The sequence below is a fragment of the Pseudomonas sp. B21-021 genome (assembly GCF_024749205.1).
Lineage (GTDB): Bacteria > Pseudomonadota > Gammaproteobacteria > Pseudomonadales > Pseudomonadaceae > Aquipseudomonas > Aquipseudomonas paraglycinae.
Map to the genome: position 1 here is coordinate 5688843 of NZ_CP087192.1, position 57671 is coordinate 5746513.

General features: G+C 62.3%; 51 protein-coding genes (2 of these 51 cut by a window edge). 28 read left to right on the forward strand and 23 right to left on the reverse strand.

The features are described 5' to 3' along the window. A protein-coding gene (locus LOY31_RS25605; RefSeq protein WP_221535122.1) for a sigma-54-dependent Fis family transcriptional regulator crosses the window boundary here: on the reverse strand, positions 1–1694 show its 5' portion. It extends 223 nt beyond the left edge of the window; only the first 1694 of its 1917 coding nucleotides appear in the window; its start codon is at positions 1692–1694; its stop codon lies off the left edge, out of view. Positions 1695–1993: 299 nt separating this feature from the next. Here LOY31_RS25605 and LOY31_RS25610 point away from each other — a divergent pair, with 299 nt between their 5' ends. From LOY31_RS25610 to LOY31_RS25660, 11 genes are all read left to right on the forward strand, one after another. Further along, entirely contained in the window at positions 1994–3514 is a 1521-nt protein-coding gene (locus LOY31_RS25610) for an aldehyde dehydrogenase family protein (protein ID WP_221535123.1), read from the forward strand. A gap of 306 nt (positions 3515–3820) precedes the next feature. Next, positions 3821–5191 carry an ethanolamine permease gene (gene eat / locus LOY31_RS25615; protein ID WP_085608773.1) on the forward strand — a complete coding sequence of 457 codons (1371 nt, stop codon included), beginning with the start codon at positions 3821–3823 and terminating at the stop codon, positions 5189–5191. Between the two features lie 80 nt (positions 5192–5271). Then, positions 5272–6666 (forward strand): ethanolamine ammonia-lyase subunit EutB, encoded by a 1395-nt coding sequence (locus LOY31_RS25620; protein ID WP_169432083.1) that lies wholly within the window; start codon positions 5272–5274, stop codon positions 6664–6666. Then, complete coding sequence (gene eutC, locus LOY31_RS25625) at positions 6663–7496, forward strand: ethanolamine ammonia-lyase subunit EutC (protein ID WP_371915877.1); 834 nt, start codon at positions 6663–6665, stop codon at positions 7494–7496. The genes LOY31_RS25620 and eutC overlap by 4 nt, the downstream gene beginning before the upstream one ends. Before the next feature lie 118 nt (positions 7497–7614). Then, entirely contained in the window at positions 7615–8076 is a 462-nt protein-coding gene (locus tag LOY31_RS25630) for an N-acetyltransferase (protein ID WP_007958617.1), read from the forward strand. A gap of 227 nt (positions 8077–8303) precedes the next feature. Then, the gene (locus LOY31_RS25635) at positions 8304–8954 is read left to right on the forward strand and encodes a DedA family protein (protein WP_221535125.1); all 651 of its coding nucleotides are present in this window, start codon (positions 8304–8306) and stop codon (positions 8952–8954) included. 4 nt (positions 8955–8958) lie between these two features. After that, on the forward strand, positions 8959–9771 hold the full coding sequence (locus LOY31_RS25640) for a zinc-dependent peptidase (protein ID WP_258712381.1): 813 nt from the start codon (positions 8959–8961) through the stop codon (positions 9769–9771). Between the two features lie 114 nt (positions 9772–9885). After that, positions 9886–10413 (forward strand): inorganic diphosphatase, encoded by a 528-nt coding sequence (gene ppa / locus LOY31_RS25645; RefSeq protein ID WP_007990564.1) that lies wholly within the window; start codon positions 9886–9888, stop codon positions 10411–10413. A 221-nt stretch (positions 10414–10634) separates the two neighbouring features. After that, on the forward strand, positions 10635–11375 hold the full coding sequence (locus LOY31_RS25650) for a helix-turn-helix transcriptional regulator (protein WP_221535127.1): 741 nt from the start codon (positions 10635–10637) through the stop codon (positions 11373–11375). A 1104-nt stretch (positions 11376–12479) separates the two neighbouring features. Continuing rightward, positions 12480–13040 (forward strand): hypothetical protein, encoded by a 561-nt coding sequence (locus tag LOY31_RS25655; protein ID WP_221535128.1) that lies wholly within the window; start codon positions 12480–12482, stop codon positions 13038–13040. 15 nt (positions 13041–13055) lie between these two features. Continuing rightward, on the forward strand, positions 13056–13490 hold the full coding sequence (locus LOY31_RS25660) for a hypothetical protein (RefSeq protein ID WP_039772002.1): 435 nt from the start codon (positions 13056–13058) through the stop codon (positions 13488–13490). Positions 13491–13513: 23 nt separating this feature from the next. Here the strand turns inward: LOY31_RS25660 and LOY31_RS25665 are convergent, their stop codons facing one another. From LOY31_RS25665 to LOY31_RS25690, 6 genes are read right to left on the reverse strand one after another with little or no spacing between them, the layout of a single operon-like run. Next, positions 13514–14326, reverse strand: coding sequence for a YfaP family protein (locus LOY31_RS25665; protein ID WP_221535129.1), 813 nt, complete (start codon positions 14324–14326; stop codon positions 13514–13516). Positions 14327–14329: 3 nt separating this feature from the next. Next, positions 14330–15949, reverse strand: coding sequence for a DUF2300 domain-containing protein (locus LOY31_RS25670; protein ID WP_258712383.1), 1620 nt, complete (start codon positions 15947–15949; stop codon positions 14330–14332). 1 nt (position 15950) lies between these two features. Then, complete coding sequence (locus LOY31_RS25675; RefSeq protein ID WP_258712384.1) at positions 15951–20516, reverse strand: alpha-2-macroglobulin; 4566 nt, start codon at positions 20514–20516, stop codon at positions 15951–15953. Then, positions 20513–21178, reverse strand: a complete 666-nt coding sequence (locus LOY31_RS25680; protein ID WP_258712385.1) for a DUF1175 domain-containing protein — start codon at positions 21176–21178, stop codon at positions 20513–20515. The genes LOY31_RS25675 and LOY31_RS25680 overlap by 4 nt, the downstream gene beginning before the upstream one ends. Continuing rightward, positions 21148–22860 carry a DUF2138 domain-containing protein gene (locus LOY31_RS25685; protein ID WP_258712386.1) on the reverse strand — a complete coding sequence of 571 codons (1713 nt, stop codon included), beginning with the start codon at positions 22858–22860 and terminating at the stop codon, positions 21148–21150. Before LOY31_RS25685 ends, LOY31_RS25680 begins: the two co-directional genes overlap by 31 nt. Positions 22861–22895: 35 nt before the next feature. After that, positions 22896–23687: a YfaP family protein gene (locus LOY31_RS25690; protein WP_007955537.1), complete on the reverse strand. Its 792-nt coding sequence runs from the start codon at positions 23685–23687 to the stop codon at positions 22896–22898. A 277-nt stretch (positions 23688–23964) separates the two neighbouring features. Here LOY31_RS25690 and LOY31_RS25695 point away from each other — a divergent pair, with 277 nt between their 5' ends. From LOY31_RS25695 to LOY31_RS25715, 5 genes are all read left to right on the forward strand, one after another. Further along, a complete protein-coding gene (locus LOY31_RS25695) occupies positions 23965–25110 on the forward strand; it encodes a Fic family protein (protein WP_258712387.1) in 1146 nt (381 codons plus the stop codon). Between the two features lie 79 nt (positions 25111–25189). Continuing rightward, positions 25190–25432 carry an exodeoxyribonuclease VII small subunit gene (locus LOY31_RS25700; RefSeq protein ID WP_007894317.1) on the forward strand — a complete coding sequence of 81 codons (243 nt, stop codon included), beginning with the start codon at positions 25190–25192 and terminating at the stop codon, positions 25430–25432. Continuing rightward, positions 25429–26316 (forward strand): (2E,6E)-farnesyl diphosphate synthase, encoded by an 888-nt coding sequence (gene ispA / locus LOY31_RS25705; protein ID WP_064599720.1) that lies wholly within the window; start codon positions 25429–25431, stop codon positions 26314–26316. The genes LOY31_RS25700 and ispA overlap by 4 nt, the downstream gene beginning before the upstream one ends. A 91-nt stretch (positions 26317–26407) precedes the next feature. Then, positions 26408–28306 carry a 1-deoxy-D-xylulose-5-phosphate synthase gene (gene dxs, locus LOY31_RS25710; RefSeq protein ID WP_258712390.1) on the forward strand — a complete coding sequence of 633 codons (1899 nt, stop codon included), beginning with the start codon at positions 26408–26410 and terminating at the stop codon, positions 28304–28306. Between the two features lie 154 nt (positions 28307–28460). Continuing rightward, entirely contained in the window at positions 28461–30344 is a 1884-nt protein-coding gene (locus LOY31_RS25715; protein WP_258712391.1) for a TonB-dependent receptor domain-containing protein, read from the forward strand. Here LOY31_RS25715 and LOY31_RS25720 read toward each other — a convergent pair. The 12 genes from LOY31_RS25720 to nrdR all read right to left on the reverse strand — a co-directional run bounded on the left by LOY31_RS25720 (position 30341) and on the right by nrdR (position 39047). Then, positions 30341–31141, reverse strand: a complete 801-nt coding sequence (locus LOY31_RS25720) for a cobalamin-binding protein (protein WP_258712392.1) — start codon at positions 31139–31141, stop codon at positions 30341–30343. The two genes, LOY31_RS25715 and LOY31_RS25720, sit on opposite strands and share 4 nt — an antisense overlap. Continuing rightward, complete coding sequence (locus tag LOY31_RS25725; protein ID WP_064382213.1) at positions 31141–31560, reverse strand: hypothetical protein; 420 nt, start codon at positions 31558–31560, stop codon at positions 31141–31143. Before LOY31_RS25725 ends, LOY31_RS25720 begins: the two co-directional genes overlap by 1 nt. Then, positions 31557–32174 (reverse strand): GTP cyclohydrolase II, encoded by a 618-nt coding sequence (ribA, locus tag LOY31_RS25730; protein ID WP_007955551.1) that lies wholly within the window; start codon positions 32172–32174, stop codon positions 31557–31559. Before ribA ends, LOY31_RS25725 begins: the two co-directional genes overlap by 4 nt. Positions 32175–32307: 133 nt before the next feature. Beyond that, complete coding sequence (locus LOY31_RS25735; RefSeq protein ID WP_085609111.1) at positions 32308–33033, reverse strand: ABC transporter substrate-binding protein; 726 nt, start codon at positions 33031–33033, stop codon at positions 32308–32310. A gap of 28 nt (positions 33034–33061) precedes the next feature. Continuing rightward, positions 33062–33565 (reverse strand): phosphatidylglycerophosphatase A, encoded by a 504-nt coding sequence (locus LOY31_RS25740; RefSeq protein ID WP_007910933.1) that lies wholly within the window; start codon positions 33563–33565, stop codon positions 33062–33064. Then, entirely contained in the window at positions 33562–34527 is a 966-nt protein-coding gene (gene thiL, locus LOY31_RS25745) for a thiamine-phosphate kinase (RefSeq protein WP_258712393.1), read from the reverse strand. Before thiL ends, LOY31_RS25740 begins: the two co-directional genes overlap by 4 nt. Positions 34528–34554: 27 nt before the next feature. After that, positions 34555–35055 (reverse strand): transcription antitermination factor NusB, encoded by a 501-nt coding sequence (nusB, locus tag LOY31_RS25750; RefSeq protein ID WP_007955566.1) that lies wholly within the window; start codon positions 35053–35055, stop codon positions 34555–34557. Next, positions 35052–35528, reverse strand: a complete 477-nt coding sequence (ribE, locus tag LOY31_RS25755; RefSeq protein WP_003228649.1) for a 6,7-dimethyl-8-ribityllumazine synthase — start codon at positions 35526–35528, stop codon at positions 35052–35054. The genes nusB and ribE overlap by 4 nt, the downstream gene beginning before the upstream one ends. 91 nt (positions 35529–35619) lie before the next feature. After that, the gene (gene ribBA, locus LOY31_RS25760; RefSeq protein WP_065259547.1) at positions 35620–36711 is read right to left on the reverse strand and encodes a bifunctional 3,4-dihydroxy-2-butanone-4-phosphate synthase/GTP cyclohydrolase II; all 1092 of its coding nucleotides are present in this window, start codon (positions 36709–36711) and stop codon (positions 35620–35622) included. A gap of 16 nt (positions 36712–36727) precedes the next feature. Then, positions 36728–37405, reverse strand: a complete 678-nt coding sequence (locus tag LOY31_RS25765) for a riboflavin synthase (RefSeq protein ID WP_085609113.1) — start codon at positions 37403–37405, stop codon at positions 36728–36730. Positions 37406–37452: 47 nt separating this feature from the next. Next, positions 37453–38586 carry a bifunctional diaminohydroxyphosphoribosylaminopyrimidine deaminase/5-amino-6-(5-phosphoribosylamino)uracil reductase RibD gene (gene ribD / locus LOY31_RS25770; RefSeq protein WP_258712398.1) on the reverse strand — a complete coding sequence of 378 codons (1134 nt, stop codon included), beginning with the start codon at positions 38584–38586 and terminating at the stop codon, positions 37453–37455. Next, positions 38583–39047 (reverse strand): transcriptional regulator NrdR, encoded by a 465-nt coding sequence (nrdR, locus tag LOY31_RS25775; RefSeq protein WP_003228656.1) that lies wholly within the window; start codon positions 39045–39047, stop codon positions 38583–38585. Before nrdR ends, ribD begins: the two co-directional genes overlap by 4 nt. Positions 39048–39175: 128 nt before the next feature. On the opposite strand from nrdR, the gene LOY31_RS25780 reads away from it, so the two are divergent. Genes LOY31_RS25780 through trxA form a run of 3 tightly spaced genes read left to right on the forward strand, consistent with a single transcriptional unit; the run spans position 39176 to position 41205 of the window. Next, positions 39176–39640 carry a YbaY family lipoprotein gene (locus tag LOY31_RS25780; protein WP_085609144.1) on the forward strand — a complete coding sequence of 155 codons (465 nt, stop codon included), beginning with the start codon at positions 39176–39178 and terminating at the stop codon, positions 39638–39640. Further along, the gene (locus tag LOY31_RS25785) at positions 39637–40293 is read left to right on the forward strand and encodes a methyltransferase (RefSeq protein WP_258712399.1); all 657 of its coding nucleotides are present in this window, start codon (positions 39637–39639) and stop codon (positions 40291–40293) included. Before LOY31_RS25780 ends, LOY31_RS25785 begins: the two co-directional genes overlap by 4 nt. Before the next feature lie 39 nt (positions 40294–40332). Then, positions 40333–41205: a thioredoxin gene (gene trxA / locus LOY31_RS25790; RefSeq protein ID WP_007955581.1), complete on the forward strand. Its 873-nt coding sequence runs from the start codon at positions 40333–40335 to the stop codon at positions 41203–41205. Between the two features lie 4 nt (positions 41206–41209). Here trxA and LOY31_RS25795 read toward each other — a convergent pair whose 3' ends face one another. Next, a complete protein-coding gene (locus LOY31_RS25795; RefSeq protein WP_258712400.1) occupies positions 41210–41569 on the reverse strand; it encodes a hypothetical protein in 360 nt (119 codons plus the stop codon). Positions 41570–41704: 135 nt separating this feature from the next. On the opposite strand from LOY31_RS25795, the gene LOY31_RS25800 reads away from it, so the two are divergent. From LOY31_RS25800 to LOY31_RS25820, 5 genes are all read left to right on the forward strand, one after another. Further along, positions 41705–42298, forward strand: coding sequence for a DUF2796 domain-containing protein (locus LOY31_RS25800; protein WP_258712401.1), 594 nt, complete (start codon positions 41705–41707; stop codon positions 42296–42298). A gap of 14 nt (positions 42299–42312) precedes the next feature. Then, the gene (locus tag LOY31_RS25805; protein ID WP_007955587.1) at positions 42313–43023 is read left to right on the forward strand and encodes an ABC transporter ATP-binding protein; all 711 of its coding nucleotides are present in this window, start codon (positions 42313–42315) and stop codon (positions 43021–43023) included. Between the two features lies 1 nt (position 43024). Next, on the forward strand, positions 43025–44290 hold the full coding sequence (locus LOY31_RS25810) for an ABC transporter permease (protein WP_074691637.1): 1266 nt from the start codon (positions 43025–43027) through the stop codon (positions 44288–44290). An 11-nt stretch (positions 44291–44301) separates the two neighbouring features. Then, positions 44302–44820: a DUF3299 domain-containing protein gene (locus tag LOY31_RS25815; RefSeq protein ID WP_064384123.1), complete on the forward strand. Its 519-nt coding sequence runs from the start codon at positions 44302–44304 to the stop codon at positions 44818–44820. Between the two features lie 222 nt (positions 44821–45042). After that, on the forward strand, positions 45043–45741 hold the full coding sequence (locus tag LOY31_RS25820; protein ID WP_007955593.1) for an OmpW family protein: 699 nt from the start codon (positions 45043–45045) through the stop codon (positions 45739–45741). 189 nt (positions 45742–45930) lie between these two features. Here LOY31_RS25820 and LOY31_RS25825 read toward each other — a convergent pair whose 3' ends face one another. Then, positions 45931–46860: an NAD-dependent epimerase/dehydratase family protein gene (locus LOY31_RS25825; protein ID WP_258712402.1), complete on the reverse strand. Its 930-nt coding sequence runs from the start codon at positions 46858–46860 to the stop codon at positions 45931–45933. After that, positions 46853–47737: an NAD(P)-dependent oxidoreductase gene (locus LOY31_RS25830; RefSeq protein ID WP_258712403.1), complete on the reverse strand. Its 885-nt coding sequence runs from the start codon at positions 47735–47737 to the stop codon at positions 46853–46855. Before LOY31_RS25830 ends, LOY31_RS25825 begins: the two co-directional genes overlap by 8 nt. A 178-nt stretch (positions 47738–47915) precedes the next feature. Between LOY31_RS25830 and LOY31_RS25835 the strand changes: the two genes are divergently transcribed. Further along, complete coding sequence (locus LOY31_RS25835) at positions 47916–52211, forward strand: DEAD/DEAH box helicase (protein ID WP_258712405.1); 4296 nt, start codon at positions 47916–47918, stop codon at positions 52209–52211. A gap of 151 nt (positions 52212–52362) precedes the next feature. Here the strand turns inward: LOY31_RS25835 and LOY31_RS25840 are convergent, their stop codons facing one another. Next, complete coding sequence (locus LOY31_RS25840; protein WP_258712406.1) at positions 52363–54468, reverse strand: mechanosensitive ion channel family protein; 2106 nt, start codon at positions 54466–54468, stop codon at positions 52363–52365. A 337-nt stretch (positions 54469–54805) separates the two neighbouring features. Between LOY31_RS25840 and LOY31_RS25845 the strand changes: the two genes are divergently transcribed. From LOY31_RS25845 to LOY31_RS25855, 3 genes are all read left to right on the forward strand, one after another. Further along, positions 54806–56017, forward strand: coding sequence for an MFS transporter (locus LOY31_RS25845; RefSeq protein ID WP_258712407.1), 1212 nt, complete (start codon positions 54806–54808; stop codon positions 56015–56017). A 103-nt stretch (positions 56018–56120) separates the two neighbouring features. After that, on the forward strand, positions 56121–57047 hold the full coding sequence (locus LOY31_RS25850; RefSeq protein WP_258712408.1) for a DUF72 domain-containing protein: 927 nt from the start codon (positions 56121–56123) through the stop codon (positions 57045–57047). After that, a protein-coding gene (locus LOY31_RS25855; RefSeq protein WP_258712409.1) for an endonuclease/exonuclease/phosphatase family protein crosses the window boundary here: on the forward strand, positions 57044–57671 show its 5' portion. 170 nt of this gene lie beyond the right edge of the window; the window shows 628 of its 798 coding nt (coding positions 1–628); its start codon is at positions 57044–57046; its stop codon lies beyond the right edge, outside the window. Before LOY31_RS25850 ends, LOY31_RS25855 begins: the two co-directional genes overlap by 4 nt.

Consider the following 57671-nt stretch of genomic DNA (forward strand, 5'->3'; position numbering starts at 1 on the left):
CCGATCCGCCCTTCATCGCACAACGCCGCCAGCGTGCGCAGCACATTGCGCATCTGCCGCACATTGCCCGGCCAGTTGAACCCGAGCAACGCCTGACGCGCCGGTTCGTCGATCAGGATCGTTTCCCCGCCCGCCTCTTCGGCCAGCAGGAAATCCAGCAGCTGCGACTTGTCACTGCGCTCGCGCAACGGCGGCAGCGCCACTTCCAGCCCGTTGAGCCGGTAATAAAGGTCTTCACGGAAACTGCCATCGCCGACCCGCTCCAGCAAATTGCGGTGGGTGGCACTGATGATCCGCACGTTGACCGCTTCCGGCTCGCCGCCGATCGGCACCACTTGCCGGTCTTCGAGCACCCGCAAAAGCCGGGTTTGCAGTGCCAGCGGCATGTCGCCGATTTCATCGAGGAACAGCGTGCCGCCATCGGCCTGCTGCAACTTGCCGCGCATGCCGTCCTTGCGCGCACCGGTGAAACTGCCGCCGCGATAACCGAACAGTTCGCTCTCGATCAGGCTTTCGGGAATTGCCGCGCAGTTGAGAGCAACGAATGCTTTGCCGGCGCGCTGACTGGCATTGTGCACAGCCTTGGCGAATGCTTCCTTGCCGGAGCCGGTTTCGCCGTTGATCAGCAGCGGCACGTCACGCTCGAACACTCGCAATGACTTACGGAAATCCGCCTGCAACGCCGCATCACCAAGGCAAATGCCCGCAAGACGCGGCGCTTCCACAGGCGCCGGAGCCGGTACTGCTGGCAGCGGCCGACGGGTTTCGCCGCGCAGCACCGCAAACAGATGCCGCCCATCGCGAGTACGCAGCGGCCAACTGGCGCTGGCATTGGCACTGGCGCGCCCGAGCAACTCATCCAGCGAACAATCGAAAAATGCCTCAACCGGTTTGCCGAGCAAGCCGCCGCGAATATGCCCGAGCAGGTTCAATGCGCTCTGATTGACCGCACTGATCCGCCCTTCCCCATCAAACGCCAGCAACCCTTCGCTGAACAGCCCGACGGACTCGGCCTGGAGATGGAAACGCAACAACCATTGGTTATCGAAGCAGCGCAGGAAGTAGCAGCTCTCGATCATCTTCGCCGACAGATTGACCAGCGCCATCGTGTGGAATTGGCTCTGACGCGATACGTCGTGCCGAGCCGAGGAAACGTCGAGCACCGCCAGCAATTCGCCGTGCGGGTCGAACACCGGACTCGCCGAGCAGGTCAGGCCGGTGTGGCGGCCGCGAAAGTGTTCGTCCTGATGAATCGTCAGGGCCTGACGCTCCACCAGGCAGGTACCGATGCCGTTGGTGCCTTCGCAGGCCTCGCTCCAGTCGGAACCCAGCCACAGGCCGGCGCGTTCGAAAATCTTGCGTTCGGCGGGGGCGGTGACGCAGTTGAGGATCACCCCGCGCGCGTCGGTCAGCAGCACCGCGTGGCCGGCGCCGGAGAGTTGTTGATGCAGGCTGCTCATTTCATTGCCGGCGATCTGCAACACCTGTTGCAGCCGTTCGCGGCTTTCGAGAACTCGACCGTGTTCGAGCACGGTCGGCGCCATGGTCAGGGCCGGGTCGAGGTGATAGTCCTCAAGACAACGCAGCCACGAGCGGGCGATCGACGGATCGGCACCGGGGCCATGCAGGTGCGGCTTGCCCTGGGTGACGGTGAGTACCTGTTGGGCATGGCGACTCAAATGGTTGTCGTGCATTTCTTATTATTCTCCCCGAGGCTCATCGGCCCATGCGTGAAGTGGTGCCCAGCATCCTCCAGCCAACCGGTCTTTGCAATGCTGGCAAGACCGCCCGGTCACGGGCTGTGCCAGAAGCGGTACAAACTGTCACCCGGGCTGTACCGATACCGTCACAGACGCTTGCCACTTGTCCGACGGAAATCACGCAAGGCCTTGATTTGCCTGACCTGCACGGCAGTGGCCCGACCTTTGCTCTACGCTTATAGCAAGCGCTCATGCGCGTCTCTCTGATAAGTACAACAGCCAAGGAGAACATCATGCGTTACGCTCACCCCGGTACTGAAGGCGCCAAAGTCTCGTTCAAAAGCAAGTACGGTAACTACATCGGCGGCGAGTTCGTCGCGCCTGTCAAAGGTCAGTACTTCACCAACACCTCGCCAGTGAATGGCCAACCGATTGCCGAATTCCCGCGCTCCACGGCCGAAGACATCGAAAAGGCCCTGGACGCCGCCCACGCTGCTGCCGATGCCTGGGGTTCCACTTCCGCTCAGGCGCGCTCGCTGGTCCTGCTGAAAATCGCCGACCGCATCGAACAGAACCTCGAAACCCTGGCGATCACCGAAACCTGGGACAACGGCAAAGCCATCCGCGAAACCCTCAACGCCGACATCCCGCTGGCTGCCGACCACTTCCGTTATTTCGCCGGGTGCCTGCGCGCCCAGGAAGGCAGCGCCGCCGAGATCGACGGCAACACCGTCGCCTATCACATCCATGAACCGCTGGGCGTGGTCGGCCAGATCATCCCGTGGAACTTCCCGATCCTGATGGCCGCGTGGAAACTCGCCCCGGCCCTGGCCGCTGGCAACTGCGTGGTGCTCAAGCCTGCCGAGCAAACGCCGCTGGGCATCAGCGTGCTGCTGGAACTGATCGGCGACCTGCTGCCACCGGGCGTGCTCAACGTGGTGCAAGGGTTCGGCAAAGAAGCCGGCGAAGCCCTGGCCACCAGCAAACGCATCGCCAAGATCGCCTTCACCGGCTCGACCCCGGTCGGCTCGCACATCATGAAATGCGCTGCCGAAAACATCATTCCGTCCACCGTGGAACTGGGCGGCAAGTCGCCGAACATCTTCTTCGAAGACATCATGCAGGCCGAGCCAAGCTTCATTGAAAAGGCCGCCGAAGGCCTGGTGCTGGCGTTCTTCAACCAGGGCGAAGTCTGCACCTGCCCGTCCCGCGCACTGGTTCAGGAGTCGATCTATCCGCAGTTCATGGAAGCGGTGATGAAGAAAGTCAGCCAGATCAAACGTGGCGACCCGCTCGACACCGACACCATGGTCGGCGCCCAGGCGTCCGAGCAGCAATTCGACAAGATCCTTTCGTACCTGGAAATCGCCAAGGGCGAAGGTGCCGAGCTGCTGACCGGCGGCAAGGTGGAAAAACTCGAGGGCAGCCTGGCGACCGGGTATTACATCCAGCCGACGCTGCTCAAGGGCACCAACAAGATGCGTGTGTTCCAGGAAGAAATCTTCGGCCCGGTGGTGAGCATCACCACCTTCAAGGACGAAGCCGAAGCCCTGGCCATCGCCAACGACACCGAGTTCGGCCTCGGCGCCGGCCTCTGGACCCGCGACATCAACCGCGCCTATCGCATGGGCCGCGCCATCAAGGCCGGCCGTGTATGGACCAACTGCTACCACCTGTACCCGGCGCACGCCGCGTTCGGCGGGTACAAGAAATCCGGCGTCGGTCGTGAAACCCACAAGATGATGCTCGACCACTACCAACAGACCAAAAACCTGCTGGTGAGCTACGACATCAACCCGCTGGGCTTCTTCTAAAACCTCGGGGCAACACAGATGATTCTGTGTTGCCTGTTCAATGGCCTTCGCGAGCAAGCCCGCTCCCACAGGGACTTGCGTCGGCCCACATTATTGGATTCTGCACAAATCCAATGTGGGAGCGGGCTTGCTCGCGAAGGCGTCCTTAATGACACGACACAAAGCCTGGCCGCTCTGGCACGGGCCTTGCGTACCCGTCATTCAGGATTTGCGTGAACACTGCCGCTGCGTGAACAGCATCCACCCAATCAACCGCTGCACCCGAAAGTCCAACAGATCGAACAATAAAAAAGACAGAGAGGACTTATGACTTCCACCACACAGCTCAAACCCACACTCGGCACCCTGCACCTCTGGGGCATTGCCGTCGGCCTGGTGATTTCCGGCGAATACTTCGGCTGGAGTTACGGCTGGGGCACGGCGGGAACCCTGGGTTTCCTGGTCACGGCCCTGATGGTCGCGACCATGTACACCTGCTTCATCTTCAGTTTCACCGAACTGACCACCGCCATTCCCCACGCGGGCGGGCCGTTTGCCTACAGCCGCCGGGCGTTCGGCGAGAAAGGCGGATTGATCGCCGGCATCGCCACCCTGATCGAATTCGTGTTCGCCCCGCCGGCCATCGCCATGGCCATCGGCGCCTATCTGAATGTGCAATATCCGGGACTCGATCCAAAACTCGCGGCGGTCGGCGCGTATTTCGTGTTCATGACCCTGAACATCCTTGGCGTCAGCATCGCCGCGACCTTTGAGCTGGTGGTGACCGTGCTGGCCGTCGCCGAATTGCTGGTGTTCATGGGCGTGGTCGCACCGGGCTTCAGCTTCAGCAACTTCGTGCTGAACGGCTGGTCGGGCGCCAATGAGTTCACGATGGGCTCGATTCCGGGCATTTTCGCGGCGATTCCCTTCGCGATCTGGTTCTTCCTCGCCATCGAAGGCGCGGCCATGGCGGCCGAGGAAGCCAAAGATCCGAAACGCACGATTCCACGGGCCTACGTCAGCGGCATCCTGACCCTGGTGTTCCTGGCCATCGGTGTGATGGTGATGGCCGGCGGCGTCGGCGACTGGCGTCAACTGTCGAACATCAACGACCCGCTGCCACAGGCGATGAAAGCGGTGGTCGGCAACAATTCGACCTGGATGCACATGCTGGTGTGGATCGGCCTGTTCGGGCTGGTGGCGAGTTTCCACGGGATCATCCTCGGCTACTCGCGGCAGTTCTTCGCCCTGGCCCGGGCCGGTTATCTGCCGAAAGGCCTGGCCAAACTCTCGCGCTTCCAGACCCCGCACCGGGCGATCCTGGCCGGCGGCGTAATTGGCATCGCGGCGATCTACAGCGACGGACTGGTCAATCTGCAAGGCATGACCCTGACGGCGGCGATGATCACCATGTCGGTGTTCGGCGCCATCGTGATGTACATCATCAGCATGCTCAGCCTGTTCAAACTGCGCAAAACCGAGCCGAATCTGGAGCGCACCTTCCGCGCGCCGGGCTATCCGGTGGTGCCGGCCATCGCGCTGTTTCTGGCGGTGGTGTGCCTGGTGGCGATGGCCTGGTTCAACACGCTGATCGGCTGTGTGTTCCTCGGTTTCATGGCCGCCGGCTACCTGTACTTCCAGCTGACCGCCAAGCAACGCTCCGAAGCCCCGGCAGACGCTATGCTCGAAGGTATCTAAACGCTAACTGAGCTGCACCGGCATCGGGCCTCGGGCTCGGTGCCCGCACTAAAAGCATTCATTCAGGAGGAACGCGCCCCATGGCCGCATTTGCCCATACCGTCGGCGCCCAGACCTACCGCTTCGACAGCCTCAAGGACGTGATGGCCAAGGCCAGCCCCGCGCGTTCCGGGGACTTCCTGGCCGGCGTCGCCGCGCTCAACGATGGCGAGCGGGTGGCCGCGCAAATGGCGCTGGCCGACATCCCGCTCACGCATTTCCTGCAGGAAGCGCTGATCCCCTACGAATCCGATGAAGTCACCCGGCTGATCATCGACAGCCATGACAAACAGGCCTTTGCGGTCGTCAGCCATCTTACGGTTGGCGGCTTTCGCGACTGGCTTCTGAGCGAAGCGGCCGACGAGTCCAGCCTGCGCGCCCTCGCCCCCGGTCTGACGCCGGAAATGGTCGCGGCCGTGTCGAAGATCATGCGCGTGCAGGATCTGGTGCTGGTGGCGCAGAAGATCCGCGTCGTCACCAAATTTCGCGGCACCCTCGGCCTGCGTGGGCGGTTATCCACAAGGCTGCAACCCAATCACCCGACCGACGAGCCGTCCGGCATCGCCGCGAGCATTCTCGACGGTCTGCTGTACGGCAACGGCGACGCGATGATCGGCATCAACCCGGCCACCGACAGCATCGCCTCGATCTGCGCGATGCTGGAAATGCTCGACGCGATCATCCAGCGCTACGACATTCCGACCCAGGCCTGCGTGCTGACCCACGTCACCACCTCTATAGAAGCGATCAACCGTGGCGTACCGCTGGATCTGGTGTTCCAGTCGATTGCCGGCACCGAAGCGGCCAACGCCAGTTTCGGCATCAACCTGAACATCTTGCAGGAAGGTTATGAAGCGGGCCTGAGCCTCAATCGCGGCACGCTCGGACAGAACCTGATGTATTTCGAAACCGGCCAGGGCAGTGCACTGTCAGCCAACGCCCACCACGGCGTCGATCAACAGACCTGCGAGACAAGGGCCTACGCCGTGGCGCGCCATTTCAAGCCGTTTCTGGTGAATACCGTCGTAGGATTCATCGGCCCGGAATACCTCTACAACGGCAAACAGATCATCCGCGCGGGCCTCGAAGACCACTTCTGCGGCAAGCTGCTCGGCGTGCCGATGGGCTGCGACATCTGCTACACCAACCACGCCGAGGCCGACCAGGACGACATGGACACCCTGCTGACCCTGCTCGGCGTGGCCGGGATCAACTTCATCATGGGCATCCCCGGTTCCGACGACATCATGCTCAACTACCAGACCACTTCGTTCCACGACGCACTCTACGCGCGGCAGACTCTGGGCCTGAAACCGGCGCCGGAGTTCGAGCAGTGGCTGGCGAACATGGGCATCTTCACCCAGGCGGACGGCAAGGTCCGCTTCGGCAACAATCTGCCGCCGGCCTTCCGCCAGGCCTTGGCGCAACTGGGATGAGTCAGATGGAAAAACCACCCGCCGATCCACAAAACCCATGGCTGGAGCTGCGTCGTCTGACCCCGGCGCGCATTGCCCTCGGCCGCACTGGCACCAGCCTGCCGACCCGTGCACAGCTGGATTTCCAGTACGCCCACGCCCAGGCCCGGGACGCGGTGCATTTGCCGTTCGATCACGCCGGGCTCAGCGCCCAACTGACCGAGCGCCAGCGTGACAGTTTGCTGCTGCACAGCGCGGCGGGAGATCGCAATAGCTACCTGCAACGCCCGGATCTGGGGCGCAAGTTGAGCGATCAATCGGCGCAAACTCTGCGCGAATACGCCCAGGCGCATCCGGGCGGCGTGGATCTGGTGATTGTGGTGGCGGACGGTCTGTCAGCGCTGGCGGTGCATCGGCATACCCTGCCGTTTCTCACCCGTCTGGAAGAACAGATGAGCGCCGACGAATGGTCGATCGCACCTGTAGTGCTGGTGGAACAGGGTCGAGTGGCAATTGGCGATGAAATCGGCCAGTTGCTGGGCGCCAAAATGGTTGTGATGCTGATTGGAGAGCGTCCGGGCCTCAGTTCGCCGGACAGCCTGGGTTTATATTTCACCTACAATCCAAAAGTCGGCCTCACGGATGCGTACCGCAATTGCATCTCCAATGTGCGGCTGGAAGGGCTCAGCTACGGCATGGCGGCGCATCGCTTGCTGTATCTGATGCGCGAAGCCTGTCGGCGCCAGCTGTCGGGCGTCAATCTGAAGGATGAAGCGCAGGTTCAGACGCTGGAATCGGAAGCCGGTGCAGACATGAAGAGTAATTTCCTACTCGATCCGCCCCCAGCCTGAACCGTTTCCGCATTGCCTTTCTGCGCCGGTTTGAGGCAGGATCGACGAACGGCCGCCCAAGGTTTCCCGATGCCGTCAGCCCCACGTGAAGACAGCCAATTGAAGGACGAGACCTACCATGCGGATTATCCAAGCGACCCTCGAACACCTGGATTTGCTGACCCCGTTGTTCGTTAAGTACCGCGAGTTCTACGGCTCCCTGCCCTATCCGGACTCGTCCCGGGCCTTTCTCGAAAAGCGCCTGCGACGCAAGGAATCGGTGATCTACCTGGCCCTGGCCGATGACGACGACAAGAAGCTCATGGGTTTCTGCCAGCTCTACCCGAGCTTTTCCTCCCTGTCGCTCAAGCGCGTGTGGATCCTCAACGACATCTACGTCGCCGAAGACGCCCGCCGCCAGTTGGTAGCCGACAACCTGATCCGCACCGCCAAGAAAATGGCCAAAGAAACCCAGGCCGTGCGCATGCGCGTCTCCACCAGTGCCGACAACGAAGTGGCGCAGAAAACCTACGAATCCATCGGATTCAAGGAAGATACCGAGTTCAAGAACTACGTGCTGCCGATCAGCGACGAGCTCTGATTGCGGAGTGCCTTGCGGGGAGGGAGCAGACTCCCTCCCCAAAATGAATGCCAACCCGACATTTGTTCACACCGACATCCCCCGCTACAAAACCAACGCGCTTTTCACCCCTAAGCCCGTATAATCCCGATCTTTCCGGCTTGTAAGAAAAACTACACCCGCTTGTAGGCTTACACGAAGTCATCCGCACAGGTCTGCCGAGTCAGGCCGTCACCACAGGTGCCTCCATGGATTTCAACCCGCTCGATCTTGTCCTGCATCTCGATGTTTATCTCGACCTGCTGGTAAATAATTACGGGCCATGGATCTACGCCATCCTGTTTCTGGTGATCTTCTGCGAAACCGGTCTGGTGGTGATGCCATTCCTGCCGGGTGATTCCTTGCTGTTCATCGCCGGTGCAGTGGCCGCGGGCGGCGGCATGGACCCGGTGTTGCTGGCGGGCCTGCTGATGCTGGCGGCGATCCTCGGCGACAGCACCAACTATGTGATCGGACGAACGGCGGGCGAGAAGCTGTTCAGCAACCCGAACTCGAAAATCTTCCGCCGCGATTACCTGCAACAGACGCACGATTTCTACGACAAGCACGGCGGCAAAACCGTGACCCTGGCGCGCTTCCTGCCGATCATCCGCACCTTTGCTCCGTTCGTGGCCGGTGTCGCGAAAATGCCTTACCCGCGCTTCTTCGGGTTCAGCGTTTTTGGCACCGTCCTGTGGGTCGGCGGTCTGGTGACGCTGGGCTATTTCTTCGGCAACGTGCCATTCATCAAGAAGAACCTGTCGCTGCTGGTGGTGGGCATCATCCTGCTGTCGCTGATCCCGATGATCATCGGCGTAGTTCGCAGCCGTTTCGGCGGCGCCAAAGCCCAATCGCATTAAGCCGATGTGGTCGCTGAGCGCCTGGCGCCGCCGGCGCATTCTGGCCCGGCACCCGATTGCCGACGAACTGTGGCAGCGGGTGCGCCATCATCTGAGTTTTCTCGATGGCATCAGTGCCACTGAAGACCAGTGGCTGCGCGAAGCCAGCGTGCTGTTCCTCGAAGACAAACACCTGACCGCCCTGCCCGGCGTCGAATTGCACCAGGAACAACGCCTGCTGCTCGCCGCCCAGGCGCAACTGCCGCTTTTGCATCTCGGCGATCTGAACTGGTATCAGGGTTTCCACGAAATCGTCCTCTACCCCGACGACTTCCTCAGTCCCCAGCGCCATCGCGATGCCAGCGGCGTCGAACATGAGTGGGACGGCGAACACAGCGGCGAGGCGTGGCAGCAAGGGCCGATCATCCTCGCCTGGCCCGGCGTGATGGCCAGTGGTGGCTGGGAAGGCTACAACCTGGTGATCCACGAACTGGCGCACAAGCTCGACATGCTCAACGGCGACGCCAACGGCCTGCCGCCGCTGCACGCCGACATGCGGGTCAGCGACTGGGCCGAGGTGATGCAGGCGGCGTACGACGATCTCAACCGCCAGCTCGACCGCAACCCGGAGGCGGAAACCGCCATCGATCCCTATGCCGCCGAGAACCCGGCCGAGTTCTTCGCCGTCACCAGCGAGTACTTCTTCAGCGCTCCGGATCTGCTGCACGAGGCTTATCCACAGGTGTATGCGCAGTTGCAGCTTTTCTACCGCCAGGATCCGTTGGCGCGCCTGAAGCAACTTCAGGCCACCGACCCGGTCTATCAGGCTCACGAGTAAAGGTCTGCACGACTTCCGGTACGTGGCGTCCACGGCAGAATATGCCTATAATCGCCGCCACTTTTTGGTCAATCCGGCCAAGTGTTTTTGGTCAACTAACGGGGGCAACGCCCAATGAGCTACAGCAAGATTCCGGCTGGCAAAGACCTGCCGAACGACATCTACGTCGCGATCGAGATCCCGGCCAACCACGCGCCGATCAAATACGAAATCGACAAAGACAGCGATTGCCTGTTCGTTGACCGTTTCATGGCCACCCCGATGTTCTACCCGGCCAACTACGGTTACATCCCGAACACCCTGGCTGACGACGGTGATCCCCTCGACGTGCTGGTTGTAACCCCTTACCCGGTTGCTCCAGGTTCGGTGATCCGCGCGCGTCCGGTCGGCATCCTGAACATGACCGACGACGGCGGCGGCGATGCCAAAGTCATCGCAGTCCCACACGACAAGCTGTCCCAGCTGTACGTGGACGTGAAGGAATACACTGACCTGCCAGCCCTGCTGATCCAGCAGATCGAGCACTTCTTCGCGAACTACAAAGATCTCGAAAAAGGCAAATGGGTGAAAATCGAAGGCTGGGCCGGTGCAGACGCCGCCCGCGAAGCGATCACCAAGTCGGTTGCTGCCTACAAAGGCTAAGCCTCGCGACCTGCGACACGCTTGAAGAAAACCCCGGTTGATCCGGGGTTTTTTGTGCCTGCCCGATAGGTGCTTAAACAGCTTGTTTATAGCGACCTACAGAAAAGTTTTGGTGTGTGTAATTTCCCACAAGGACGTCTTACATCCCGTCGCAAAATTTGCCCTGATTTTGAACGCAAGGTTTATTCAAACCGCTCTAGGCCGGCCGTAGACTCGTGTTTATGAGAAAGAACACTAGCGGTCCAAGATTCAAGGCACTCCTGGAAGCTGCGAACATCACCACCACGGGATTCGCAAAGTTCTGGGGCACGGAAGCCCAAAACGTTCATAACTGGTACACCCGGGGCGTACCCGCGTACCGCATGGAAGAAGTTGCGCGCCTGCTGTCCGTCAACAGCCAATGGCTGAAGACCGGCGAAGGCCCGAAAGACGCCCCGCACCTGCATACAGAGTCGGGCGACATCCTCGATGCCCATGCCATTCGCGGCGTGTACACGGTGCTAGACACCAACGACATCGAACTGCCCCTCTACAAGGAAACCCCGACCGCCCCCGGCTCCGGCAAGACCCACGTCATCAAGGACCCGGAACAAACCATCCGCCTGCCCCGCAGCCACCTCGAAACACTGGAAATCCGCCACACTGACGCCATCTGCACCCACATGATCGGCAACAGCATGGCCGAGAAAATCGAAGACGGCTCCACCCTCGCCATCGACCGCGGCCTCACGCAGGTGGTGGACGGCGAAATCTACGCCATCGAACACGACGGCATGCTGCGCATCAAATACCTGCATCGCATGCCAGGCAACGCCCTGCGCCTGCGCAGCCACAACAGCGCCGAATACCCGGACGAGATCTTCCGGGCCTCGCAAATTGAAGAGCAGAGGATTCATGTATTGGGGTGGGTGTTCTGGTGGTCGACGCTGGGCAAGCGGCGGCCGGTGGTGCCGTTTCTCTGAGCCGCCGTCACTCCCGGCCCCTGCACAGAACTTGGAGGGAGCGGGCTTGGTCCGGGCGGCGATTCGACGAAGAGGCCCGGATACCCGGTACAAATCCCTGCTTTCTGCCGCAGAAATCGCTCTATTCCGCACTTGAGACTGGGAATCCCCAACAAAACTCAGTATCCTGCGCCCCACATTCGCGCATCGACCCGCCAAGCGGCCCAGATGACGCCTGACGCGGCAGACCACTGTCTGACCAAGTCCCACAGCCGGACGCAAGATCCGGATGTACGTTTTGAAGGCTGGCGCGGTTTACCAAAAATAAACCAAGCCAGTCCCCGAGAAGCCGGCCACAAGCCGGCTTTTTAATGCCTGTCGGAAAAATGGTTTTCGAGAGCCGTTCAGCCAATTGCTGATGATCACACAAATTGTGCAGGCGCTACTTGCACAATTGTTCAGCAAAAAAGCTCTTGGCAATTTCGATGCTTAAAGCACTACAAGGACGTTCTAGATTGCTCCCATCTGCCCTGAATTCAAGCCTGAAATCCGTCGGACTGGTTTCGACCATAAGCCTCTGCCTGACAGCATGCGTGGGAGTAGGCGTTTCCCTCCCTGAAAAAACCACACTCAAAACCGACGCATACAAAGCACAAAGCTACCGCTCGACTCCCCCACAGATCACCAGAACAGCAAAATCGACACCCGTCCGAGAATGGTGCGGAATTACTGTCTGGGCGCTGGTAGTTCCGGTGCCATTGAAGCTGCCGGTGTGCACGTCGTACTCCGAGCAATCCTTCGGCAAAGACGAGTTCGGGAACGAAGCCGTTCTGCTCAACACACAACAAAAAGTGTCATCTCCGCTATACGCTTGTGGCCCATTCATGATGTTGGGACCGATCGTCCACGGTTACCAAGGCAACGCGCTTTGCGGCGTTTTTCCGGAGTGATGGCGACCACGACGAAGCGGTTTACCCTTTCCCTTCCCAACACTTTCATTTGATTATTCAACCATCGCAATAAGCCATTAGCACATCCGCCCTAATTGCCCCTCACCCAACCTCGCCACTAAATTTCCATTCTGTTTTTGTGCATTGCAAAAGCACCAAGGAATGGAGCAACACCATGTCGTCGTTTTTCAAACTCAAACAATCCCTTGTTCTAGTAACCGCACTTCTGACCGCCACCACTTGCGCGCAGGCAGAAGAACCGAACCCCGTCGGTGACTGGTGGATCATTTACGGCAACGGCATTCCCAACAAGAACATCATGTATGTAGCCGACAGCACTTCAGTCGTGCCGTCGAACCATACCAAGGGTGCGAAATTGGTAGCCGTGACGCTGGTGTATGAAGAACCCGGCAAACCGATGATCGATGCCTACAACCTCGAAGTGCAGTGCACCACGAACAAGGTCCGCTTTCTTAATGGGCAATCTATAGATCGCATTGCCTACATGATGCGGCACCTGAAAGTTAACGACCAATGGCAGCAGCCGAAGGAGTTCTGGGTACAGCGCGCCGCCGAGTTTGTTTGCTCCCCCGCCAAGAAAGACATGATCGCGCTGGGCAAGATGGAGCCCTTGCAGATGATTCAGGGCATGCAGCAGATGTTCTTCAAGCTGGCACCGATTCAGGAAAAGGGGCAGATGATGGACAACCTGGATTCGATCCTCGGTAACAAGTAAGCGGCGGAACGCATGATGAATCAATGGACTAAAACGTTACTGGCGGTCCTGCTGACACCTACACTATTGCTACTGCATGGCTGCCACCTGATTGCTCAGTCTCGATGGGAAGGGCGCGATGTCCAGGAAGCACTCGATTTATTCGGCAAACCCGACTCGATGAAAAAACAGACCGGTGCCAACGGTGAGAATCTGGCGGTTCTCACCTGGTTCAAATCCTCCAGCTGGACCACTACAGAAGCGGCCGGGACTTCAATGAACCATACCGGCAACGGCATGGTTTACACCGAGTACTACGAGACAGTCGGTCACAGTTCGGATTGCAAACTGGAGGCCACCGTCAATAAAGCCAAGAAGATCGTGCTGTTCAGGATTGAAGACGGGAAGATCATTCACGGGAAGTGCATCAACGTCCCGTTCGTGCCCGGCTATATTCCACCCGGCTTCTAATGCAACCCTGAGCAGGCTTCTGCTCAGGGATAACTAAACGACTTCACCAACGTCAACTCCCCCACCGCCCGCATCGGCACGATGAAAGTCTCCATCTTCTCGCTAGGCGTCCCCTCTTCCGTAATCACCGTAACCTGCGCCGTGGTCAACGGCTGCACCGCCTCTTCCCCACCCTCATCATCCCCGCGATAACCACCGCCGAAGTAGTTCACATACACCAGATACTGCCCCTTGATCGGCGCCGGCATGGCGAAGATTTCCGGGCCGTAGCCTGTGGTCACGTCGACATCCAAAGCCGCGCCATTGGGCGCGACGCGATCGCCGTACCAGATGTGCGCGCCGTCGGGTGTGATCAGGTGCAGGTCGAGGTCAGTGCCATCGCTGTCCCACGCCAGCAACACCCGCAGTTTCGCCGGAGTAGCGCCGCCGCTGGTGTTGAGAAACTGCGTGCGGTGCCGTTGCTGGCCGTCCGGGCTGCGGACTTCGACGCTGTTGCTGCCGTTGGGGAACGAGAAAGGGCGATCGAAACGACCGCTTTCGTCGATTTTCAGCGGCATGCTGACGCCGTTGACGATCAGGCGGCCGGGCTCTTTGTTTTTCGGGGTGGCTTTGATTTCGCCGCTGATGCGGGCGGTGTTGGCCTGGCCGAGCGGGGTGTTTACCGAGGAGGCCGGGTAGTTGACGGTCTGGCGGAAGCTTTCGCCCTCGCCTTCAGGCGCGCCGCTGCGCCAGCCGCCGACCGGGGTGTCGAGTTTGACGCTGTCGGCGGCCATCGCCATTGGCAATGCATTAAGCGCGCAGAGCAACAGCAAGACCTGTGGATAACGGAGTGTCATGGTCTATTCCAGCAAAAGGTGACGGGCGAGCCCTTCGATATAGGTTTCATCCTGGCCGTTGGGATGTGCTTCAAAGGCCAGGTGCAGGTATTCGTGAGTCAGGTCGAGGCGGTCCTGCAAGGACAGCACGCCGCGCACATAGATGCGCTGGCGTTCGCGGTCGACGAAGGGGCGGCCGAAGGCGAGTTTGCAGACGGCGAACGTGCTGACTTCGTTGTAGCCGGTTTCGCTTTCCAGCCTCGGACGCCAGCCGCGCCGCTGCTTTTGCAGCCAATCTTGCGCGGCGGGTAGCGCTTCGCAGGACGCCACCGGGTTGTCCCAGCGACTGAGGCTGGCGCGTGGATAAGCGTGCAGCAGAATCGCGTCGTAACGCTGGCCGGCATTGGCTTGTTCGACGGCTTGTTGCCAGGCGAGTTTGTCGGGCCCGGGTTGATCGGAGTGATAGGTGACGGTGCTGCCGGCCAACACCAGATCCGCCGTCCACGCCGCTATGTTGCGGGATTCGGCGGAGGCCGGACGCGGGGCGACGCGCTGGCGGGTGCTGCTGTCATCGATGCTCAAACATTCGCCGTTGCGCGTGGCGTTTTGCAGCAGGTACGTCCGGATCGCCACGGCCAACGCTTTGGCGGCTTCGGCAGGTTCGGGTTTGGCTTCACGCTCCAGCACACGGGCGACGTACTCTTCGCGATCCAGCCGGGCGACCAGTTTGTCGTTGAGCAGAAACAGTTCGCCATCGCTGTGGATATCCAGCGCATTGCCATTGGCGAATTCGACGCGGTAATCACCCTGCAACGGGCCGGAACCGGCAACCCGCTCACCCGACAGCACTCGCGAAACCGGATAACGTGAGAACAATCCCACCTCAACACAACGCCCCGCTTCCGCCGGCCACGATGCGGGCAACACCGTCGCCAACGCCGAACCGTAATGCCGCAAAACCATCTGACTGGTGCCCCGGCCACCGGCCCAGATCGGCGAGCCGTCCGCCGTCCAGCCAGCGAATCCGCCCTGTCGTGATTGCGGGTCCTGATCGCCGAGCCAGCTCCAGGTTTTCACCCGCAAGCGCCCGCCCAGTTCACCGACGACATTGCCGTCCGCCGCATTCAGCACCACGTCGAGCAGCACACGGCGCATCTGATCCTGAGCCGGCAGCAGAGACAAAACCTTCAGCAAGTCAGCCACGGAAACCCGAGTAGCCGGTTGCACCGATGGCAAATCCAGCAACCACGACGGCGCCTGTCGCGCCTGCCAATAGGTTCTCCAATCGCCAGCGGTTATGCCCAAGCGCGCCGGCTCGAAATACAGCCCGCAGGATTTCACCAGCGCCTGATCTCGCTCGACCTTGCCACCCGCTGTGCAGCAATAAACCTCTTCCTTCGACTGCCCGCGACATTCATACGCCGGCTCTTGCGCACCGGTATCCACCAGCCACGCGTAAACGAACACCTTCCACAGACTGCCCAGCGGCGTATCCAGCGATGCAGCCAACGGCTCGCGAGCGGTCAGTTGCGTTGTGTTCAGCGACAGCAACTCGCCTTGATAGGCCACGCGCAACGGCTCATCCTGCGCCGTCGCCAGCGCAGGAATCACACACATCAGCAGCCAGACCAGCGGCCGGGTCATGTCAGTTGACCGTGACCTGACCCAGGGCCGCTTTCGCTTCGCGGGCCTGATGCTGCGGCGCGTAGACCTGAGTGAAACGCACCGGCGGCAGGTTGAACTGGCCCTTCTGCGAGAAGCGCACCAGATGCCGCAGACGCAATTCACCGCTCAACGCATCCACCGGCACCGCGTAGGCCAGTTGACCCGGTTCGAAACGCGCCTTCTCCAGCGCAGTCGGCTCAGTGCCGTCCTTGCCCTGCAACTTGATGCCCCACGTGGTGCGCTCGACATCCGCACCCGGCGGCAGCGGCACTTCGAGCATGCCGTAGCGCAGCGGTTTCGGTGCCTTGCTGGTGAGGATCACTTCGTCCAGATACAGGCTGTCGCTCGACAACGGCTTGGTGCCGACCGGCTCCAGTTTGAAAGTGAAGGCTTCGTCACCCGGCACCAGACGCGACAGGCGACGAGTGATGGTCACCGCCATCGGATCGACCGCCGGTTGCTGGGTCTGGAAGCTCAGCGCGGCACGCAACGGACGCTCCTGAGTGCCCGACACCGTCAACACGCTCGGCACCGGCGCAGCACCTTGCCACGTCCAGAACATCTCGCCGGTCGCGCCGTAGTTTTTCTTCCAGCCTTCACCCGGTGCCAGCGCGATGGTCGGCGACGCCTGAGCGATGCTGCGTTGCAGCCAGGTCAGCGCCAGTGCACGCTCGAGGGTAGATTGCTGCGGCAACAGACGTTGCAACAACGCTGTCGCGCGAGCCTGATCGAACGGTTGCAGCGACAGGTTCAGCGCTTCGGCAAACGGCTGCGAGCTGACCGACAAGCGCTGTTGCGCAGCGCCCAGCTGACGATTGAACGCATCCGACAAAGCGACTTTCGACTGGGTCGCCAACGATGCGGTCAAGACCCGCGCCGCCGCGAGACCGAGCGCCGAATCCGGATCGCCCATCACCAGACTGTCTTCGCCATCGTCCATCAGGGTTTCGGCATTGCCTTCCCCGGCCTTGGCCAGATCCTCCATCAAGCCGCTGAGCAGCGTGTTAACCGGCAGATGCATTTGCTTGGCGAATGACAGAATCAGCGCCCGTTGCAGCAACGGCGTGTTCGGCGCCTGCTTGGCGTAGACCTCCAGCACCCGCTGCCAATGCTCCGGCGGCAGAGTCAGATCCAGCACCTGGCTGGCGTTCCAGTCGGCGTAATAGGCGTAAGCGGTGAGGAACGCATCCGGCTCACCATCAAAGCCCCACCAGGTGAAGCTCGCTGACGGCCCGGCCATTTGCACCAGCCGCAGACGGCTGTTCTGCATGATCAGGCGCAAGCGGTCGCGGATCTGCGGGCTCGACGCCAGCGACGGATAAGCGATGCTCAGCGGCAGCAAACGGCTGGCGGTCTGCTCGACGCCGCCGTACGGATAGCTGAGCAGATCGTCGAGGGCCGAACGGAACAGCGCTTGCGGGCTGTCATCCAGACGCAGGCGAATGTCGGTGGCGTCTGCCGGCAGGCTCAGCGGTGTGTCGCCGTTGGCCACATCAAGGCTCTGGGTCTGCGTCACTTGCCAGCCTTCGCCGGTTGCGGTCAGGCGCACAGCGAGGGCGTCGGCGGTCTTGCCGTCCTGCACCAGCTCGGCGGTCCATTCGCCGGTGGTCAATGCGAAGGCCGGAAGCGGCAGGTAGTTGATGCCGTTGTTGAGCGTCACCGGCAGGCGCTGTTCGGCGCCGGCGTAGTGCGTCACCAGTTCAGCCTTGACCGGTTTTTCGGCCTGGCTGAAAGCGAACACGCCGAGTTGCGGCTGATCGCCCTTGCGGAATTTGCTCGGCCCGCTCCACTTCAGGTACAGCGGTTTTTCTGAGCGAACGAACTGCTTCTTCTGCCCGACCTGACCGTCATCGGCAATCGCCCGCGCGGTGATGCGCCAGCGGGTCAGCGAGTCCGGCATCTTGAAGGTGAAACGAGTCTTGCCGTCGGCATCGGTCAACAATTCCGGCTGCCACGCAGCGGTGTCGACGTCTTCGCGGCGCGGCCGCTCCAGCACTTTCACTCCGCGTTCGCTGCGGTTGGCCTTGCCCGGTGCGCCGGGGCTGCCCGGCAATGCCACGTCGTAGCTGATGAACGACAGGCTGGCGCTGGTGCGCACGTTGTTGCGGCGCGGGTGGTAGAAGAACTGGTCGATGGTCGGCGCGACTTCCGGTTGCAGCGCGTAGACCATTTCATCCACGACGCTGACCGTCAGGTGCGCCGGCACAGCCTTGCCGGCGAACTGCGTGGTCAGGTCGACCGTCACCGTATCGCCCGGCTGATAGGTGTCTTTGTCGGTCTTGATCGCCACGTCGATCTGCGGCGCGACGACCTTGATCCCGGCGTTCTGGAAGCTGTACTGACCGCCCTTGGTGTACAGCACAGAGAACGTCAGGTTCGGCGCGAAGTTGTCCTTTACCGGGATGCGTGCGCGGTATTGGGTTTCGCTGAGTTTTTCCAGTTTCAGCCAGTCGCCGCCCTTGGCCAGCAGCGCGGTGGCCTCGACCTTGTCGCGCTCCAGCGACAGCAGTGCATCGCTGACCGGTTCCGGGAACGTGATCAGTGCCAGCGCTTCATCACCAGCCTTGTACTCGGGTTTGTCGAGGACGATTTCCACAGTGCCCGGCACAGCCTTGACGCCATCACCGGTGACCGAATGACCGGTCGCACCGAGCACTCGGCCGTGCTGATCTTTCAGCGACAGGTTGTAGGTGCCCGGGCGATCGAAAGTCACGCTGAAGCCTTTGTCTTTCGCCGCCAGTTTGCCTTCGCCTGTGGTCTGGTCTTCCAGACGCACCCAGCTGTAGCTGCTCGGCACCACGGCCTGGGCCTGCACACTGCCACCCTCGTTGGCGTAGCTGAACGCGACCTTGTCACCGACTGCACTGAAACGCTGCGGCGCAGTCAGACGGAAACTGGCGGCACCGCGATCGATGAGGATTTCCTTGGTGGTTTTGACCCGATACGCTGCGCCATCGCTGGCAAACACCGTGAGCATGTAGCGGCTCGGTTTGTCGGCGGCCGGCAGGTCGAGGGTCGCGTTGCCTTTACTGTCGGTGGTCAGTTCGGTGCTGGTCAGCTCCACCGGGAATTGCCCGAGGTATTGCAGCTCGTTGTCGACCATCGACAGTTGCTGGGCGCGCAGGCTCAGGGTCAGTTTGGCGTTGGCCACCGGTTTGCCGTCCGGGTACAGCAGCACCAGGCTGCCCTTCACCGGTTCGCCGGTGCGGTAATCCTGCTTGGCCAGATTCAGCGAGATTTCAAAGTGCGGCTTGATGTACTCCGCCACCCGGAACGCGCTGCTGTAGGCCTGATCCTTGTAGTTGAAACGCAGCTCATAACCACCGGCCACCGCGTTGTCCGGCAACTGGAAACGGCCTTGGGTGCCGGCCTTGGAGTCGAGCTTCAGATCCAGTCGCTGCAACTCGGTACCGGTCGCATCGAGCACGCTGACATTGACGTCCGCCGCCCCCGGCAATACCGAATCCCGCGCATTCTTGAATTCGCGGCCAACGATTTTCAGCGATACCCAATCACCCGGGCGATACAGCGGCCGGTCGGTGAACGCGTAGAGTTTGGTGTCGTAGATTTCGCTGTCGTAATAGAAGTTTTCCGAGACGAATACGCCACCCTCTTCGTCCTCGCCAATAACGAACGAACGCTCCGGGCTGACGTGTTTCAGGCGCAGCAGACCATCGGTGTCGGTGGCACCACTGCTCATCACGCCGAGGCCGTCGGTCCACAGCACATTGACCTTCGGCACCGAGCTGCCTTCGTGTTTGCGCGCAGCCCACACCAGCAATTCATCACCGGCAATCTTGCTCACCGCCACGGTGTTGGAAACGAACACCATGGTGGTCGCGCGGTACTTGCCGATCAGCGCTTCTACCAGGTACAGGCCCGGTTTCAGATTGCCCAGCGGGATGTAGACGTTACCCGGTGCGACGCTGACGAACTCGCTGGAAGACCCGGCCAGATTGACGCCGGTCGGCGGCTGGATCGGCTTGGCCTGCCACAGCGGATAGCGGAACTGGCTGACCACCGGCAGGCCCGGAATCAGGGCGAATTGCGGTTGCGCGTCGTACGGTGTCGGCGCGGCGATGGCGTTGCCCATCTTCAGCTCCGGCACTTCCTCGGTGACTTGCTGACGCGACTCGTAGGAGAACGCACGCTGCATCACCCGACGGGATTTGCGGTACCAGTTATCCCACAGGTACGCGAGGGTGTTCGACAGGCCTTCGCCCTTGAACTGGCCGTCACTGACCACGCGGTGCAGGTTCTTCTGGCGCTTGAGGAAGTCCAGCGGCTTGTCGATTTTGTACACGCGGATGTCGGCGCCGCCGTACGGTTCCATGCGGAAACGGCGGTAGTCGCGACCCGGTGCTTCGAGGCGCACCACTGCCTGTTCGTCGGCGGCGAAACTGCTGTCGGCCAGCAGGAAAAAGCTCTCACCGGAGAACGGCGTATAGCCGCTTGGCTCCACGGTGTCTTCGGCATTCACGGTCGAAAACGGCAGGGCTAACAGCAACAGAAAAGGCAGTAAACGCAGCATGCGGGCACCGGTCATTGGGAGAGAAAGTTCAGTCGATAGACGCCGATGAAGTTGGGGTTGGCTGCGTCGGGTATCCATCGGGTGTCCTTCCATGTCATGAGTTGCTGCAGGCTTGCCGAACGCATGCCGTTGTCGGTTGGGGTGGTCGTGCCGGTGTGATAGGCGATGTAGCGGCCCATCCAGATCATCAGGTGCTGGTCGTCGCCCTGATCGAAAAACATCAGATCGCCGGGCCGTGCCTGGGACACGTCGCGGCCGATCAGATGGCTGTTGAACTGAATCAGTTTGATCGCGTTGACGTACGGCCCGACCTTGCCGCCGCCCTGCTGCCATTGCTGGGCGAGCTTGCGCTGATCGGCGCTCAGGTCCAGCTCCGGCGGCAGGTAGCGGTTGGACACGCCATTGCTGCGCAGCCATTTATCGTCGTGGACTTTCAGCGCTTCGTTGGCGGCGAAGCGCACCAGCCCCACGCAGTCCTGCTGATACCAGCGTGGGCTTGGGCCTTTGCTCAATTGTTCCTGGGCGATGCGCACGAACCAGGCGCGAAACACCTGGGACTGCTGCGGATCAAGGGCCGGCGCCTCAACGGCTCGGGCACCAGCGCTGAGCAACAGCGCCAGAAGGCCAAGGCTGCGAATCAGTCCGGTCACAGCGCTTTCCACTCCAGCGGCAGCCATTGCCAGTGACCGTCAGGCTCGCTGCCTTCAGGCAACGTCAGGGCGTATTTGCCCATGCCGCCGAGGGTGCGCAGTTTCGGGATCAGGTAGGTTTGCGCGGCGTTGTAGAACACCGGCTCCATGTCCTGCGGCAGGCTGTCGAGGGTTTCCTGCTGGATCAGTTGCGCCATCGAATCCGGGCCGAAGTAGATCGGCATCAGCACGTCTTTCGGCAGTACGTCGGCCATCGGCGGGAAGCGCTTGTCGAGGGTGCCGAGGGCCTTGTCGACCAGTTTGTCGTCGAGGGAAAACAGCAGCGTCGAACCGTGGCGCGCCAGGCTGACTTTCATGAAGGCACGGCCGGTGATCGCGTCCGGGTTCTCGGCATCCTTGGCCGCGTACGGGCCGAAGTTGGAGCTGACCTGACGCTGCCAGAGGTGGCTCTGGCCTTCCTGTTTCTCGACCACCGGGAACGCGTGTTCGTCGACCTTGCCTTCATAGGCGCCGACCATCGAATCGAACAGCGTGCCGATATCCGCGTCGAGTTTGCCGTTGTCTTCGTCGTTCAGACTGGCCACCAGCAATGGCGTGTACAGCCGCGAATCGGCGTACCAGCACAGGCCCGCCGCGCCGGCCACATGTTCGGTGAGTTTCTGCGCCACCGCTTCTTCGGCGCCGAGTTTCACCAGCAACGGTTTTTGCGGCTCGGCCGCAATCGGCAAGGTCACGCAAGCACTGGCGCCCAGCGGCATGGCCTGCCAGACCGGTTTGAAATCGAAGTCCGGTTGGTTCTCCAGTTCGTCCATGGCGAGATAGCTATGCCAGCCCTTGTCGTCCATGTCGAAACGCAGGCCGGCGAAGTTCGGGATGAAGCGCTGGTAACCCATGGCCAGAACACTGGAATTGACCGACAGGCGCTGCTTGGTTTCAGGTGTCTTGGCCGTGAGCCCGAACGCTTCGGGGAACAGTTTTTCACCGTTGAGCAGCGCCGCCAGCGCTTGCGGCGAGACGTGGCCGGACTCTTCGGAAGCGCCACTTTCCGGATCGTAGAATTTGGTCGGGTTGGACAGCACTACCAGTTTGTCGCCACGGGAGGCGAACAGCAGGGATTTGCCGGCGTTGTAGGTCAGTTGATACAGCGGCACTTCATCGCCGCCGACCTTCAGGGTGCTGAACACGCTCAGTTGCGAATCATCCAGCGCGACTTTCGCCAGCGGCTCCAGCACTTTAGCCAGCCCGCCGCGATCCATCACCAGCAGGAAATCCTTCAGCCGACCATCGGCGCCACGCCACAGCGCTACGTCTGCCTGTTGATCGAAAAGCTGCTCGATCAAGCTGTCCTGCAACTTCAGGTCATGCTCGTAAATGATCCGCCGCAGACTGCCGATCAGCCCGAGACGGTCGGCGTGGGTTTCGTAATAGAAGACGAAATCCTCGGTGAGCGTGGCTCTGAGGAACGGCACCGTCAGCAGGTCCTTGGGCAACTGGCTCAGGGAGCGGGTTTCCAGCAGCGCGTCCGGACGGCTGAGGCCGAGCTTGTCGCTGGCCAATTCCGCCGGCGGCGCCTTCGGTTTGTGCATCAGCCAGCCGAGCCCGCCCGCCACGCCGGCCACCAGGCACAGCCCGACCGCCAGCAACGGCCAGCGCCGGGAAGGTTTGCCCGCAGGTGTTACGGCGGCCGGTGTAGCAGTGTTATCGCTCATCTTTCCAGAACCCGAGTTCATCCGTGGCGGGATGCTTAATAGTTGAAAGTCTTGACCAGCAGCAGATCACCGATGGCCCGCAGGGGCACGATGAACGTTTCGCGTTTTTCGTCGACGGTGTTTTCGTTGAGCACCAGCGTGATCTGCGAGGTGATGACCTCGTTCTGGTTGCTGGTCTCCTCGAAGTTATAGCCGCCGTTACCGAAGTTGCCCCAATAGTTGACGTAAACCAGATAGGTGCCGTGCAGCGGCGCAGTCATGGTGAACATTTCCGGGCCGGGGCCATCGACGCCGTCCGGATCGAGGCCGCCGCCGTTGCTCATCGCCGGACGCGCCCAGAAGGCGTGCTGGCCGTCAGGCGTAATGACGTGCAGGTCGAGTTCGGCTTTAGGGTCGTCCCAACCGAGCACCACGCGAATCCGCGCCGGCGTGCGCAAATTGTTGGCTTCGTAGAATTGAACGCGCTTGAGCGACTGGCCGTCGGCGCTGATCACCTCGACGCTGTTGGAACCGGCGCCAAACGCATACGGCCGGGCGAAACGGCCCTGGTCGTCGGTGTACAGATTCAGTGGATTGCCATTCACCGCCAGACTGTGCGGCGGGCGCAGATGCCCGATGGCCTTGAGCTGCCCCTCGATCATCGTGCGATTGCGCTGGATGCCGCGATCAATCGGCGGCGTGGGATAAGCGACTTGCGGGTTTTCCGTGCGATCGAGCAACCCGTGATAGCGCCAGCCGCCCACCGGTTCCGACATCTCGGCACTCGGTGCAGCCGACAGCGCCGGCACGCAGGCCAGGCCGATCAGCAGCAAAAGAAGTGAACGCATGTGATGCCTCCTGCCATGCCTGAACGAAACCTTGCACCCGATCCTCGGCGCTTCACAGTGGGCGATACTGCGTTTCGTCTGAAAGACCCGTGACTGTCGGGTCGTAGAAGGCGCGAAGGTTAGCGATTCGGCAGTTTTTTAACAATCGGATACATGTGGATTTGCGGTGGGAATCACGGCGTCCAGTGGACGATGAGCCGAATAGGCGTCATATTCGGCTCACGAAATGAGCCGAATAGCGGTTTTAATCGGCTCACGCACTCAGGATCAGCAATCAATGGCGACTCACTGGATCTGGCAGCAACCTGATTGGCCCGACTTCAACTGGCAGGCGGAACGTCTGACACCGTTGTTGCGCCAGTGTGTTCAGGCACAAGGTCAATTGATGGGCATGGCGGGATCCGTGAGCCATTCACTGAGTGCGCAGACAGAGCTGGACGCTTTGCTGCAAAACATCGTGACCTCCTCGGCCATCGAGGGTGAGCAGTTGAATGTCGGATCCGTGCGATCTTCGCTGGCACGGCGCCTGGGGCTGGAATCCCCTGATGACGACAAAGTCAGTCAACGCAGCGAGGGGCTGGCGCAGCTCATGCTTGATGCGACCCGGCGCTTCGCCGAACCGCTGACGCTGGAGCGATTGCTGGAATGGCATTCGTGGCTGTTTCCGGAACAGGAGAGCGGATTCTTTTCACGCGCGATCAATGTCGGCGCTTTACGCGGCGATGAGCCGATGCAGGTGGTTTCCGGGCGAATCGACCGCCCGACCGTGCACTTCGAGGCGCCACCGCGACAAGGGCTTGAGCGACAACTCGACAGTTTTCTCAAGTGGTTCGACGCCAGTCAGCATCAGGCAGGCCTCGATCCTTTACTGCGAGCAGGTATCGCGCATTTCTGGTTCGTCACCTTGCATCCGTTCGACGACGGCAACGGGCGCCTGACTCGCACCCTCACCGATCTGGCATTGGCTCAAGGCGAAGCGCAGGCGATTCGTTTTTATGCGATGTCGGCCAGCATTCTCGATGACCGCGCGGGCTACTACCGAATTCTAGAATCCAGTCAGAAAGCCACGCTGGACATCACTGACTGGCTCACATGGTTCCTGCAAACCATGCTGCGCAGCCTGCAACAGGCCATTGCGCGGATTGAAGGCGTACTGGGCAAGTCACGCTTCTGGCAAACGCACCGGGAATCCGAGCTGTCAGTGGAGCAGATCAAAGTGCTCAACCGCTTGCTCGACGGTGGTGAGCGTGGTTTCGAGCACGGTATCAGTGCGGCGCAGTATCAGGCCGTGGCAAAAGTCTCCAAGGCGACGGCGACCCGACATCTGGCGGAGCTGCTGGAAAAAGGTTGTCTCGAACGCCTGCCCGGCGGTGGGCGCAGCACGCGCTATCAGATCAGTTTTCCAGGCAAATCCGCAGAGTGATCCAAGCCCCGCTCATTTGCCCATACCCCCCCTATCTGCTAGTGTCGCGCCGGTTTAACGTCAACCGGAATTAGCCGCCATGGCCCGCAAAAAAGCTGCACTGGATTTCGAACAGTCCCTCGCCGACCTGCAAACGCTGGTGGAGCGTCTGGAGAACGGTGAATTGTCGCTGGAAGACTCGCTGACCGCTTTCGAGCAGGGCATCGGCCTGACCCGTGACTGCCAGGCGGCGCTGGCCCAGGCCGAGCAGAAGGTCCAGGTGTTGCTGGAGCGCGATGGCGAACTCGCCGAGGAACCCTTCGACGCGGATCAGCCAGAATGATTGCAGCGTATTCGGCCACCAGCCAGGCGCGGGTCAACGCGGCACTGGAAACCCTGTTCAACGCCCCGCTGCCAGAACTGGCGCGCCTCTATGAAGCCATGCGCTACAGCGTGATGAACGGCGGCAAACGCGTGCGTCCGCTGCTGGCCTACGCGGCGTGCGAAGCCCTTGGCGGCAAGGCCGAACAGGCCAACGGCGCGGCGTGTGCGGTTGAGCTGATCCACGCGTATTCGCTGGTGCACGACGATTTGCCGGCGATGGACGACGACGATCTGCGTCGCGGCCAGCCGACCACTCACAAGAAATTCGATGAAGCTTGCGCGATTCTGGCCGGCGACGGCTTGCAGAGCCTGGCGTTCAGCGCCCTGCTCGACCCGCGCCTGAGCGACCTGAGTGCGGACATCCGCCTGCAACAGGTTACGGCGCTGGCGCACGCGGCGGGCCCGGCCGGCATGGTCGGCGGTCAGGCCATCGACCTCGGTTCGGTCGGCCTCAAGCTTGACCAGAAAGCCCTGGAACAGATGCACCGGCACAAGACCGGCGCGCTGATCGAAGTCAGCGTCAAGCTCGGCGCTCTGGCCAGCGGCCGTGCCGAGAAGGATGAACTCAAGTCCCTGCAGACTTATGCACAGGCCATCGGCCTGGCATTCCAGGTGCAGGACGACATTCTCGACGTCGAAAGCGATACCGAAACCCTCGGCAAGCGCCAGGGCGCCGACATCGCCCGCGACAAGCCGACCTACCCGGCGCTGCTCGGTCTGGACGCGGCCAAGGCTTACGCGCTGGAACTGCGCGATCAGGCCCTGCACGCGCTGCGACCGTTTGACGCGGCTGCCGAGCCGTTGCGCGATCTGGCCCGATATATCGTCGATCGGCGTAACTGAAGGCTAATCAGCCAAAAAAGACCAACGCGTGGGCAGGGGGCGATGCATCAGGTAAACTGCCGCATCTTTTATACCTATAACGATTCGCCTGATGCCCACGACGTTTCATGAGATTCCCCGCAAGCGCCCGACCACGCCCCTGCTCGACCGCGCGAACACGCCGGACGGCCTGCGCCGGTTAGGCGAAGCCGAGCTGGAAACCCTGGCTGATGAGTTGCGCCTGGAATTGCTCTACACGGTCGGCCAGACCGGTGGGCATTTCGGTGCCGGCCTGGGCGTCATCGAGCTGACCATCGCGTTGCATTACGTCTTCGACACCCCGGACGACCGGCTGGTGTGGGACGTCGGTCATCAGGCCTACCCGCACAAGATCCTCACCGGTCGTCGCGAGCGCATGGAATCCTTGCGACAGAAGGACGGCATCGCGGCTTTCCCGCGCCGTTCCGAGAGCGAGTACGACACCTTCGGCGTCGGCCACTCCAGCACCTCGATCAGTGCCGCGCTGGGCATGGCTATCGCCGCCCGCCTGCAGAACAGTGATCGCAAGGCGATTGCGGTGATCGGCGACGGGGCACTGACCGCCGGCATGGCATTCGAGGCGCTGAACCACGCGCCGGAAGTCGACGCCAACATGCTGGTGATCCTCAACGACAACGACATGTCGATCTCGCGCAACGTCGGCGGGCTGTCGAACTATCTGGCGAAGATCCTTTCCAGCCGCACTTACGCGAGCATGCGTGAAGGCAGCAAGAAAGTGCTGTCGCGCCTGCCCGGCGCCTGGGAAATCGCCCGTCGCACCGAAGAATACGCAAAAGGCATGCTGGTTCCCGGCACCCTGTTCGAAGAACTGGGCTGGAACTACATCGGCCCTATCGACGGCCATGACCTGCCGACCCTGATCGCCACCCTGCGCAACATGCGCGATCTGAAAGGCCCGCAATTCCTGCACATCGTCACCAAGAAAGGCAAAGGCTTCGCCCCGGCGGAAGTCGACCCGATCGGTTACCACGCCATTACCAAGCTCGAACCGCTGGACGCCCCGGCCGCTGCGCCGAAAAAGGCCGGCGGGCCGAAGTATTCCGGCGTGTTCGGTGAATGGCTGTGCGACATGGCCGCTGCCGACCCGCGTCTGGTGGGCATTACCCCGGCGATGAAGGAAGGCTCGGATCTGGTGGCGTTCAGCGAACGTTTCCCGCTGCGCTACTTCGACGTGGCGATTGCCGAGCAACACGCCGTGACCCTCGCCGCCGGCATGGCCTGCGAAGGCGCGAAACCGGTGGTGGCGATCTACTCGACATTCCTGCAACGCGGTTACGACCAGTTGGTGCATGACGTCGCGGTGCAGAACCTCGACGTGCTGTTCGCCATCGACCGCGCCGGTCTGGTGGGCGAAGACGGCCCGACCCACGCCGGCAGCTTCGACCTGTCGTTCCTGCGCTGCATTCCGGGCATGGTCATCATGACCCCGAGCGATGAAAACGAACTGCGCAAGATGCTCACCACCGGCCACCTGTACAACGGCCCGGCGGCGGTGCGTTACCCGCGCGGCACCGGCCCGAACGCGACCATAGAGAAAGACCTCGAACCGATCGAGATCGGCAAGGGCGTGGTGCGTCGGCAGGGCAACAAGGTCGCCCTGCTGGTGTTCGGCGTGCAAATGGCCGAAGCCCTGAAAGTCGCCGAGACGCTGGATGCGACCGTGGTCGACATGCGTTTCGTCAAGCCGATGGACGAAGCGCTGGTGCGCGAGATCGCCAACAGCCACGACCTGCTGGTGACCATCGAAGAGAACGCGATCATGGGCGGCGCCGGTGGCGCGGTCAGCGAATTTCTCGCCCGCGAAAACATCCTCAAGTCGGTGCTGCACCTGGGCTTGCCGGACGTTTACGTCGAGCACGCCAAGCCGGCGCAGATGCTGGCCGAGTGTGGGCTGGATGAAGCCGGGATCGAAGCGGCGGTGCGTGAACGCCTGGAGCTGCTTAACAAGTAATCACCATCCCTGTGGGAGCGGGCTTGCCCGCGATGAGGTCGGCACAGTCAACATTGATGTTGGATGTACCGACGCCATCGCGGGCAAGCCCGCTCCCACAGTGTTTTGTGTCGCTAGAAATTTTGTGCACACCAGAAATACCAACGGAATACCGATGAACCTCTCGCGCCTCGCCCTGCCCTTCCTGCTGCTGCCCTCCGCCAATGCCCTCGCTGACAATTTCGAACGCGATCAGGCCCTGAAGCTGCCGGACGTGCTGATCAGCGCCAACCGTCAGGTCGAAGCACGCAACGACAGCAGCGCCGCCAACACCGTGTTCACCCGCGAAGACATCGAACGCCTGCAACCGCGCAGCGTCACCGATCTGCTACAACGGGTACCGGGCGTACAAGTCGCACAAACCGGCGGACGCGGCAGCCTGCCGGGGATCTACATTCGCGGCACGCAATCGGCGCAAAGCCTGGTACTGGTCGACGGCCAGCGCATCGGCAATTCGACGTCCGGCGACAGCAACCTGCAGCACCTCAACATCGAGCAGATCGAACGCGTGGAAGTGCTGCGCGGTTCGCGTTCGGTGATCTACGGCAGCGATGCGATTGGCGGGGTGATTCAGATCTTCACCCGGCGCGGCGGCGAACAAGGCTTGCAGCCGCGGATGCATGTGGGATTCGGCAGCAACCAGACCTGGGAACGCAGTGCCGGCCTCTCCGGAGGTGACGAGAAAACCCGTTTCAACCTCGGCGCCAGCCTCGATGAAACCGCCGGCCTCGACCGCACCCACGAGTCGTATCCCAGCGACAGCGATCATGACGCCTACCGCAACAAATCCATCAGCCTGAGCCTCAGCCATGCGCTGACCGATGACATCGAAGTCGGCGCCAACCTGCTGGATAACCGTGGCAAAAGCGAGTTCGACAACCCGTTCGGGCGCTTCGACCCGGTGACCTTCGACTCTGTGCAGCAGCAACCGTACAGCGATTTCACCGTCAGCAGTTTCAGCAGCTACATCGACGCGCGGATCAACGAGCGCTGGAAGTCGCGCCTGGAACTCGGCCACAGCGAAAACCGCGAGAAGTCCTTCGACAAGCTCAGCGACGAACGCTCTGTGTTCAACACCTACCGTGATTCGGTGACCTGGCAGAACGATCTGACCCTCGATGCGCGCAACAGCCTGATCCTCGGCGGCGACTGGTACGAAGACCGCATCAACAGCAGCACCGCGTTCGACGAAGACAGCCGCTGGAACCGCGCAGCCTTCATCCAGCATCGCTTCCAGGCCGACAGCTTCTCCACCGAACTCGGTCTGCGTCGCGATGACAACCAGCAGTTCGGCGGCCAGAACAGCTGGAGCGGCACATTGACGTTGCCGGTCAACCCGGACAACGATCTGCTGCTCAGCTACAGCGAAGGCTTCCGCGCGCCGACCTTCAACGATCTGTATTACCCGGACTTCAGCAACCCCGACCTGAAACCGGAAACCTCGAAAAGCTACGAGCTGCAATGGCGCAGCCAGTTGAGCGACAGCACTCGCCTCGAAGCCTCGCTGTACCGGACCGATCTGGAAGACGCGATCATCTTCGGCAGCAACTCACGTCCGGAAAACGTCGCCTCGGCGCGGATCAACGGTTTCGAAGCAGCGCTGAAAAAGGAACTGTTCGGCTGGCAGAGCAACCTCGGCGTGGCGATCATCGATCCCCGCGACTGCGACACCGGCCACACGTTGGCACGTCGTGCACGGCGGACATTGAGCTGGGATCTGGATCGACAGTTCGATCGCCTTGGCCTCGGCGCCAGTTGGCAGGCCGTCAGCAGCAGTTACGACGATCTGAACAATCAGCAACCATTGGGCGGTTATGCACTGCTCGGACTGCGCAGCAGCTGGGCGCTGAACCGCGAGATCAAACTGGATTTCAAGGTCGACAACCTGCTGGACAAGGGTTACAGCCGGGCGCTGTACAGCCATGACGGCAGTCAGTATGGCTATCGCGAGGAAGGTCGCGCGTTCATGTTCGGCGTGACCTGGACGCCGCAGCTCTAACGATCTGGCGCAATCAGCTGGCAGAGCTTGGCAGTCGCCTCGATCATCTGCCCGCTCGGACGCTCCAGGCCTTTATCGGTGACCAGCAGCAATTGCCCGTGTTTGACCGCTGCCACCTGCGGCCACGCGCGCCACGCATCCAGTTGCGGCTGATCGCTGGCCAGAATTACCTCGGGATCACGCTGTAAAACCGCTTCGATGCTCACCTGCGGCGCCGGCAAGCTCAGGTCGGCAAACACATTGCGCGCGCCGCACACTTCAAGCGCATCGCTGATGATCTGCCCGCCGCCGACGGTGTACAGCGGCTTGTCCCAGACCTGATAAAACACCCGCAGAGGCGCTTCACGGCGGTAGCGCTGGTGCAGCTTATCGAGGTTTTGCCGCAACTCGCTGGCCCGCGCGACCCCACGCTCAGGACGACCAAGCTGTGTCGCGATGGTTTCAATCTGCGCGGTCAACTGTTCGAGACTGTGGGGCTCGGCAACGAACGTCGGGATGTTCAAACGCTTGAGCTGATCGCGCTGGGCCGGGCCGACGCTGCCGGGCCATAACAGCAACAAGTCAGGCTTGAGGCTGAGCAGCCGTTCCATGTCGAGCTGGCCGTAAAGGCCCACCGAAGGCACGTCCTTGATTGCAGACGGGCGCTCACCGGCATCCAGCACGCCGACCAGCAGATCCGCCGAATTCAGTTCAATAACGATTTCAGACAGGGATGGCGCGAGGCTGACCACCCGCAGGGCGGCCAGCGCTTCACCGCTGACGGCCAGCAGCAGAACCGCCAGCCAGAGACGCCGCATCAAGCGAGTTGACGCGGGATACGGTAGAGGTAGAACAGCACCGCCGTGGACAGCGCCAGCAACATCAGCGGCACCGCTTCAAGGCCGACGAACACCGCCAGCGCGCCGATCCATGCCGGCAGCGCCGCGACCACGAATGCACTGCGAAGGCAGGCAGCCAGGGCGATCCAGGCAGCGGGCTCTTCAGGGGTATCGAGGGCTTTTTGCGTGGCGATCAGCGCATGTTTGTAGCGCCCGAAAAACTTCAGGCTGACAAACATCGAGGCCACGCCAGCGATAAAGAAAGGCATCGCCAGCACCGGCAGAATTGCCTCGCCCTGGCCGAACACAGCGTTGATCACGAACAGCGGCACCAGCGCCAGCGCCAGGTATTTCCACCAGGCGATCGACAGACGGCGCCGCACTTGCCCGCGGGTCACGCCCGGTCTACCTCGCCCTGATGCTCGTTGCCCATCATGTGGTCGAGCTTGCTGGCCTTGGTCGCCAGATAGAGTTTGTTGTGCGGGTTATGGCCGGTGTGCAGCGGCACGCGCTCGGCGACGACGATGCCCATGTCGGTCAAGGCTTTGACCTTACGCGGGTTGTTGGTCATCAGACGCAGGGATTTGACGCCCAGATGCTCGAGCATCGGCAGGCACATGGCGTAGTCACGCTGGTCGGCGGCAAAGCCCAGACGCTCGTTGGCTTCCACGGTGTCGGCGCCGCCGTCCTGCAATTCGTAGGCACGGATCTTGTTCAAAAGACCGATGCCGCGTCCTTCCTGACGCAGGTACAGCAACACGCCACGACCTTCGCGCGCGATGGCTTTGAGGGCGCCCTCAAGTTGCGAACCGCAGTCGCAACGCTGGCTGAACAAGGCATCGCCGGTCAGGCATTCGGAGTGCAGACGGCCGAGTACCGGGGCACCGTCGGCAATCTCACCCAGGCTCAGCACGACGTGCTCGCGGCCGGTGGCTTCATCGAGAAAACCGTGCATGGTGAATTGCGCAAAAGGCGTTGGCAGCTTGGAAGCGGCGACAAAAACGACAGGCACCGGTGTGCTCCTGATCTGAAAAGTCTGAAGATTCGCTGGGCGGCATTGTAACAGCAGGTTCCCGCAGGCGCTTAGGCTGAATTATCGGCCATAACGATCAAAAAGTTTGATAACAGGCTCGCCCTTATCGCGTTCATTCGAAGGGATAGGGTTGTTTCCAGCGCTCGAAGATCGGCTTCAACTCGCCGCTTTTCACCAACTGCTCCATGCGCTGGTCGTAGATCGACATCAGTGCGCGGGCTTGCGGGGTGTCGGCGAAACCGAGGTACAGCGGCAATTCCGCCAGATGCGAATAACGGTACTGCGACGGGTCGGCGGCGTTTCTCACCACCGCTTCGATTTCCGTCAGCGCATCGATGTAGTAATCCGCCCGCCCCTGCTTGAGCATCGACAGGATGCCGGTGCGGCGCTCGATCTGATTGAAGCGTTTGACGTTCGGCAGGTAGGTTTCGTAGCGATAGCCGCGCACCCAGGCCAGTCGGTATTTGCCCAGCGTCGCCTGGGTCGGCGAAGGATTGCTGGCCAGGCCGAGCGCGTAGATGTGGTCGGAATCGAAATTCCATTTCGGGTACAGCACCTGCTCGGCTTCACCGCGATAGGAACCGACCAGTGCGTCGGCTTCCTTCAACTGCACCAGCCCGACCGAGCGGGTGTAGGGCACGGTGCGAATATCCAGGGTCACGCCGGCCGGCTCGAAGACTTTGCGCAACACGTCCCAGCCCAGGCCATGGCCATCGGCGGCGGTGTAGTCTTCCCAGTCTTCGCTGGCCAGGTGAATGACCGACGGCGGTGCGTCCTGTGCCTGGGCCATGGCGCCAAGCAAGGTCAAAACCACTATCGCCAACCAGCGTCGAGTCATCCCTGTGCCCCTCATCCACGCCTGGAAATCAGGCGAAAATCCACACCAGTCCCTGCATCGCCAGCCAGGCAAATACGCCGGCCAACACGTCGTCGAGCATGATGCCGACGCCGCCGTGAACATGCCGGTCGATCCAGCGGATCGGCCACGGCTTGAGAATGTCGAAGAAGCGGAACACCAGGAACCCGGCGAGCAACCAGTACCAGCCTTCCGGCACCAGCCACAGGGTAATCCACATCCCGACCATTTCGTCCCAGACGATGCCTTCGTGGTCGTGCACCCGCAGATCGTCGGCCACTTTGCCGCACAGCCAGAAGCCGAACAGCATGGTGATTCCGAGCATCAGCCAGTAACCCCAGTCGGGCAGCATCTGCCACAACGGGATAAAGGGTAGCGCAACTAACGAGCCCCAGGTGCCCGGCGCCTTGGGCAAGGTGCCCGAGCCGAAGCCGAACGCGAGGAAATGCCAGGGATTGCGCCAGACCGACGGCGGAACGAATTCGGCCGGAACCTGTTTCGGGTGATCTGTCACGGTGACTCCTGAAAATGTTGATAACCCCGGATTTGCGGGGTGATGTCGTGCCCGTCGCGATCCAGCAGCACCACGCCCTGGCCCTGCGTCACGCGGCCGATCACATGGATCGGCCAGCCGTCGGCGAGCAGCGCCGGCAACTCGACGGACGGCAGAGTGAAGGCCAGCACGTAATCATCGCCACCGCTCAACGCCGCACGCTCGGCGCCGCGCTGACCGAGAAACGCCACCAGCGCATCCGACAACGGAACACGCTCGCGCTCGACTTCGAGGCGAACCTTTGAGGCCAGTGCGATATGACCGCAATCGGCGAGCAGGCCATCGGAGATGTCCAGCGCCGAGGTGGCCTTGCCACGCAGGGCCTGGCCGAGGGCGAGTTGCGGTTGCGGCGACCAGTAATGATCGAGCAGCGGCTGGGCGATATGGGGTTCGGCGTCACGCTGACCCAGCACCAGCGGCAAAGCGCCGGCGGCATTGCCCAGCTCACCACCGACACACAGCAGATCGCCCGGTTGTGCGCCGCTGCGGGTCAGCGCTTTGCCGGCCGGGACGCGGCCGAACACGGTGACGGTCAGGCTCAACGGCCCGCGCGTCGTGTCGCCGCCGACCAGTGCCACGCCGCAGCCCTGCGCCATGCAGTTCAAACCGCGGGCATAGGCTTGCAGCCAATCGGCAGTCACCGTCGGCAGAGTCAGGGCAAGGGTAAAGGCGACGGGCGTGGCGCCCATGGCAGCGAGGTCGCTGACCGCCACGGCCAGCGAGCGCTGACCGAGCAGAAACGGATCGCAGGGATCGGCGAAATGCACGCCGGCCACCAGCGTATCGGTGGAAACCGCCAACTGTTCCCCGGAAGGAACCGCCAGCAAGGCGCAGTCATCGCCGATCCCCAGTGCAACGCCTTCGCCGCCCTGCGCACAAGGCGCGGCGGCGAAGAAATTGCGGATCAGCTCAAACTCGCCCATGGCCGAGAAAAAGTATTCAAGCGCGGATCAGCGCTTGAACGCCTTCACTTCAGCTTCACGCAGGCGCGGAGCCAGCTTGTCGAGCACGCCGTTGACGAACTTGTGGCCGTCGGTCGAACCGAACACTTTGGCCAGTTCGATACCTTCGTTGATCACAACGCGGTACGGCACGTCGACGCGCTTGAGCAGTTCCCAGGTGGACAGGCGCAGAACCGCCAGTTCAACCGGGTCCAGCTCTTCGATCGCCAGGTCCAGGCAAGGCGTGAGCGCGTTGTCGATTTCGGTCTTGAACTGCGGAACCCCGTGCAGGATTTCGCGGAAGTAAGCACCGTCGACATCGGTGAAATCGTTATCGACCCGGAACTGCGCTTCGATCTCGTTCAACGACTGCCGAGCCATGTGCCACTGATACAGGGCCTGGGTCGCGAGCTGACGGGCTTCGCGGCGCTTGGCGCTTTTCGATGGCTTGCCGGCATCCGCAGGTTTCGGATCGCGCGGGTTGAAACGATCGCTTTCGTCGCTAATCACTTGGCCTCCAACTGCGCCAGCAGGCTGACCATTTCCAGAGCGGACAGGGCAGCTTCAGCACCTTTGTTGCCGGCCTTGGTGCCGGAACGTTCGATGGCTTGCTCGATGGAATCAACGGTCAGGACGCCGAAAGCGACCGGTACGCCGAACTCCATGGACACCTGGGCCAGGCCCTTGGTGCACTCGCCAGCCACGTATTCGAAGTGCGGAGTACCGCCACGAATGACCGCGCCCAGGGCGATGATTGCTGCGAACTCGCCTTTCTGGGCGACTTTCTGCGCAACCAGCGGGATTTCGAAGGCGCCAGGTGCGCGGATGATGGTGATGTCGCTTTCGCTCACGCCGTGGCGAACCAGGGCATCAACTGCACCGCTGACCAGGCTTTCAACCACGAAGCTGTTGAAGCGGCCCACTACCAAAGCGTAGCGGCCTTTAGGGGCGATGAAGGTACCTTCGATGGTCTTCAGGGTCATTCGTCAGATCTCTTAAAGAGCCGGGACGCGTCTGTTTCGCGTCCCTCAGTGATTTATTTGCCGCGAATTCGGAGCCGGAAACAACCGGTCATTATTCGGAGGGCACGTATTCTACAACTTCCAGATCGAAACCGGATATCGCATTGAACTTCATCGGCGCAGACATCAAGCGCATTTTGCGCACGCCGAGGTCACGCAGGATCTGCGAACCGGCACCGACGATGCTGTAGGTGGTCGGTTTTTTCACCGCCGCCTGATCGCCGGTTTCGCGGATGTGCGCCAGCAACACGTCGCCATCCAGCGGGTGACCGAGCAGCAACACCACCCCGCTGCCGGCCTCGGCAACCGCAGCCATGGCGGCGCGCAGGCTCCAGCGGCCCGGTTGCTTGACCATCAGCAGGTCGCGCAGCGGGTCCATGTTGTGCACGCGAACCAGGGTCGGCTCTTCGGCGCAAACGGTGCCCAGGGTCAGTGCCATGTGCACGTCGCCTTCCACGGAGTCACGATAGGTCACCAGGTTGAATTGGCCCAGTTCGCTGTCCAGCGGCTGCTCGGCAATCCGCTGAACGGTACGTTCGTGGATCATCCGGTAGTGAATCAGGTCGGCGATGGTGCCGATCTTGATGTTGTGTTCAGCCGCGAAGGCTTCCAGCTCGGCGCGACGGGACATGGTGCCGTCATCGTTCATCACTTCGCAGATCACGCCACTCGGCTCGAAACCGGCCATGCGCGCCAGGTCGCAGGCAGCTTCGGTGTGACCGGCGCGAGCCAGGGTGCCACCGGCCTGGGCCATCAGCGGGAAGATGTGGCCCGGGCTGACGATGTCTTCGGCTTTCGCGTCCTTCGCAGCGGCCGCTTGCACGGTGCGCGCGCGGTCAGCGGCGGAGATGCCGGTGGTCACGCCTTCGGCGGCTTCGATCGAGACGGTGAACTTGGTGCCGAAACCGGAACCGTTGCGTGGCGCCATCAGCGGCAGCTTCAGGGTTTCGCAGCGCTCGCGGCTCATCGGCATGCAGATCAGGCCACGGGCGTGCTTGGCCATGAAGTTGATGTGCTCGGCCTTGCAGCATTCGGCGGCCATGATCAGGTCGCCTTCGTTCTCGCGGTCTTCGTCATCCATGAGGATGACCATCTTGCCTTGGCGGATGTCTTCAACCAGTTCTTCGATGCTATTGAGCGCCACAAGGCACCCCCTTCAGTCAGGATTTGAGGTAGCCGTTGGCGGCCAGAAAGCTTTCAGTGATGCCACCGCCAGGCTTTTGTGAAGAGTCAGGCTCAGCGGCCCTGTCGCCCAGAAGCAGACGCTCCAGATAACGCGCCAGCAGGTCGACTTCCAGGTTCACCCGGCGACCTGGCTTGTAGGACGCCATGATGGTTTCGCTCAGGGTGTGCGGAATGATCGTCAGCAGGAATTCGGCGCCATCGACCGCGTTCACGGTCAGGCTGGTGCCGTCGACGGTGATCGAGCCTTTATGGGCGATGTACTTGGCCAGCTCCTTCGGCGCGCGGATGCGAAATTCCACGGCGCGGGCATTGTCGCTGCGCGAAACCACTTCGCCGACACCGTCGACGTGACCGCTGACCAGATGGCCACCGAGACGGGTGGTCGGGGTCAGGGCTTTTTCCAGGTTGACCGGGCTGCCGCTTTTCAGGTCATTCATGGCGGTGCAGTCGAGGGTTTCGCGACTGACGTCGGCGGCGAAGCCGTTGCCCGGCAGTTCAACCGCGGTCAGGCACACGCCGTTGACTGCAATGCTGTCGCCGAGTTTGACGTCGCTCAGGTCGAGCTTGCCGGTTTCGACATGCACCCGCACATCACCGCCCTTTGGGGTCAGTGCGCGGATACTGCCGATGGATTCGATGATGCCGGTAAACATGGGGTTCTCCTTGAGAACGAAGCCAGCGCTAACGCGATGGCCGGGAATTATACGCTCGCCGATGGGACAGGGATTGCAGTGACTCGCCAGTCATCGCCAACCGCGCGAATTTCAGTGATTTTCAGCTCCGGCGCATCCTTCATATAGGCCAGCGGCCAGTCCAGAAGCGGACGCGCCGTGGAGCCGAGGAACTTGCCGGCAATGAAGATCACGAACTCGTCGACCAGACCGAGCTGGGCAAACGCGCCGGCCAGTCGCGGACCGGCCTCGACCAGCACTTCGTTGACGCCACGGTTGGCCAGTTCGATCAGCAACTGGTGCAGATCGACCTGACCGTCATCGCCCGGCACGATCAGGCATTCCGGACCGTGGGCGTACTGTTCTTCGATGGCCACGCAGGTGGCGACGAGCGCGGGGCCGGCCTTGAAGAACGGCGCATCCAGCGGCACCCGCAGACGCCCGTCGATCAGCACCCGCAGCGGCGGACGGCTCAGGGCCAGCGCGGTTTGTTCGGCATCCAGTCCCAGCTCATCGCCGCGAACGGTCAGGCGTGCGCCATCGGCCAGCACTGTATCGGCGCCAGTCAGCACGACGCTGGCCTGAGCGCGCAAACGCTGCACCGCCGAACGCGCGGCAGGGCCGGTGATCCATTGGCTCTCGCCGCTTTCCATCGCCGTGCGGCCGTCGAGGCTCATGGCCAACTTGACCCGCACGAACGGCAAGCCGTGTTCCATGCGCTTCAGAAAACCTTGATTGAGCTTGCGCGCCTCAGCTTCCAGCACGCCGCTTTCGGTGGCGATGCCGGCATCGCTCAAGCGCTGCAGACCGCGTCCGGCGACTTGTGGATTCGGATCACGCATCGCCGCGACCACCCGACCGACACCGGCATTCACCAGCGCATCGGCGCACGGCGGTGTGCGGCCGTGGTGGCTGCAAGGTTCGAGGGTCACGTAAGCCGTGGCGCCCCGGGCCAGTTCACCGGCGGCGCGCAGGGCGTGGACTTCGGCGTGGGGTTCGCCGGCGCGTTCGTGCCAGCCTTCGCCGACAATCTGCCCGTCGCGCACGATCACGCAGCCGACCCGTGGATTGGGGTGCGTCGTGTAATGCCCCTTGCGCGCCAGCTCCAGGGCCCGAGCCATGAAGTGGGCGTCGAGAATGGCCTGCTCGGCGGCGGTGGTCATTCTTTCACCGGTTCGCGGGCGAGGCGGTCGATCTCTTCGCGGAACTCGTTGAGGTCCTGAAAGCGGCGGTACACGGAAGCGAAACGGATGTAGGCGACTTCATCGAGCTTTTGCAGCTCGGCCATCACCAGTTCGCCGACCACGAGAGACTTGACCTCGCGCTCGCCGGTGGCGCGCAGCTTGTGTTTGATATGGACCAGCGAGGATTCGAGGCGCTCGACGCTCACCGGACGTTTCTCCAGGGCGCGTTGCATGCCGGCGCGGAGTTTTTCTTCGTCGAACGGTTGGCGGCTGCCGTCGGTTTTGATCAGGCGCGGCAACACCAGTTCGGCCGTCTCGAACGTCGTGAAACGCTCGCCGCAGGCCAGGCATTCACGCCGGCGGCGCACCTGTTCGCCCTCGGCGACCAGACGCGAGTCGATGACCTTGGTGTCGTTGGCACCGCAGAAGGGACAGTGCATGGTGGCTGGCAACAAAAAAAGGGAGGGCCATGGTAGCGCATCCCGGTGGCAAGACAAGCCATAGGCTTTGCGGTATACAGACTGCCATGATCGTTTGATCCATGGATTTCATTTTGCTGGAGCCGCCAATGTCCCTACGACCGCTCGTTTTGCTCAGTGTTTTCAGCCTGCTGGTGGCCTGTGGCAGCGATGCGCCCAAGCCTCAGCCGCCCACGCCGGGCCCGGCGCCGCAACAGGCGCAGAAAAAAGCCCGCGAAGCCGCCGACCTCGGCCCGCTGCCGGCCTATCAGCGCGAACTGAGCGGCACCCTGCAAGGCGTGCCGGCCGGTGCCGAAGTCGAACTGGCACTGCTGGTGATCGACGCAAAAGACCGCCCGCAACAATTGCTCGCCAGTTCCAGCCTGATCGGCAACAACCAGATTCTGCCGTTTCACCTGCGCTTCAACCCCGAATCCTTCCCGGTGGGCGCGCGGGTTGAACTGCGCGGCCGCGCCAGCCAGTCCGGCCAGTTGATCCTGCACCTGCCGTCGCAGACCATCACTCAGCCGACCACCCAGGCATTGGGCCAGCTGCAATTTGTCAAAGCGCCATGAATGCACCGTTAGACCTGCAACAGTCGCTGGGCGAATTGCTCGGCGACGCTCGACTGAAAGCCTGTGCGTTGCCGGACACCGATTTGCGGCTGTGGCTGATCGACGGCGACAACATGGCGCGCGAATTCAGCCAGGAAGAAACCCAACGAATCCTGCATGAACCGCCGTACTGGAGTTTCTGCTGGGCCAGCGGTCTGGCGGTGGCGCGCTATCTGGCGGAGTTTCCCGAGTGGGTTCGAGGCAAGCGGGTGCTGGATTTCGGCGCCGGTTCCGGGATCGCTGGCATCGCGGCGGTGAAAGCCGGAGCGCTGGAAGTGGTGGCCTGCGACCTCGACCCGCTGGCGATTGCCGCCTGTCGGGCGAATGCCGAACTCAATGATGTGCAGATGAGCTATTCCACGGACTTCTTCGCCGAAGCGGATCGCTTCGATCTGATCCTGGTGGCCGACGTTCTGTACGACCGGGAAAACCTGCCGCTGCTCGACGCCTTCCTGAGCCGTGGCCGCGAAGCGCTGGTGGCGGATTCGCGGGTTCGGGATTTCCGTCATCCGCTGTACCGGCGCATCGAAATGCTTGAAGCCATGACCCTGCCGGATCTGGCCGAGCCCGAAGAGTTTCGCCATGTCAGCCTCTACCATGCGGCCCGCGCCTGACCGTATAGTTGCCCCATTCACGCTTTTACGAGATACCCCATGAGTCAGCAAACGCCGTACATCTTCGACGCCACGACGGCCGACTTCGACCAGTCGGTGATCGAGGCTTCCTTTCAAAAACCGGTGCTGGTGGATTTCTGGGCCGAATGGTGTGCGCCGTGCAAGGCGCTGATGCCGATGCTGCAAGGGATCGCCGAGAGCTATCAGGGCGAGTTGCTGCTGGCCAAGGTCAATTGCGATATCGAGCAGGACATCGTCGCCCGCTTCGGCATCCGCAGCCTGCCGACCGTGGTGCTGTTCAAGGACGGTCAACCGGTGGACGGCTTTGCAGGTGCGCAACCGGAATCCGCCGTGCGCGCCCTGCTCGAACCGCATGTACAGATGCCGGCGCCGTCCGCCGCCGATCCGTTCGAACAGGCTCAGGCACTGTTTGACGAAGGCCGTTACGCCGACGCTGAAGCGACACTGGTTACACTGCTGGGCGAAGACAACACCAACGCCAAGGCGTTGATCCTCTACGCTCGCTGCCTGACCGAACGCGGTGAGCTGGGCGAAGCGCAAACCGTGCTCGACGCGGTCAAGAGCGACGAGCACAAGGCTGCACTGGCCGGTGCCAAGGCGCAGATCAAGTTCCTTGGTCTGGCCCGCGACCTGCCGGACGCCGCCGACCTGAAGAGCCGTCTGGCGCAAAACCCGCAGGACGACGAAGCGGTGTATCAACTGGCGATCCAGCAACTGGCCCGTCAGCAATACGAAGCGGCGCTGGACGCACTGCTCAAGCTGTTCATCCGCAACCGCAGCTACGGCGAAGGCCTGCCGCACAAGACCTTGCTGCAAGTGTTCGAACTGCTGGGCAACGATCACCCGCTGGTGACCGCTTACCGGCGCAAGGTGTTTGCGGCGCTGTACTAAGCGCCTACTCGACCCAGCTGTAGAGCGGCGTGTCCCCGCCGCTCAGCACTTTCACATCGGATGAATGACGCAGGCGCACCAGCAGGCGCTTGCCCGCCGCCGCGCTGCCGGTCAGCCCTTCGAGCTGATCCAGCAATTCCGGCCCGCTGAGCTGTCCGGCCTTGCGCAACAGATCCCTGGCGACCTGCCACAACGCGTCATCCTGATTCACCGGTTTCGCCACAGGCGCCGCCGCTGCTGCTTGCGGCTGGGCCGTCTGCACCTGCACGCCAAACTGCGCACCGAGCCGCGCCCAGTCGCTTTCATCCAGTTCCAGGGTCAAATCCACCGGCAATTCGCCGACGGTTCCGCGTATCCGCAACATAAGCTTCGCTCCCGCACATTTCTGACCTGCATGCTCCCATGGGACTTGTGTAACGCCAAGCGGGCGGGCAAACTCTGCGCACTTTCGTTATAAGATTACATAACAAACTCTTCACTTTACTTCCCGGAGACCGCCATGCGTCGTCTGCTGCTCGCTTTGCCGTTTGCCCTGTTGCCGCTGGCCATCGCCCATGCCGCCGATGAGCATGATCACGACCATGAGCACGGCAGCCTCGGTGCCCACGAACATGGCGTTGGTCGCCTGAACGCCGCACTCGACGGCCAGACCCTGGAGCTGGAACTGGAAAGCCCGGCGATGAACCTCGTGGGTTTTGAGCACGTCGCCACCAGCGATGCCGACAAGGCCAAGGTCGCAGCCGCTCGCGCGCAACTCGAGAAACCGCTGGCGCTGTTCAGCCTACCGGCCGCCGCCGGTTGCAAAGTCACCAGCCAGGAACTGGAAAGCCCGCTGTTCGGCGGCAAGCCGGATGCCGACGACCATGACGAAGAGGAAGCCGGCAAGGACGGTCACGAGCATCATCACGACCACAGCGAAATCCACGCCCACTACCAGTTCAGCTGCGCGGCGCCGGGTGCGTTGAAAACCCTGGATCTGGCGAACCTGTTCAATACCTTCCCGGCCACCCAGAAAATTCAGGTACAACTGATCAGCCCGAGCGGCCAGCAAGGCACGGAAGTGACGGCCAAGGCCGCCGCCCTGAAGTTCTGACACGAAACGGCGCCATGACCCAAGCACTCATCGAACTGTCCGACCTGGGCTTCAACTGGCCCGGTCACCCGCCGCTGCTGGACATCCCGGCGTTTCGTCTGGAAGCCGGCGAAACCCTGTTCCTCAAGGGCCCCAGCGGCAGCGGCAAGACCACCCTGCTCGGCCTGCTCGGCGGGGTGCAGAAACCCGGTCGCGGCAGCATTCGCCTGCTCGGCCAGGAACTGACCGAACTGGGTGCCGGCGCCCGTGATCGCTTTCGCGTCGATCACACCGGCTACATTTTCCAGCAGTTCAACCTGCTGCCGTTTCTCTCGGTGCGCGAGAACGTCGAGCTGCCGTGCCACTTTTCGAAGCTGCGTGCAGAACGTGCGAAGCAACGCCACGGCAGCGTCGATCAGGCCGCCGCCACCCTGCTCGCCCACCTGGGTCTGAAGGACGAAAGCATCCTGAGTCGCCGCGCCGATTCGCTGTCGATCGGTCAGCAACAGCGGGTCGCCGCTGCTCGCGCGTTGATCGGGCAACCGGAACTGGTGATCGCCGACGAACCGACCTCGGCGCTGGATTACGACGCCCGGGAAAACTTCATTCGCCTGCTGTTCGCCGAGTGCCGCGAAGCCGGCTCGAGCCTGTTGTTCGTCAGCCACGACCAGAGTCTGGCGCCGCTGTTCGACCGTCACCTGTCCCTGGCCGAACTCAATCGCGCCGCCACGTCTGCCGAGGTCTGAGATGTATCTGTTCCGTCTGGCCATGGCCAGCCTCGCCAATCGGCGTTTCACTGCCCTGCTCACCGCTTTCGCCATCGCGCTTTCTGTCTGCCTGCTGCTGGCGGTGGAGCGGGTGCGCACCGAAGCCAAGGCCAGTTTCGCCAGCACCATCAGCGGCACCGACCTGATCGTCGGCGCCCGTTCCGGTTCGGTGAACCTGTTGCTGTACTCGGTATTCCGCATAGGCAACGCCACCAACAACATTCGCTGGGACAGCTTCGAACACTTCGCCAGCAACCCGAAGGTGAAGTGGGCGATTCCGATGTCCCTCGGCGACTCCCATCGCGGCTACCGGGTGATGGGCACCACCGAAGCCTATTTCGAGCATTACCAGTACGGTCGCCAGCAGCATCTCGAACTGGCCGACGGCCGCGCCTTCGCCACCGATCCGTTCGAAGTGGTGCTCGGTGCCGAAGTGGCCGAGGCGCTGCATTACAAGCTCGGCGACAAACTGGTGCTGGCCCACGGCGTGGCGGCGATCAGTCTGGTCAAGCACGATGACAAACCGTTCACCGTGGTCGGGATTCTCAAGCGCACCGGCACCCCGGTGGACCGCACGCTGCACATCAGCCTCGGCGGCATGGAGGCGATCCACATCGACTGGCACAACGGTGTGCCGGCCCGTGGCAACGGACGGATCAGCGCCGATCAGGCGCGCAACATGGACCTGACGCCGCAAGCGATCACCGCGTTCATGCTTGGCCTCAACAGCAAGATTTCCACCTTCGCGCTGCAACGGGAGATCAACGAATTCCGTGGCGAGCCGATGCTGGCGATCCTGCCGGGCGTGGCCTTGCAGGAGTTGTGGAGCCTGATGAGCACCGCTGAAAAAGCGTTGTTCGTGGTCTCGCTGTTCGTGGTGCTGACCGGGTTGATCGGCATGCTCACGGCGATTCTCACCAGCCTCAACGAACGCCGCCGCGAGATGGCGATCCTGCGTTCGGTGGGCGCGCGGCCTTGGCATATCGCAAGTCTTTTGGTGCTGGAAGCCTTTGCTCTGGCGCTGACCGGGGTGATCGCCGGGCTGGCGTTGCTGTACCTCGGCATCGCCGCTGCTCAGGGTTATGTGCAGGCCAATTACGGGCTGTATCTGCCGCTGGCCTGGCCAAGCGAGTATGAATGGACGCTGCTCGGTGGCATTCTGGCTGCCGCGCTGCTGATGGGCAGCGTACCGGCCTGGCGCGCGTATCGCCAATCATTGGCCGATGGCCTGTCGATCCGTTTATGAGGATGTTCACCATGCCCCGCGCCGTGCTTGCGCTGCTGTTGCTGGTCGCCCTGCCCGTGTGGGCGGCGGCGCCGAAAGATCTGACCTGGTCGGAGATGATCCCGCCGGACGCGGCGCCGGAAGTGCCGAACATGACGCCGCTGCACGACCTGTCGAAGATGAGCGATGCGCTGTCCGCCGAATCGGCGCCGGCAGCCAAGCAGGACATGCCCAACGCCCCCGTGGTGCAAAGCCTCGATGGCCAGAACATTCGTCTGCCGGGTTACATCGTGCCGCTGGAAGTCAGCGAAGAAGGTCGCACCACGGACTTCCTGCTGGTGCCGTACTTCGGCGCCTGCATCCACGTGCCGCCACCGCCGTCGAACCAGATCGTGCACGTGAAAAGCGAACTCGGCGTGAAGCTCGACGAGCTGTATCAGCCGTACTGGGTCGAGGGGCCATTGCAGGTCAAGCAGTCCACCAGCGAACTGGCCGATGCCGGGTATCAGATGGAAGCGGACAAGATTTACGTCTACGAACTGCCGGAGTAACTCCGGTAATTCTGTACTGTTTGGCCCATTGTCTTCGCGAGCAAGCTCGCTCCCACAGTTGACCGAGCTCTAATGTGGGAGCGAGCTTGCTCGCGAAGGGGCCGGCAAAGGTTCCACAAATAAACCCGCCATCACTGTTTCATTGAGCTGAGTCAAAAGACCGTATCAGACGGATTCGTACCATAGGACATCAAACATTTTTAACGTCCTTTGGGAGCTTCCATGAACAAGTCCTTGCTCAGCGCCTCGCTGTTTGCCCTCGCGCTCGCAGCCCCGCTCGCCCACGCCCACGAAGCCGGCGACATCATCGTTCGTGCCGGTGCGATCACCGTCAACCCGAAGGCCGACAGCTCCAGCGTCAAGGTCGATCAGGGTCCGTTGAGCGGCACCAACCTGGGCGGCAAGGCGACCATGAGCAGCGACACCCAACTGGGTCTGAACTTCGCTTACATGCTGACCAACAACATCGGTATCGAGCTGTTGGCCGCGTCCCCGTTCGAACATGACGTGAAGCTCAAAGGCACTGCCCTGCCAGCCGCCAACGGCAAGCTCGGCACTCTGAAACACTTGCCGCCGACTCTGAGCGTCGTCTACTACCCGCTGGACGCCAAATCGGCCTTCCAGCCGTACATCGGCGGCGGCATCAACTACACCTGGATCTACGACGAGCACGTCGGCAGCGAAGCCCAGTCCAACGGCTTCAGCAACTTCAAGGCGAAAAACTCCTGGGGCCTGGCCTGGCAGGTCGGCGCCGACTATATGCTGACCGACAACATCATGCTCAACGCCCAGGTGCGCTACATCGACATCGATACCCGCGCCACCGTCGAGAACAACGCCGTGGCTCCGGGCACTCGCGCAAAAGTGAATGTCGACGTCGATCCATTTGTGTACATGGTCGGTCTGGGCTACAAGTTCTAAGCAGCAATCAAAGAACGTTCACGTGGTGGTGAATGAGGCTTGGTGGCGGGCAGGCTCAGAACTGACGGCGATGTTACGCCATCGACCGGGGAGCAAGCTCCCTCGCTACAGGAAACCGGTTTAAAAACCGAATTCCGGCCGTGAAAAAGGCGCCTGTCAAAAGGCGCCTTTTTCATGTCTGCGAAAAGCTCAGCGGCCGAGCAAACGGGCCAGGCCGACGTTCATCGGCGTTGGCGTCGGGCACTTGAATCGCTCAAGCAACCGACTGTTGTTCGCCCGCGAATGGCGGATGTCACCGGAACGCGCCGGGCCGTAGCTGACGGGCGGCAACTCGCCGACCACCGCTTCGAGCGCGGCCAGCATCTGCTTGAGGTTGGTCGCCTGATTCCAGCCGACGTTCACCGCACCGATGTCCACTTGCGGCTTTTCGATCGCCTGCACCAGCACATCGACCAGATCTTCGACGTACATGAAATCCCGGGTCTGCTCGCCATCGCCGAACACGGTGATCGGCAGGCCTTTCTGCGCGCGTTCGCTGAAGATGCTGATCACACCGGAGTACGGCGAGGACGGATCCTGACGCGGGCCGAAGATGTTGAAGAAACGGAAGATCGCCGGTTCCAGACCGTGCTGGCGGCGATAGAAATCGAAGTACTGCTCGCCGGCCAGTTTGTCCGACGCATAAGGCGTCAACGGCGCCTTGGGCGTGTCTTCGTCAATCGACTCGCCTTCGCCATTGTTGCCGTAGACGGCTGCGCTGGAGGCATACAGCACACGTTTCACGCCGGCCTCGCGCATGGCTTCGCAGACGTTCAGCGTGCCGATGAAATTGCTCTGGTGAGTCTTTACCGGATCGTCCACCGACGCCTGCACCGACGCCACGGCGGCCAAGTGCGCGACCGCGCTGCAACCCTGCATCGCTTGCGCGACCAGAGCGGCATCGGCCACATCGCCGACGATCAACTCGACCCTGGGATTGTCCAGCGGCAGATTGCTGCGCTTGCCGGTCGACAGATCATCGAGGATCCGCACCGAATGGCCGTTGGCGAGCAACGCGTCAGTCAGGTGCGAGCCGATGAAACCGGCGCCGCCGGTGATTAAAACAGGGCCGTCAGCCATGGCGATAAAACCTATCCAGTAAGCCCGGGAGCGCGGCACGCCAGGCGCGCGGCTTGATCCCGAAGGTGTGCAGAATTTTCTTGCAGGCGAGCACCGCGTGTTGCGGTTCTTCAGCGGCATCCGGCCGCGCGGCGTGGGCCTGGGCGGTCGGCGCTTCGATGGCCAGCGGGTGCAGACTGCGCGCCTCGGAGAGAATCGCCTGGCCCAGCGCCAGCGGCGTGGTCGCCTCGTGGCCGGCGTAGTGGTAAGTGCCCCACAGCGGCGCAGCGCAATCGAGTTGCTTGAGCACCGAGATGATCACCCGCGCTGCATCGTCGACCGGGGTCGGATTGCCGCGACGGTCGTCGGCCAGCAGCAATTCTTCCGGCTGTTCGGCACGGGCCAGGAAGCGCCCGAGGGTGCCTTCCGGGCTGTCGTCGAGCAGCCAGCCGAAACGCAGCAGCACGTGTTGCGGACAGGTGGCGCGTACGCTCTGCTCGATCCGCCACAGGGCCTGACCGCGCAGGCCCAACGGCACCGGTTCGTCCTTTTCGCTGTAGGCGGTGGCGCGGGAGCCGTCGAACACCCGATAACTGGACGGCTGCACCAGCACGATGTTGTGGTGCTGGCACAGTTCGGCCAGGCGCTCGATGGCGCGTTCCTGCCCGGCCAGACGGCTCTCGCTGACGGCCTCGGCCTGGAACCAGTCGAAATAGTAGGCAAGGTTGATCAACGCATCGGGACGGGTGTCGTCGAGCAATTGGGTCAGGCTCGCGGCATCCCAGCCGTCTTCGGGCGGGCGGGGGGCGAGGAAACCGATGTCTTCCTCTGCACCGAGGCGAATCAGCGCCTGCCCAAGGGCATTTCCGCCGCCCAGTAACATAAGGCGCATTCGCATAGAGTCAGCAGGCCCAGTCTGATTGGAACGATGGCTTTGGCGACGATGCTCGTGGCAGCGTCGTCGATAATTGCCGGAATCGTTGCATTTTGCGGGTTTAGTGCGCAACCGTCACCCGTAAAGTGTAGATCCCGAGCGGTACTTGCAACTTCGCCCGCCCACCCGCATAACTGAAGCCATGAATCTGCCCCTCCCCAAGGACGCGGCCCTGGCAGGCTTCCACCCCGCCGTCAGCGCCTGGTTCAGCAGCACATTCCCGACGGTGACCGCCGCCCAGGCCCGCGCATGGCCGTTGATCCGCCAGCGCCGCTCGACGCTGATCGCCGCGCCCACCGGCTCCGGCAAGACCCTCACCGCATTCCTCGCGGTGCTCGACGATCTGGTCCACCGTGGCCTGGAAACCCCGGACGGTTTGCCGGACGAAACCCTGGTGGTCTACGTTTCGCCGCTCAAGGCGCTGTCCAACGACATCCGCATCAATCTGCAGAACCCGCTAGCCGGGATTACCGACCAGTTGCGCCAAATGGATCTGCCGGCGCTGGAAATCACCACCGCCGTGCGCACCGGCGACACCCCGCAAAAAGACCGCGCCGCCATGCGCAAGAGCGCGCCGCACATTCTGGTGACTACTCCGGAATCGCTCTACGTGCTGCTTGGCTCTGAATCCGGCCGCAAAATGCTCGGCACCACGCGCACGGTGATCGTCGATGAAATCCACGCCATCGCCGCCGGTAAACGCGGCAGCCACCTGGCCTTGAGCCTCGAACGCTTGCAGGCGCTGTGTCCTGAACCGCTGACCCGCATCGGCCTGTCCGCCACGCAAAAACCGATCGATGCGGTCGCACGATTTCTGGTCGGCCATGAGCGCCACTGCGAAATCATCGACATCGGCCACGCGCGCCCACGGGATCTGGGCATCGAAGTGCCGCCGGTGCCGTTGTCGGCGGTGATGGCCAATGACGTTTGGGAATTGGTCTACGACCGCCTCGCCACCCTGGCCCGGGAACACCGCACCACGCTGATTTTCGTCAACACCCGACGTCTAGCCGAACGCCTGAGCCGGCACCTGAGCGAACGCCTCGGCAAACACGCGGTGGCGGCGCACCACGGCAGTCTGGCCAAGGAGTTTCGCCTCGACGCCGAGCAGCGGCTCAAGCGTGGCGAACTGCAAGTGCTGATCGCCACCGCGTCGCTGGAACTGGGGATCGACATCGGCGAAGTCGACCTCGTCTGCCAGATCACCTCGCCACGTTCGATCGCCGGTTTTCTGCAACGGGTCGGCCGTTCCGGGCACCAGGTCGGCGGCACGCCCAAGGGGCGCCTGTTCGCCACCACTCGCGACGACCTGATCGAATGCGCCGCCCTGCTCGACTGCGTGCGCCGGGGTGAACTCGATACGCTGCACATCCCCGAAGCGCCGCTGGATGTGCTGGCGCAGCAGATCATCGCCGAGGTCAGTTGCCAGGAATGGGCCGAGGACGATTTGCTCGCGCTGTTCCGCCGGGCCGAACCCTACGCCCGCCTCGACGAAAAACATTATCAGGCGCTGCTGAGCATGCTCGCCGAGGGTTACAACGGCCGCCAGGGCATCCGCAGCGCCTACCTGCACCGCGACGCCGTGAGCCGAACCCTGCGCGGACGACGCGGCGCCCGGCTGACCGCCGTCACCAGCGGCGGCACCATCCCCGACAACGCCGACTACAGCGTATTGCTCGAACCTCAGGGCCTGAACATCGGCAGCGTCAACGAAGACTTCGCCGTGGAAAGCATTGCCGGCGACGTGTTCCAGCTCGGCAACGCCTCCTATCGCATCCTGCGGGTGGAAACCGGCAAGGTGCGGGTCGAAGATGCCCACGGCCAGCCGCCGACCATCCCGTTCTGGCTCGGCGAAGCACCGGGACGCAGCGATGAGTTGTCGGCGGCCGTGGCGCGCCTGCACGCGCAACTCGATCAATTGCTCAGCGCCAGCCCCGGCAACCTGCAACCGGCCATCGACTGGCTGACCGACACCCTCGGCCTGAACCCGACCAGCGCCGAACAGCTGGTGGATTACCTGGCCCGCGCCCGCCTCGCCCTCGGCGCCTTGCCGTCGCGCGACACGCTGCTGATGGAGCGGTTTTTCGACGAGTCCGGCGGCACCCAACTGATCATTCATTCGCCGTTCGGCAGCCGGATCAACCGCGCCTGGGGCCTGGCCCTGCGCAAGCGTTTCTGCCGCACCTTCAACTTCGAATTGCAGGCCGCCGCCAGCGAAGACGCGATCGTGCTGTCGCTGTCCACCAGCCACAGTTTCGAACTCGACGAGGTCTGGCGTTACCTGCACAGCAACAGCGCCGAGCACATCCTGATTCAAGCGGTGCTGGATGCGCCGCTGTTCGGTGTGCGCTGGCGCTGGAATGCCGGCGTGGCGCTGGCCCTGCCGCGTTACACGGGCGGGCGCAAGGTCGCGCCGCAATTGCAGCGGATGAAAAGCGAAGACCTGATCGCCAGCGTGTTTCCCGATCAGATCGCCTGCCTGGAAAACCTCGCCGGTGAACGGGAAGTCCCCGAGCATCCGCTGGTGGAACAGACCCTCGACGACTGCCTGCACGAGGCGATGGACAGCGAAGGCTGGCTGCAACTGCTGCGGCGCATGGAGCGCGGCGACGTGCGCCTGATCGCCCGTGACCTTCCGGCGCCCTCGCCGCTGGCGGCGGAAATCCTCAGCGCCCGCCCCTACACCTTTCTCGACGATGCGCCGCTTGAAGAGCGGCGCACCCAGGCCGTGCTCAACCGCCGCTGGAGCGATCCGCAATCCACTGATGACCTCGGCGCGCTGGACGCCGATGCGATCGACGCCGTGCGCGAAGAAGCGTGGCCGACACCGAACAGCGCCGATGAAATGCACGAAGCGCTGATGAGCCTGGCCTGCATCAGCGACCGCGAAGTCGCGGCCAATCCGCAGTGGCGCGACTGGCTGAATGCTCTGGCCGAAACCGGGCGAGCCTGCCGATTGCAGATCGATCCCGAGCACTCACTGTGGCTGGCGAGGGAACGCCTGACCTGTCTGCAAGCGCTTTATCCACAGGCGCATTCTGAACTGGCCGCGTTGCCCGGTTTCGACGAAGCATGGACCGCCGATGAGGCACTGATCGAAGTGATCCGCGCGCGGCTCGGCGCATTCGGTCCGCAACCGCTGGTGGCGATTGCCGAACCGCTGGCCCTGATGCCGGCCGCTGTTCATCAAGCCCTCGCTCATCTGGAGCGTGAAGGTTATGTACTGCGCGGCCAGTTCACGCCGGGGTCGACTGTTGAGGAATGGTGCGAGCGGCATCTGCTGGCGCGCATTCATCGCTACACGGTCAAGCGTCTGCGCCGGGAAATCGAGCCGGTGGCGTTGCAGGAATTCATGCGGTTTCTGTTCGACTGGCAGCACTTGTCCCCGTCCACACGGGGTCAGGGCAGCACTGTGTTGCCGGCGATTGTCGGTCAGTTCGAAGGCTATCCGGCTGCCGCTTCGGCATGGGACAGCGACCTCCTTCCCGCGCGGCTCAAGGACTATTCACCGAGCTGGCTGGACGATCTGTGCCGCAGCGGGAAACTGGTGTGGACGCGACTCAGCGCCCGGCAAAACATCAGCGGCACGGCATTGCGCAGCACGCCGATCGTGTTGTTGCCGCGCAGTCAGGTTGGCTTGTGGAGTGCACTGGCCGAGCAGACGCCGGTCAGTGAACTGTCGCCCAAGACCCGCAAGGTTTTCGACGCACTGAGCCAGCACGGCGCGTTGTTTTTCGATGAGCTGATTCATGAAGCGCACCTGCTGCGCACCGAGCTGGAAATCGCCTTGCAGGAACTGGTCGGCGCCGGTCTGGTGAATGCCGACAGTTTCGCCGGCCTGCGGGCGCTGATCACCCCGGCTAGCAAGCGCCAGCAGCGCAGCATTCGACGCGGGCGAGGGGCGTTTGTCGGTGGCATGGACGATGCTGGACGCTGGGCGTTATTGCGTCGCGGGCCGGTTGCGGAAAACCGTCAAACAGCGTCGCCCGAAACGCTTGAACACGTCGCCATGACCTTGTTGCGTCGCTATGGCGTGGTGTTCTGGCGCCTGCTGGAACGTGAGGCTGATTGGCTGCCGAGCTGGCGCGAACTGCTGCGCACATTCCATCGGCTGGAAGCCCGGGGCGAGATTCGTGGCGGGCGATTTGTCAGCGGTCTGGCGGGCGAGCAATTCGCCCTGCCCGAGGCGATTCCGCTGTTGCGCGAAGTCCGCCGTCGCCCCCATGACGGCAGCCTGATTGCGGTGTGCGGCGTCGATCCGCTGAACCTCGCCGGCACCTTGTTGCCGGGGGCGAAAGTGCCGGCGCTGGCGAGCAATCGGCTGGTGTATCGCGACGGCCTGCCGGTCGCTGCCGAGGTCGCGGGCAAGCAGCAATTCTGGGTGGAACTGGATCAGGTTTCCATGGAGCAGGTGCGCAGCAAACTGATCCGGCATTGATGTAAACCGGTCTGGCCTCTTCGTCGGATCGCCGCCCGGACCAAGCCCGCTCCCACAGGGTTCTTTGTGATGCCGAAATAGCAGGCACCGCCCAATTACTGTGGGAGCGGGCTTGCCCGCGAAAGGGCCGGCACATGCACTACAAGAACGCCTATTGAGTCGGCGATTGCTCCGGCAACACTACCGACGAATGCACCGGCGCCACCTCTTCTTCCTGGCGTTTGGGCAGCAAAACCTGCTGTGGATAAGTCTGGGCGAAATGCACCCACGGGCTGTTATCCACAAGCTTTTTCAAACGCTGGTTGAACGCGCGGCTCACCGCATATTGCCCGCCCGACACTGTGCGAAATTGCGCGGTCAGCACCACGCCGTTCAGGTCCATCTTGTCTACGCCAAATACATCCAGCGGCCCTTGCAGGTTGTACTTGAGGAACGGGTCTTCGCGAATCGAATCCCCCGCCTCGCGGATCAGCTCAATGGCCTTGTCGACATCGGTGTCGTAGGTGACCTGCACCGAGAAAAACGCGAACGCAAACTGCCGCGATTGGTTGGTCACCGCCTTGATCTGGCCGAACGGCACCGAGTGCACGAAGCCCTTGCCATCGCGCAGGCGCAAGGTGCGAATGGTCAGGCCTTCGACCGTGCCGGCGTGCCCGGAATCGAGCACCACCCAATCGCCGATCGACAGGGTGTCTTCGATGATGATGAACAGCCCGGTGATCACGTCCTGCACCAGTTGCTGCGAGCCGAAACCGATGGCCAGGCCGACCACCCCGGCACCGGCCAGCAGCGGCGCGACGTTGATCCCCAGATTGGCCATGGTGGTGATCGCACAGATCACCACCAGGATGATTTTGATCGCGTTGCGCAGCAGCGGCAGGATGGTTTTCACCCGGGTGCTGGGCTGGCGCGCCGAGCGTTTGCTGACCGGCGGTTTTAGTGCTTCCTGAATCGCCGTGTCGAGCACCACCCACAGCAGCCATGTCACGAGGAAGATCAGGCCGATGCTGCTCAGGGCATTGCTGATCGCCCGGCCGACCGTGCTGCTTTGCGCAAAGTCGAGCAGCGACACGCCCCATATCCGCCCGAGGATATCGATGAATGCAATTGCGATGACGATCCGCAGCAACGCATGCAACAGGCTGAGGAAACGCTCCTTGTAGGCACTGCTGCGCTGGATTGCCTCGGCCTTGCGCGACTTGAACAGGTGTTGCAGCACGGTGCTGAGAAACACCGTGCCGATCAGCAGCACGGTGGTGAACAGCGCACAGCGCAGGGCCTTTTGATTGTCCTCGCCGATGCCGATCAGATTGACCGCCGAGACCAGCACCATCAGCACGATCGGCCAGTACCAGAGCCCGGAAAAAATCCGCAGCGACTCCTGCAACGACGGCTGTTTCAGACGCTGGACCAGCGGGCGATTGCGGATCAGGTGCGCCACCGGCCGACGCAGGCGAATCACCAGCAGACCGAAGATGATCGAGGCCAGCAGACCGGTGAACACCGCGATGCTGCTGGTGATGTTGCCGCCCAGTTGCCGGGCGATCTGCGGGCTGGTCAGGGCATCGCTGAGGGCGGCGAGAAAGCCGATCAGGAACAGCGGTTTCGGGCAGTAGTCGCGGATGATCTGCACCGCACGGCGCTTGTGGCCGACGTTAAACATCACCACCACGCACAACAGCATCGACGTGGAAAATATCCCGCTGCTGGTGGCGTAGGCAAAACACAGCGCCAGCGCGCGACCGACCGAGGCCGACAGAAAATGGCTGACGTACAGGGTCAACGGCAGGCAGATCAGCGCGGGCAGCGTGTAGGGCAACAGGTAACCGAGCAGGTCCTGACTGCGTTGGCGGGTGCGCAGCCAGCGCCCTTCCCGCAGACGTTTGCCCAGCACGCTGCCGAGCACCGTCAACACGGCAAACGTGCCCAGCCACACGCCGGAGAGCATCAGGAAATCCCCCGCCACGCTCCAGCCGGAGCGGTTCGAGGGTTGGTTGACCAGCCTGTCGACTTCATCCGCCGCCCGGTCGGCGCGCAGGCGCCAGGCGTCGACCAGATGCTCGTTGAGATCGAGTTTGTCCTGCACGTCGTCGATGCTGGAACTGATGGCGCCGAGCAGTCCGCCCTGCACGATCGGTTCCGGCTCGGCCGGCTCTTCACTGGCCGCCGGAACGCCCGGCAGGCTGGCGGCTTGTACTGCATTGCCGCCGAACAACAGCAATGCCCCCAATAGAATCGCGATCCTGAACCTGGTCAAAACGCAGAGCTCCCTTGGTTGAACCTGTAAGGAACTGATCGGTTTTGGCCCGGCAAGTTCGGTTTTTGCGGTTGATCGTTCCCAAGCTCCACTCCCCTCGTTGATCGTTCCCACGCTCCGCGTGGGAATGCAGCCAGAGACGCTCCGCGTCTCGAAGAGCGGACGCAGAGCGTCCACGGAGGCATTCCCACGCAGAGCGTGGGAACGATCACCTTACGATCAGCGTTAGGGCTGATATTTGCGTCGCACGCAAATATCAAATGCCCATCCCCGTATTTTTCCACCCCCGCCAAACCCCGACACTGCGCTCCATTCAATCCTCAACCGGAGTGCCGTCATGCCCATTGCCCTGCTCGCGCTGACCCTCAGCGCTTTCGCCATCGGGACGACCGAGTTCGTCATCGTTGGCCTGCTTCCCACCATCGGCGCCGATCTCGGCGTCAGCCTGCCGTCCGCCGGTCTGCTGGTCAGTCTGTATGCCCTCGGCGTAGCCATCGGTGCGCCGGTGCTGACCGCCCTCACCGGCAAAGTCCCGCGCAAACTGTTGCTGCTGTCGCTGATGGTGCTGTTCACCCTCGGCAACCTGCTGGCCTGGCTGGCGCCGAGTTATGAATCACTGGTGCTGGCGCGGATCGTCACGGGTCTGGCCCATGGCGTGTTCTTCTCTATCGGCTCGACCATCGCCACCAGCCTGGTGCCCAAGGAAAAAGCTGCGAGTGCGATTGCGATCATGTTCACCGGCCTGACCGTGGCGCTGGTCACCGGCGTGCCGCTGGGCACGTTCATCGGTCAGCATTTCGGCTGGCGTGAAACCTTCCTCGCCGTTTCGGCGCTGGGTGTCATCGCGTTCATCGGCAGTTTGTTGTACGTGCCGAAAAACATCGCCCACAGCAAACCCGCGTCGCTGTTACAGCAATTGCAGGTGCTCAAGCAACCGCGCCTGCTGCTGGTGTACGCCATGACGGCCATCGGTTACGGCGGCTCGTTCATCGCCTTCACGTTCCTGGCGCCGATCCTTCAGGACATCTCCGGCTTCAGCGCCGGCACCGTCAGCCTGGTGTTGCTGGTGTACGGCGTGTCGGTGGCCGTCGGCAACATCTGGGGCGGCAAACTGGCGGACAAACGCGGGCCGATCAGCGCGCTGAAAATCATCTTCGCCCTGCTCGCCGCCGTGCTGTTCGTGCTCACCTTCACCGCCGGCAACCCATGGCTGGCGCTGGCCACCGTGCTGGTCTGGGGCGCAGTCGCCTTCGGCAATGTGCCGGGCTTGCAGGTGTATGTGGTGCGTCAGGCTGAACATCACACACCGCACGCCGTGGACGTGGCATCAGGCCTGAACATTGCCGCGTTCAACCTCGGGATTGCCGGCGGTGCGTGGGGTGGCGGTTTGATCGTCGAGCACATCGGCCTGATTCACACTGCATGGATCGGCGGCCTGGTAGTGCTGGTGGCATTGGCCCTGACGGCATGGAGCGGTCGCCTCGATCGCCTGGGCCCGGTGTACGCCGAACCCGCCGAAGGCTCGACCCGAATCGTCACCGGGCACTAATCCGGCGCAACCCGACCGTCCGTAATCCTGTCGAAACTTTCCCCAACCGCCCGCAGTCATCCACAGACAGAGGCCGTACGGGGACTTTCGACGGGAGGGCGGCATGGCAACGATTCATATCGGTATTTCAGGCTGGCGTTACGCCCCGTGGCGCGGGGACTTTTACCCCAAGGGGCTGGCGCAGAAACGCGAATTGCAGTTCGCCTCACGGGCGGTCAACAGCATCGAAATCAACGGATCGTTCTACGCCCTGCAACGGCCGGAACGCTACGCCCAGTGGTACGCCGAAACGCCGGATGACTTCGTGTTCAGCATCAAGGCGCCCCGCTTCATCACCCACATCCGCCGCCTGCGCGATATCGAAAAACCCCTGGCCAATTTCTTCGCCTCCGGGGTGCTGGAACTGAAGGAAAAATTCGGCCCGGTCCTCTGGCAATTTCCGCCCAACTTCACGTTCGACCCCGAGCGCTTCGAAGCCTTTCTCGATCAGTTGCCCCACGACACCCAGGCCGCCGCCGACCTCGCCCGCCAGCACGATTCACACCTGCACGGCCACGCGAGCCTGAAGGCCTACGGTAAAAAACCGCTGCGCCATGCCGTGGAAATCCGCAACGACAGTTTCATCGACCCCGACTTCGTGCGCTTGCTCAAACGCTACAACACCGCGCTGGTGATCGCCGACACCGCCGGGAAATGGCCGTACCGCGAAGACCTGACCAGCGATTTCGTCTACCTGCGCCTGCACGGTGCCGAAGAGCTCTACGCCAGCGGTTACACCCGTGCCGCGCTGCAACGCTGGGCCGAACGGATCGACGCCTGGCACCATGGCCGGCAACCGGGCGACGCCCATTTGATCGCGCCGCGCTTGAAGCCTCGTGCCCGTAAATCCCGCGAGGTTTTCTGCTACTTCGACAACGACATCAAGGTCCGCGCGCCGTTCGATGCCCGCAGCCTGTTGCAGCGATTCGATCTGGATAAGAACCTCGAAACCGCGCCCGGCGAACCGGCCGCCGAAGGGGTACTCGCATGAGCATTCCCGAGCCGGTCGGCTTCACCGACGAGCAGTCCACGGTCATCACCACGGTGCGCCGTTTCACCGTGCTGACGGTCAACACCCACAAGGGTTTCACCGCACTGAACCGGCGTTTCATCCTGCCGGAATTGCGCGAAGCGGTGCGCAGCGTGTCCGCCGATGTGGTGTTTCTTCAGGAAGTCCACGGCACCCACGAACACCATCCCAAACGCTACGAAAACTGGCCGACGATGCCGCAATACGAGTTTCTCGCCGACAGCCTTTGGCCGCAGTTCGCCTACGGGCGCAATGCGGTCTATCCGGACGGCGATCACGGCAATGCAGTGCTGTCGAAATTCCAGATCGTGCGCCATGACAATCTCGACGTTTCGATCAGCGGCCATGAAAACCGCGGCCTGTTGCACTGCGTGCTGCGCCTGCCGGGAGACGACCGTGAAGTACATGCGATCTGCGTCCATCTGGGCCTGCGCGAAAGCCATCGCAACGATCAACTGGGCTTGCTGCGAGAACGCCTTTCCGAGCTGCCCAGTGACGCGCCGGTGATCGTCGCCGGCGATTTCAACGACTGGCGCCAGCGCGCCGATGCCTTGCTTGAACCCTGTGGCCTGCGCGAAGTGTTTG

Coding starts and splice junctions, on each gene's coding strand:
- LOY31_RS25630 (WP_007958617.1), top strand. CDS start 7,615: ATGCGGATTATCCAAGCGACCCTCGAACACCTGGATTTGCTGACCCCG.
- LOY31_RS25675 (WP_258712384.1), bottom strand. CDS start 20,516: ATGACCGGTGCCCGCATGCTGCGTTTACTGCCTTTTCTGTTGCTGTTA.
- LOY31_RS25805 (WP_007955587.1), top strand. CDS start 42,313: ATGACCCAAGCACTCATCGAACTGTCCGACCTGGGCTTCAACTGGCCC.
- ribE (WP_003228649.1), bottom strand. CDS start 35,528: ATGACCCTGAAGACCATCGAAGGTACCTTCATCGCCCCTAAAGGCCGC.
- thiL (WP_258712393.1), bottom strand. CDS start 34,527: ATGGGCGAGTTTGAGCTGATCCGCAATTTCTTCGCCGCCGCGCCTTGT.
- dxs (WP_258712390.1), top strand. CDS start 26,408: ATGCCCACGACGTTTCATGAGATTCCCCGCAAGCGCCCGACCACGCCC.
- LOY31_RS25715 (WP_258712391.1), top strand. CDS start 28,461: ATGAACCTCTCGCGCCTCGCCCTGCCCTTCCTGCTGCTGCCCTCCGCC.
- LOY31_RS25810 (WP_074691637.1), top strand. CDS start 43,025: ATGTATCTGTTCCGTCTGGCCATGGCCAGCCTCGCCAATCGGCGTTTC.
- nrdR (WP_003228656.1), bottom strand. CDS start 39,047: ATGCACTGTCCCTTCTGCGGTGCCAACGACACCAAGGTCATCGACTCG.
- LOY31_RS25825 (WP_258712402.1), bottom strand. CDS start 46,860: ATGGCTGACGGCCCTGTTTTAATCACCGGCGGCGCCGGTTTCATCGGC.
- LOY31_RS25845 (WP_258712407.1), top strand. CDS start 54,806: ATGCCCATTGCCCTGCTCGCGCTGACCCTCAGCGCTTTCGCCATCGGG.
- LOY31_RS25640 (WP_258712381.1), top strand. CDS start 8,959: ATGTGGTCGCTGAGCGCCTGGCGCCGCCGGCGCATTCTGGCCCGGCAC.
- LOY31_RS25800 (WP_258712401.1), top strand. CDS start 41,705: ATGCGTCGTCTGCTGCTCGCTTTGCCGTTTGCCCTGTTGCCGCTGGCC.
- LOY31_RS25780 (WP_085609144.1), top strand. CDS start 39,176: ATGTCCCTACGACCGCTCGTTTTGCTCAGTGTTTTCAGCCTGCTGGTG.
- LOY31_RS25660 (WP_039772002.1), top strand. CDS start 13,056: ATGAATCAATGGACTAAAACGTTACTGGCGGTCCTGCTGACACCTACA.
- LOY31_RS25700 (WP_007894317.1), top strand. CDS start 25,190: ATGGCCCGCAAAAAAGCTGCACTGGATTTCGAACAGTCCCTCGCCGAC.
- LOY31_RS25720 (WP_258712392.1), bottom strand. CDS start 31,141: ATGCGGCGTCTCTGGCTGGCGGTTCTGCTGCTGGCCGTCAGCGGTGAA.
- LOY31_RS25690 (WP_007955537.1), bottom strand. CDS start 23,687: ATGCGTTCACTTCTTTTGCTGCTGATCGGCCTGGCCTGCGTGCCGGCG.
- LOY31_RS25670 (WP_258712383.1), bottom strand. CDS start 15,949: ATGACCCGGCCGCTGGTCTGGCTGCTGATGTGTGTGATTCCTGCGCTG.
- eutC (WP_371915877.1), top strand. CDS start 6,663: ATGAGTCAGATGGAAAAACCACCCGCCGATCCACAAAACCCATGGCTG.
- LOY31_RS25610 (WP_221535123.1), top strand. CDS start 1,994: ATGCGTTACGCTCACCCCGGTACTGAAGGCGCCAAAGTCTCGTTCAAA.
- LOY31_RS25665 (WP_221535129.1), bottom strand. CDS start 14,326: ATGACACTCCGTTATCCACAGGTCTTGCTGTTGCTCTGCGCGCTTAAT.
- LOY31_RS25650 (WP_221535127.1), top strand. CDS start 10,635: ATGAGAAAGAACACTAGCGGTCCAAGATTCAAGGCACTCCTGGAAGCT.
- LOY31_RS25695 (WP_258712387.1), top strand. CDS start 23,965: ATGGCGACTCACTGGATCTGGCAGCAACCTGATTGGCCCGACTTCAAC.
- LOY31_RS25765 (WP_085609113.1), bottom strand. CDS start 37,405: ATGTTTACCGGCATCATCGAATCCATCGGCAGTATCCGCGCACTGACC.
- LOY31_RS25830 (WP_258712403.1), bottom strand. CDS start 47,737: ATGCGAATGCGCCTTATGTTACTGGGCGGCGGAAATGCCCTTGGGCAG.
- eat (WP_085608773.1), top strand. CDS start 3,821: ATGACTTCCACCACACAGCTCAAACCCACACTCGGCACCCTGCACCTC.
- ppa (WP_007990564.1), top strand. CDS start 9,886: ATGAGCTACAGCAAGATTCCGGCTGGCAAAGACCTGCCGAACGACATC.
- LOY31_RS25635 (WP_221535125.1), top strand. CDS start 8,304: ATGGATTTCAACCCGCTCGATCTTGTCCTGCATCTCGATGTTTATCTC.
- LOY31_RS25655 (WP_221535128.1), top strand. CDS start 12,480: ATGTCGTCGTTTTTCAAACTCAAACAATCCCTTGTTCTAGTAACCGCA.
- LOY31_RS25685 (WP_258712386.1), bottom strand. CDS start 22,860: ATGAGCGATAACACTGCTACACCGGCCGCCGTAACACCTGCGGGCAAA.
- ispA (WP_064599720.1), top strand. CDS start 25,429: ATGATTGCAGCGTATTCGGCCACCAGCCAGGCGCGGGTCAACGCGGCA.
- LOY31_RS25815 (WP_064384123.1), top strand. CDS start 44,302: ATGCCCCGCGCCGTGCTTGCGCTGCTGTTGCTGGTCGCCCTGCCCGTG.
- LOY31_RS25835 (WP_258712405.1), top strand. CDS start 47,916: ATGAATCTGCCCCTCCCCAAGGACGCGGCCCTGGCAGGCTTCCACCCC.
- LOY31_RS25820 (WP_007955593.1), top strand. CDS start 45,043: ATGAACAAGTCCTTGCTCAGCGCCTCGCTGTTTGCCCTCGCGCTCGCA.
- trxA (WP_007955581.1), top strand. CDS start 40,333: ATGAGTCAGCAAACGCCGTACATCTTCGACGCCACGACGGCCGACTTC.
- LOY31_RS25795 (WP_258712400.1), bottom strand. CDS start 41,569: ATGTTGCGGATACGCGGAACCGTCGGCGAATTGCCGGTGGATTTGACC.
- LOY31_RS25850 (WP_258712408.1), top strand. CDS start 56,121: ATGGCAACGATTCATATCGGTATTTCAGGCTGGCGTTACGCCCCGTGG.
- LOY31_RS25680 (WP_258712385.1), bottom strand. CDS start 21,178: ATGGCTGCCGCTGGAGTGGAAAGCGCTGTGACCGGACTGATTCGCAGC.
- LOY31_RS25620 (WP_169432083.1), top strand. CDS start 5,272: ATGGCCGCATTTGCCCATACCGTCGGCGCCCAGACCTACCGCTTCGAC.
- LOY31_RS25735 (WP_085609111.1), bottom strand. CDS start 33,033: ATGACTCGACGCTGGTTGGCGATAGTGGTTTTGACCTTGCTTGGCGCC.
- ribD (WP_258712398.1), bottom strand. CDS start 38,586: ATGACCACCGCCGCCGAGCAGGCCATTCTCGACGCCCACTTCATGGCT.
- LOY31_RS25785 (WP_258712399.1), top strand. CDS start 39,637: ATGAATGCACCGTTAGACCTGCAACAGTCGCTGGGCGAATTGCTCGGC.